The organism is Pseudomonas sp. 3B-A001-10F, from assembly GCF_056313565.1.
In genome coordinates this window covers 1-53,759 of record NZ_JBQYFW010000040.1, presented here as the reverse complement: position 1 = coordinate 53,759, position 53,759 = coordinate 1, and the positions used below count along the sequence as shown (strand labels likewise).

The 53,759-nt window shown below is 60.2% G+C and carries 60 protein-coding genes (1 of these 60 running past the window's edge); 32 read left to right on the top strand and 28 right to left on the bottom strand.

Going from position 1 to position 53,759, the window contains the following annotated elements; all coding sequences use genetic code 11:
- Positions 1-772, top strand: the 3' portion of a protein-coding gene (locus tag AC0ZWN_RS25700) for a cupin domain-containing protein (protein WP_476337126.1). 44 nt of this gene lie to the left of the window's left edge; 772 of the gene's 816 nt are visible here — the last part of the coding sequence; its start codon lies beyond the left edge, outside the window; its stop codon occupies positions 770-772.
- A gap of 3 nt (positions 773-775) precedes the next feature.
- Here the strand turns inward: AC0ZWN_RS25700 and AC0ZWN_RS25695 are convergent, their stop codons facing one another.
- Positions 776-1,669: a DMT family transporter gene (locus AC0ZWN_RS25695; RefSeq protein WP_476337124.1), complete on the bottom strand. Its 894-nt coding sequence runs from the start codon at positions 1,667-1,669 to the stop codon at positions 776-778.
- A gap of 89 nt (positions 1,670-1,758) precedes the next feature.
- Between AC0ZWN_RS25695 and AC0ZWN_RS25690 the strand changes: the two genes are divergently transcribed.
- The 4 genes from AC0ZWN_RS25690 to AC0ZWN_RS25675 all read left to right on the top strand — a co-directional run bounded on the left by AC0ZWN_RS25690 (position 1,759) and on the right by AC0ZWN_RS25675 (position 4,828).
- On the top strand, positions 1,759-3,090 hold the full coding sequence (locus AC0ZWN_RS25690) for an aminotransferase-like domain-containing protein (protein WP_476337128.1): 1,332 nt from the start codon (positions 1,759-1,761) through the stop codon (positions 3,088-3,090).
- A gap of 52 nt (positions 3,091-3,142) precedes the next feature.
- Positions 3,143-3,529 carry a c-type cytochrome gene (locus AC0ZWN_RS25685; protein ID WP_093441176.1) on the top strand — a complete coding sequence of 129 codons (387 nt, stop codon included), beginning with the start codon at positions 3,143-3,145 and terminating at the stop codon, positions 3,527-3,529.
- Between the two features lie 197 nt (positions 3,530-3,726).
- A complete protein-coding gene (locus AC0ZWN_RS25680) occupies positions 3,727-4,422 on the top strand; it encodes a hypothetical protein (protein WP_476337121.1) in 696 nt (231 codons plus the stop codon).
- 112 nt (positions 4,423-4,534) lie between these two features.
- Complete coding sequence (locus tag AC0ZWN_RS25675; RefSeq protein WP_095048041.1) at positions 4,535-4,828, top strand: hypothetical protein; 294 nt, start codon at positions 4,535-4,537, stop codon at positions 4,826-4,828.
- Here AC0ZWN_RS25675 and AC0ZWN_RS25670 read toward each other — a convergent pair whose 3' ends face one another.
- From AC0ZWN_RS25670 to AC0ZWN_RS25660, 3 genes are all read right to left on the bottom strand, one after another.
- A complete protein-coding gene (locus AC0ZWN_RS25670; RefSeq protein ID WP_093441156.1) occupies positions 4,829-6,469 on the bottom strand; it encodes a sensor domain-containing diguanylate cyclase in 1,641 nt (546 codons plus the stop codon).
- A 147-nt stretch (positions 6,470-6,616) separates the two neighbouring features.
- On the bottom strand, positions 6,617-7,057 hold the full coding sequence (locus AC0ZWN_RS25665; protein WP_476337119.1) for a phage infection protein: 441 nt from the start codon (positions 7,055-7,057) through the stop codon (positions 6,617-6,619).
- A gap of 166 nt (positions 7,058-7,223) precedes the next feature.
- On the bottom strand, positions 7,224-7,787 hold the full coding sequence (locus tag AC0ZWN_RS25660; protein ID WP_476337117.1) for a chorismate mutase: 564 nt from the start codon (positions 7,785-7,787) through the stop codon (positions 7,224-7,226).
- 199 nt (positions 7,788-7,986) lie between these two features.
- Here AC0ZWN_RS25660 and AC0ZWN_RS25655 point away from each other — a divergent pair, with 199 nt between their 5' ends.
- Both AC0ZWN_RS25655 and AC0ZWN_RS25650 read left to right on the top strand, forming a co-directional pair.
- Positions 7,987-9,342, top strand: coding sequence for an MATE family efflux transporter (locus AC0ZWN_RS25655; RefSeq protein WP_099756614.1), 1,356 nt, complete (start codon positions 7,987-7,989; stop codon positions 9,340-9,342).
- 74 nt (positions 9,343-9,416) lie between these two features.
- Positions 9,417-9,974 carry a YceI family protein gene (locus AC0ZWN_RS25650; RefSeq protein ID WP_460129250.1) on the top strand — a complete coding sequence of 186 codons (558 nt, stop codon included), beginning with the start codon at positions 9,417-9,419 and terminating at the stop codon, positions 9,972-9,974.
- 15 nt (positions 9,975-9,989) lie between these two features.
- On the opposite strand, the gene AC0ZWN_RS25645 is transcribed toward AC0ZWN_RS25650, so the two are convergent.
- The 3 genes from AC0ZWN_RS25645 to AC0ZWN_RS25635 all read right to left on the bottom strand — a co-directional run bounded on the left by AC0ZWN_RS25645 (position 9,990) and on the right by AC0ZWN_RS25635 (position 11,235).
- Entirely contained in the window at positions 9,990-10,202 is a 213-nt protein-coding gene (locus AC0ZWN_RS25645) for a YXWGXW repeat-containing protein (protein WP_007908149.1), read from the bottom strand.
- Between the two features lie 42 nt (positions 10,203-10,244).
- Positions 10,245-10,568 carry a YXWGXW repeat-containing protein gene (locus tag AC0ZWN_RS25640; protein WP_116254993.1) on the bottom strand — a complete coding sequence of 108 codons (324 nt, stop codon included), beginning with the start codon at positions 10,566-10,568 and terminating at the stop codon, positions 10,245-10,247.
- A 181-nt stretch (positions 10,569-10,749) separates the two neighbouring features.
- A complete protein-coding gene (locus AC0ZWN_RS25635; protein WP_186625274.1) occupies positions 10,750-11,235 on the bottom strand; it encodes a DUF3592 domain-containing protein in 486 nt (161 codons plus the stop codon).
- 151 nt (positions 11,236-11,386) lie between these two features.
- On the opposite strand from AC0ZWN_RS25635, the gene AC0ZWN_RS25630 reads away from it, so the two are divergent.
- The gene (locus AC0ZWN_RS25630) at positions 11,387-12,073 is read left to right on the top strand and encodes a GNAT family N-acetyltransferase (RefSeq protein WP_186625276.1); all 687 of its coding nucleotides are present in this window, start codon (positions 11,387-11,389) and stop codon (positions 12,071-12,073) included.
- 64 nt (positions 12,074-12,137) lie between these two features.
- Here AC0ZWN_RS25630 and AC0ZWN_RS25625 read toward each other — a convergent pair whose 3' ends face one another.
- The 3 genes from AC0ZWN_RS25625 to AC0ZWN_RS25615 all read right to left on the bottom strand — a co-directional run bounded on the left by AC0ZWN_RS25625 (position 12,138) and on the right by AC0ZWN_RS25615 (position 15,016).
- Positions 12,138-12,284 (bottom strand): hypothetical protein, encoded by a 147-nt coding sequence (locus AC0ZWN_RS25625; protein WP_476337113.1) that lies wholly within the window; start codon positions 12,282-12,284, stop codon positions 12,138-12,140.
- Between the two features lie 336 nt (positions 12,285-12,620).
- Positions 12,621-13,739 (bottom strand): DmpA family aminopeptidase, encoded by a 1,119-nt coding sequence (locus AC0ZWN_RS25620; RefSeq protein WP_476337111.1) that lies wholly within the window; start codon positions 13,737-13,739, stop codon positions 12,621-12,623.
- A 161-nt stretch (positions 13,740-13,900) separates the two neighbouring features.
- Positions 13,901-15,016: an extracellular solute-binding protein gene (locus tag AC0ZWN_RS25615; protein WP_258708445.1), complete on the bottom strand. Its 1,116-nt coding sequence runs from the start codon at positions 15,014-15,016 to the stop codon at positions 13,901-13,903.
- A 110-nt stretch (positions 15,017-15,126) separates the two neighbouring features.
- Between AC0ZWN_RS25615 and AC0ZWN_RS25610 the strand changes: the two genes are divergently transcribed.
- On the top strand, positions 15,127-15,906 hold the full coding sequence (locus AC0ZWN_RS25610) for a helix-turn-helix transcriptional regulator (protein ID WP_476337109.1): 780 nt from the start codon (positions 15,127-15,129) through the stop codon (positions 15,904-15,906).
- Between the two features lie 121 nt (positions 15,907-16,027).
- On the opposite strand, the gene AC0ZWN_RS25605 is transcribed toward AC0ZWN_RS25610, so the two are convergent.
- Complete coding sequence (locus tag AC0ZWN_RS25605; protein ID WP_476337107.1) at positions 16,028-16,969, bottom strand: class I SAM-dependent methyltransferase; 942 nt, start codon at positions 16,967-16,969, stop codon at positions 16,028-16,030.
- Positions 16,970-17,168: 199 nt separating this feature from the next.
- Between AC0ZWN_RS25605 and AC0ZWN_RS25600 the strand changes: the two genes are divergently transcribed.
- Together AC0ZWN_RS25600 and AC0ZWN_RS25595 are read left to right on the top strand one after the other, a co-directional pair.
- A complete protein-coding gene (locus tag AC0ZWN_RS25600) occupies positions 17,169-17,582 on the top strand; it encodes a response regulator (protein WP_095048027.1) in 414 nt (137 codons plus the stop codon).
- Positions 17,583-17,660: 78 nt separating this feature from the next.
- Entirely contained in the window at positions 17,661-18,329 is a 669-nt protein-coding gene (locus AC0ZWN_RS25595; protein WP_476337105.1) for an HAD-IA family hydrolase, read from the top strand.
- A gap of 126 nt (positions 18,330-18,455) precedes the next feature.
- Here the strand turns inward: AC0ZWN_RS25595 and AC0ZWN_RS25590 are convergent, their stop codons facing one another.
- A complete protein-coding gene (locus AC0ZWN_RS25590; protein WP_476337104.1) occupies positions 18,456-19,115 on the bottom strand; it encodes a methyltransferase family protein in 660 nt (219 codons plus the stop codon).
- Between the two features lie 217 nt (positions 19,116-19,332).
- The gene (locus AC0ZWN_RS25585) at positions 19,333-20,229 is read right to left on the bottom strand and encodes a LysR substrate-binding domain-containing protein (protein ID WP_116254987.1); all 897 of its coding nucleotides are present in this window, start codon (positions 20,227-20,229) and stop codon (positions 19,333-19,335) included.
- A gap of 112 nt (positions 20,230-20,341) precedes the next feature.
- On the opposite strand from AC0ZWN_RS25585, the gene AC0ZWN_RS25580 reads away from it, so the two are divergent.
- The 3 genes from AC0ZWN_RS25580 to AC0ZWN_RS25570 are packed head-to-tail and all read left to right on the top strand — an operon-like array spanning position 20,342 to position 22,590.
- The gene (locus tag AC0ZWN_RS25580) at positions 20,342-21,364 is read left to right on the top strand and encodes an aldo/keto reductase (RefSeq protein WP_476337103.1); all 1,023 of its coding nucleotides are present in this window, start codon (positions 20,342-20,344) and stop codon (positions 21,362-21,364) included.
- Positions 21,361-22,158, top strand: a complete 798-nt coding sequence (locus tag AC0ZWN_RS25575) for an SDR family NAD(P)-dependent oxidoreductase (RefSeq protein WP_476337101.1) — start codon at positions 21,361-21,363, stop codon at positions 22,156-22,158. Before AC0ZWN_RS25580 ends, AC0ZWN_RS25575 begins: the two co-directional genes overlap by 4 nt.
- A 21-nt stretch (positions 22,159-22,179) precedes the next feature.
- On the top strand, positions 22,180-22,590 hold the full coding sequence (locus tag AC0ZWN_RS25570) for an SRPBCC family protein (RefSeq protein WP_476337100.1): 411 nt from the start codon (positions 22,180-22,182) through the stop codon (positions 22,588-22,590).
- A gap of 129 nt (positions 22,591-22,719) precedes the next feature.
- Here AC0ZWN_RS25570 and AC0ZWN_RS25565 read toward each other — a convergent pair whose 3' ends face one another.
- Together AC0ZWN_RS25565 and AC0ZWN_RS25560 are read right to left on the bottom strand one after the other, a co-directional pair.
- Positions 22,720-24,114, bottom strand: coding sequence for a sensor histidine kinase (locus tag AC0ZWN_RS25565; RefSeq protein ID WP_220556461.1), 1,395 nt, complete (start codon positions 24,112-24,114; stop codon positions 22,720-22,722).
- Positions 24,092-24,775, bottom strand: coding sequence for a response regulator transcription factor (locus tag AC0ZWN_RS25560; protein WP_007914996.1), 684 nt, complete (start codon positions 24,773-24,775; stop codon positions 24,092-24,094). The genes AC0ZWN_RS25565 and AC0ZWN_RS25560 overlap by 23 nt, the downstream gene beginning before the upstream one ends.
- 307 nt (positions 24,776-25,082) lie before the next feature.
- Here AC0ZWN_RS25560 and AC0ZWN_RS25555 point away from each other — a divergent pair, with 307 nt between their 5' ends.
- Positions 25,083-26,012 (top strand): hypothetical protein, encoded by a 930-nt coding sequence (locus tag AC0ZWN_RS25555; protein WP_476337097.1) that lies wholly within the window; start codon positions 25,083-25,085, stop codon positions 26,010-26,012.
- A 24-nt stretch (positions 26,013-26,036) separates the two neighbouring features.
- On the opposite strand, the gene AC0ZWN_RS25550 is transcribed toward AC0ZWN_RS25555, so the two are convergent.
- Positions 26,037-26,243 carry a hypothetical protein gene (locus AC0ZWN_RS25550; RefSeq protein WP_476337096.1) on the bottom strand — a complete coding sequence of 69 codons (207 nt, stop codon included), beginning with the start codon at positions 26,241-26,243 and terminating at the stop codon, positions 26,037-26,039.
- Here AC0ZWN_RS25550 and AC0ZWN_RS25545 point away from each other — a divergent pair.
- The 4 genes from AC0ZWN_RS25545 (at position 26,236) to hcnC (ending at position 29,991) form a co-directional block, all read left to right on the top strand.
- Entirely contained in the window at positions 26,236-26,775 is a 540-nt protein-coding gene (locus tag AC0ZWN_RS25545) for a hypothetical protein (RefSeq protein ID WP_476337095.1), read from the top strand. The genes AC0ZWN_RS25550 and AC0ZWN_RS25545 overlap by 8 nt on opposite strands.
- Positions 26,776-27,015: 240 nt before the next feature.
- Complete coding sequence (gene hcnA / locus AC0ZWN_RS25540; RefSeq protein WP_257355479.1) at positions 27,016-27,333, top strand: cyanide-forming glycine dehydrogenase subunit HcnA; 318 nt, start codon at positions 27,016-27,018, stop codon at positions 27,331-27,333.
- Complete coding sequence (hcnB, locus tag AC0ZWN_RS25535) at positions 27,330-28,739, top strand: cyanide-forming glycine dehydrogenase subunit HcnB (RefSeq protein ID WP_186625299.1); 1,410 nt, start codon at positions 27,330-27,332, stop codon at positions 28,737-28,739. The genes hcnA and hcnB overlap by 4 nt, the downstream gene beginning before the upstream one ends.
- Positions 28,732-29,991 carry a cyanide-forming glycine dehydrogenase subunit HcnC gene (hcnC, locus tag AC0ZWN_RS25530; RefSeq protein ID WP_093441061.1) on the top strand — a complete coding sequence of 420 codons (1,260 nt, stop codon included), beginning with the start codon at positions 28,732-28,734 and terminating at the stop codon, positions 29,989-29,991. Before hcnB ends, hcnC begins: the two co-directional genes overlap by 8 nt.
- A 135-nt stretch (positions 29,992-30,126) precedes the next feature.
- Here the strand turns inward: hcnC and AC0ZWN_RS25525 are convergent, their stop codons facing one another.
- On the bottom strand, positions 30,127-31,935 hold the full coding sequence (locus tag AC0ZWN_RS25525) for a monovalent cation:proton antiporter-2 (CPA2) family protein (RefSeq protein ID WP_186625316.1): 1,809 nt from the start codon (positions 31,933-31,935) through the stop codon (positions 30,127-30,129).
- 262 nt (positions 31,936-32,197) lie between these two features.
- Between AC0ZWN_RS25525 and AC0ZWN_RS25520 the strand changes: the two genes are divergently transcribed.
- Positions 32,198-33,112 carry a LysR family transcriptional regulator gene (locus AC0ZWN_RS25520; RefSeq protein ID WP_320337624.1) on the top strand — a complete coding sequence of 305 codons (915 nt, stop codon included), beginning with the start codon at positions 32,198-32,200 and terminating at the stop codon, positions 33,110-33,112.
- Here AC0ZWN_RS25520 and AC0ZWN_RS25515 read toward each other — a convergent pair.
- The gene (locus tag AC0ZWN_RS25515) at positions 33,102-33,872 is read right to left on the bottom strand and encodes a substrate-binding domain-containing protein (RefSeq protein ID WP_099756596.1); all 771 of its coding nucleotides are present in this window, start codon (positions 33,870-33,872) and stop codon (positions 33,102-33,104) included. The two genes, AC0ZWN_RS25520 and AC0ZWN_RS25515, sit on opposite strands and share 11 nt — an antisense overlap.
- Before the next feature lie 12 nt (positions 33,873-33,884).
- Positions 33,885-35,177: an MFS transporter gene (tcuC, locus tag AC0ZWN_RS25510; protein ID WP_095048013.1), complete on the bottom strand. Its 1,293-nt coding sequence runs from the start codon at positions 35,175-35,177 to the stop codon at positions 33,885-33,887.
- A 432-nt stretch (positions 35,178-35,609) separates the two neighbouring features.
- Here tcuC and AC0ZWN_RS25505 point away from each other — a divergent pair, with 432 nt between their 5' ends.
- Positions 35,610-35,915, top strand: a complete 306-nt coding sequence (locus AC0ZWN_RS25505) for an RcnB family protein (protein WP_476337091.1) — start codon at positions 35,610-35,612, stop codon at positions 35,913-35,915.
- A gap of 101 nt (positions 35,916-36,016) precedes the next feature.
- Entirely contained in the window at positions 36,017-36,481 is a 465-nt protein-coding gene (locus AC0ZWN_RS25500) for a hypothetical protein (RefSeq protein WP_476337089.1), read from the top strand.
- A 5-nt stretch (positions 36,482-36,486) separates the two neighbouring features.
- Here AC0ZWN_RS25500 and AC0ZWN_RS25495 read toward each other — a convergent pair whose 3' ends face one another.
- Positions 36,487-37,563 (bottom strand): diguanylate cyclase domain-containing protein, encoded by a 1,077-nt coding sequence (locus tag AC0ZWN_RS25495; protein WP_476337088.1) that lies wholly within the window; start codon positions 37,561-37,563, stop codon positions 36,487-36,489.
- Positions 37,564-37,726: 163 nt separating this feature from the next.
- Here AC0ZWN_RS25495 and AC0ZWN_RS25490 point away from each other — a divergent pair, with 163 nt between their 5' ends.
- The gene (locus AC0ZWN_RS25490) at positions 37,727-38,065 is read left to right on the top strand and encodes an FKBP-type peptidyl-prolyl cis-trans isomerase (RefSeq protein ID WP_053121462.1); all 339 of its coding nucleotides are present in this window, start codon (positions 37,727-37,729) and stop codon (positions 38,063-38,065) included.
- Positions 38,066-38,124: 59 nt separating this feature from the next.
- On the opposite strand, the gene AC0ZWN_RS25485 is transcribed toward AC0ZWN_RS25490, so the two are convergent.
- The 5 genes from AC0ZWN_RS25485 to ftrA all read right to left on the bottom strand — a co-directional run bounded on the left by AC0ZWN_RS25485 (position 38,125) and on the right by ftrA (position 42,063).
- The gene (locus AC0ZWN_RS25485; RefSeq protein ID WP_099756593.1) at positions 38,125-38,460 is read right to left on the bottom strand and encodes a hypothetical protein; all 336 of its coding nucleotides are present in this window, start codon (positions 38,458-38,460) and stop codon (positions 38,125-38,127) included.
- On the bottom strand, positions 38,457-39,695 hold the full coding sequence (locus tag AC0ZWN_RS25480; RefSeq protein WP_476337086.1) for an S-type pyocin domain-containing protein: 1,239 nt from the start codon (positions 39,693-39,695) through the stop codon (positions 38,457-38,459). The genes AC0ZWN_RS25485 and AC0ZWN_RS25480 overlap by 4 nt, the downstream gene beginning before the upstream one ends.
- Before the next feature lie 306 nt (positions 39,696-40,001).
- Entirely contained in the window at positions 40,002-40,271 is a 270-nt protein-coding gene (locus AC0ZWN_RS25475) for a hypothetical protein (protein WP_007915053.1), read from the bottom strand.
- Between the two features lie 2 nt (positions 40,272-40,273).
- Complete coding sequence (locus tag AC0ZWN_RS25470) at positions 40,274-40,654, bottom strand: DUF6124 family protein (RefSeq protein ID WP_331691428.1); 381 nt, start codon at positions 40,652-40,654, stop codon at positions 40,274-40,276.
- Positions 40,655-41,088: 434 nt separating this feature from the next.
- Positions 41,089-42,063 (bottom strand): transcriptional regulator FtrA, encoded by a 975-nt coding sequence (gene ftrA / locus AC0ZWN_RS25465; protein ID WP_476337084.1) that lies wholly within the window; start codon positions 42,061-42,063, stop codon positions 41,089-41,091.
- A gap of 101 nt (positions 42,064-42,164) precedes the next feature.
- Between ftrA and AC0ZWN_RS25460 the strand changes: the two genes are divergently transcribed.
- The 4 genes from AC0ZWN_RS25460 (at position 42,165) to AC0ZWN_RS25445 (ending at position 45,841) form a co-directional block, all read left to right on the top strand.
- A complete protein-coding gene (locus tag AC0ZWN_RS25460) occupies positions 42,165-42,593 on the top strand; it encodes a rhodanese-like domain-containing protein (protein WP_099756590.1) in 429 nt (142 codons plus the stop codon).
- Positions 42,594-42,840: 247 nt separating this feature from the next.
- A complete protein-coding gene (locus AC0ZWN_RS25455) occupies positions 42,841-43,620 on the top strand; it encodes an ABC transporter substrate-binding protein (RefSeq protein WP_476337082.1) in 780 nt (259 codons plus the stop codon).
- Between the two features lie 209 nt (positions 43,621-43,829).
- Entirely contained in the window at positions 43,830-44,942 is a 1,113-nt protein-coding gene (locus AC0ZWN_RS25450; protein WP_476337080.1) for a M14 family metallopeptidase, read from the top strand.
- 182 nt (positions 44,943-45,124) lie between these two features.
- Positions 45,125-45,841 (top strand): alpha/beta hydrolase, encoded by a 717-nt coding sequence (locus AC0ZWN_RS25445; RefSeq protein ID WP_476337079.1) that lies wholly within the window; start codon positions 45,125-45,127, stop codon positions 45,839-45,841.
- On the opposite strand, the gene AC0ZWN_RS25440 is transcribed toward AC0ZWN_RS25445, so the two are convergent.
- Positions 45,831-46,388, bottom strand: a complete 558-nt coding sequence (locus AC0ZWN_RS25440; RefSeq protein ID WP_476337077.1) for a DcrB/PsbP domain-containing protein — start codon at positions 46,386-46,388, stop codon at positions 45,831-45,833. The two genes, AC0ZWN_RS25445 and AC0ZWN_RS25440, sit on opposite strands and share 11 nt — an antisense overlap.
- 84 nt (positions 46,389-46,472) lie before the next feature.
- Positions 46,473-47,246, bottom strand: a complete 774-nt coding sequence (locus AC0ZWN_RS25435) for a hypothetical protein (protein ID WP_476337076.1) — start codon at positions 47,244-47,246, stop codon at positions 46,473-46,475.
- 147 nt (positions 47,247-47,393) lie between these two features.
- Here AC0ZWN_RS25435 and AC0ZWN_RS25430 point away from each other — a divergent pair, with 147 nt between their 5' ends.
- Together AC0ZWN_RS25430 and AC0ZWN_RS25425 are read left to right on the top strand one after the other, a co-directional pair.
- Positions 47,394-47,930, top strand: coding sequence for a chalcone isomerase family protein (locus AC0ZWN_RS25430; protein ID WP_099756586.1), 537 nt, complete (start codon positions 47,394-47,396; stop codon positions 47,928-47,930).
- 72 nt (positions 47,931-48,002) lie between these two features.
- Positions 48,003-49,322 carry an Nramp family divalent metal transporter gene (locus AC0ZWN_RS25425; protein WP_116255026.1) on the top strand — a complete coding sequence of 440 codons (1,320 nt, stop codon included), beginning with the start codon at positions 48,003-48,005 and terminating at the stop codon, positions 49,320-49,322.
- A 128-nt stretch (positions 49,323-49,450) separates the two neighbouring features.
- Here AC0ZWN_RS25425 and AC0ZWN_RS25420 read toward each other — a convergent pair whose 3' ends face one another.
- Positions 49,451-50,554: a cytochrome P450 gene (locus tag AC0ZWN_RS25420; RefSeq protein ID WP_476337075.1), complete on the bottom strand. Its 1,104-nt coding sequence runs from the start codon at positions 50,552-50,554 to the stop codon at positions 49,451-49,453.
- Between the two features lie 79 nt (positions 50,555-50,633).
- Here AC0ZWN_RS25420 and AC0ZWN_RS25415 point away from each other — a divergent pair, with 79 nt between their 5' ends.
- From AC0ZWN_RS25415 to AC0ZWN_RS25405, 3 genes are all read left to right on the top strand, one after another.
- Positions 50,634-51,392, top strand: a complete 759-nt coding sequence (locus AC0ZWN_RS25415; RefSeq protein WP_476337073.1) for an ArsR/SmtB family transcription factor — start codon at positions 50,634-50,636, stop codon at positions 51,390-51,392.
- A 146-nt stretch (positions 51,393-51,538) separates the two neighbouring features.
- Positions 51,539-52,759 carry a putative DNA modification/repair radical SAM protein gene (locus tag AC0ZWN_RS25410; RefSeq protein ID WP_093440974.1) on the top strand — a complete coding sequence of 407 codons (1,221 nt, stop codon included), beginning with the start codon at positions 51,539-51,541 and terminating at the stop codon, positions 52,757-52,759.
- Positions 52,756-53,589, top strand: a complete 834-nt coding sequence (locus tag AC0ZWN_RS25405; protein WP_476337072.1) for a TIGR03915 family putative DNA repair protein — start codon at positions 52,756-52,758, stop codon at positions 53,587-53,589. Before AC0ZWN_RS25410 ends, AC0ZWN_RS25405 begins: the two co-directional genes overlap by 4 nt.
- Positions 53,590-53,759 lie beyond the last annotated feature (170 nt).

Sequence of the window (53,759 nt, the reverse complement as noted above, 5' to 3'; positions counted from 1 at the left end):
CGGTACGTTCCACAGCGGCGCGTTTTGCGGCGTCAGCGTTCATGACAACGAGCCGGTGGGGCATGTGCATCTTTTGCAGGCCGGTGAATTGCTGCTCAAACCGGGCAACGAGCGTGAGATTCACCTGAGCGAACCGTCGCTGATCTTCTTCCCCCGACCCTTTACCCATCGCATGTTTGCCGATGAAGCCATGGACACCCGATTGGTCTGCGCCACGCTGACGTTTGATGGCGGCTCCGGCAATGCCCTGGCGGCGGCGCTGCCGGATTATCTGGTGCTGAAACTGACGGACATCCCGGAACTGGGCAACACCGTGGAATGGCTGTTCAAGGAAGCGTTCGAAGGTCATTGCGGGCGGGTGGCGGTGATGGATCGCCTGTTCGAACTGCTGGTGATTCTGTTGCTGCGGCACTTGATCAGCAGTCGGGAGCAACAACCGGGGATGATCGCCGGTCTGGCCGATCCACGCCTGTCCCGTGCCTTGAACCTGATGCACGAGCAACCGCAAAAACCATGGAGCGTGGCGGATCTGGCCGCTGTCGCCAACCTGTCCCGCGCCGGGTTCGCCGAGCAGTTTCGCCGGGTTGTCGGGCAAACGCCGGCCGATTACCTGCTGAGCTGGCGCGTCAGCCTGGCGCAGAAACGCCTGCGCGAAGGCAGACCGATTGCGCTGATTGCCGAAGAGGTCGGTTACGAAAGTCCTTCGGCGCTGGCCCGGGCGTTTCGGCGCAAGACCGGGCTCAGCCCACGCGAGTGGAAGGCGGGTACTTGAGCATCATTTGGCGAGTTTTTTCGCCCCGGCCACACACAGGATCACCCCCAGCGTCACGGCAAGCATGCCGGCGCTGACGTGTTCATGCAGCAGGGTCGCCGCCAGCGCCAGACCGAAAAACGGCTGCAGTAATTGCAGCTGACCGACCGCGGCAATCCCGCCCTGAGCCAGACCGCGATACCAGAACACAAAACCGATCAGCATGCTGAACAGCGACACGTAGCCCAGACATAGCCAGGCCGACAGACTGATTGTGTTGAACGAGGCGGGCGCCAGCCACACACTCAACACCGCCATGAGTGGCAGCGAAAGCACCAGCGCCCAGCAAATCACCTGCCAGCCGCCGAGAGTGCGCGACAACTTCGCGCCTTCGGCATAACCGAGACCACAGGCCAGAATCGCCGCGAGCATCAGCAGATCGCCAGTGGGCGAGGCAGTCAGACCTTGTGCCAGCGCGAAGCCGACCACCAGCGCGCTGCCGAGCATCGAGAAAATCCAGAACACCGGTCGCGGCCGCTCACCGCCGCGCAGCACAGCAAAAATCGCTGTGGCCAGTGGCAGCAAGCCGACAAACACAATCGAATGCGCCGACGTCACGTGTTGCAACGCCAGTGCGGTCAACAGTGGAAAGCCAAGCACCACGCCCAGCGCGACAATCAACAGCGACAACCACTGATTGCGCGCCGGGCGCCGCTCGCGAAACAGCCACAACAGCGCCGCCGCCAACACCCCGGCGATGGCGGCGCGAACCACCGTGAGAAACACCGGATCGAACTCCAGCACCGCCATGCGCGTGGCCGGCAGCGAACCGCTGAAGATCACCACGCCGATAAAACCGTTGATCCAGCCACTGGTTTTTTCCAGTGCCGGGGTCGTCAGATTCGAAGTCCGTTCCATCACCGTTCACGCTCGGAAGAGGGTTGCATTGCGGTCATGCTAGAGCTGAGAATCAGCACAATCAAAGAATTGTCATGGATACATCCGGCATGCCACGTTCGCGCTACAAGACACTGGTTGACGCCTACGCGGCGGACATTCGCTCGGGGATGTTGCCGCCAGGTACACGGTTGCCGACCCATCGGCAACTGGCGGCTCAGGAAGGGTTGGCACTGGTCACGGCCTCGCGGGTATATGCAGAGCTGGAGGCTATGGGCCTGATCAGCGGCGAGACCGGGCGCGGTACGTTTGTCCGCGAAACGTCGTTGTCGCCGGGGCAGGGCATCGATCAGAAAGACGTGGCGGTCGGCATGATCGACCTCAATTTCAATTATCCGTCGTTGCCCGGTCAGGCGGATTTGTTGCGCACAGCGTTGCGCCAATTGGCGTTGTCCGGCGATCTGGAGGCGTTGCTGCGTTATCAACCGCATGCCGGGCGCGGCCACGAGCGTGCATCGGTCGCGGGGCACCTACTGACGCGCGGGGTGAGGGTCGAGGCCGAGCAAGTGCTGATCGTCAACGGTGCCCAGCAAGGCCTGGCCGTCACGCTGATGGCGCTGCTCAAACCCGGCGATGTGATCGCCGCCGACGCGCTGACCTATTCCGGGTTCAAGGTGCTGGCCGAAGCGCTGCATCTGGAAGTCGTAGCCATTCCGCTCGGTGATCAAGGGCCGGATCTCGCCGCGCTGGACAAACTCTGTCGCAGCCGCTCGGTGCGCGCCGTGTACAGCATGCCGACGTTGCACAACCCGTTGGGTTGGGTGATGCCGCTGGCGCAGCGCGAGCAGTTGGTGGCGATTGCACGGCGATATGATCTGACAATAATCGAAGACGCGGCCTACGCCTTTTTGGTTGAAAACCCACCGCGTACGCTGATCGATCTGGCGCCGGAGCGCACGGTTTACGTCTCGGGCCTGTCGAAAAACATCGCCACAGGCCTGCGTGTCGGTTTCATCGCCGCCCCGACCGACGTGGTGTCAGCACTGGAACGCATCATCCGCGCCACGACCTGGAACACCCCAGGCGTCATGACTGCCATCGCCTGTGGCTGGCTCGACGACGGCACGGTGACGGTGCTTGAGGAACAGAAGCGCAACGACGCCAAGGTGCGGCAGGCACTGGCCACCGAAGTGTTGAAAGGACTGCCAAGCATTGGCCATCCGGCGTCGTATTTCCTGTGGCTACCGCTGCCGGAAGACGTGCGCGCCGATCAGATTGTCGTCGAGCTGATGCACGAGCAGATTTCCGTCACCACGGCTGAACCGTTTTCGGTGGCGGGTCATGTGCCGCATGCGATTCGCCTGGCGTTGGGCTCGGTAGAGATGGACGTGTTGCGTCAGGCGTTGAGCAAAGTCAGAAAGATCATTGGCGCTTACCTGTAAAAACAAAATGCTACCCTTGCGCGGCCCGATGCAGACCGATCCGGACCCCTCGATGAAAAACACCGCTGCACTGTCACTCGCCCTGATGCTCGCCACTGGCCTGTCCAGTACGTTCACCCTCGCCGCAGGCGACCCTGAAGCCGGCGCGAAAATTTTTCCGCGTCTGTGCGGCGGCTGCCATCAGGTCGGCGAATCGGCCCGCCCCGGATTCGGTCCGCAACTCAATGGCATCATCGGTCGGCCCGCCGGTACGTCAGCGAATTACGTGTATTCAGAGGCGATGAAGAACTCGGGAGTGACCTGGGATCGCGAAACGCTGATCGCCTATCTGAAAGATCCGAAAGGCGTGGTGCCGGGTACGCGGATGATTTTCTGGGGCTTGAGCGACGAAGAAAAACTCGACAATTTGCTGGCGTACCTCCAGACCTTCACGCAATAACGGTAGCTCCTACAGGGCGTGCGTGTTTTTGAGGTGCCGCGATGTCGGTTGATGCTCTCTGTGGCAACCCCCTCCATCACGCTCGATTGATTCCGCCGCCAGGGTCATGACCGTCACCACCACGTCTTCTTCGCGACTCAAGTATTGCGGTGTTCGGGCGATATGCCGGACACCCAAGTCCCTGATTGAAAAATGACATGAAAAAGCTATTCGTCGTTGTTGCTGGCCTCGTTTTGCTGACGGGTTGCGTGACCAAAGATCTCAGCGTTGAAGACCGCCAGCAGATCAAAACCGTGAAAGTGCTGCCGGTGTTTGTTGCCGTCGATAACTTTCAATACACCAGCATGACGCAGGCCTGGGGCGCCGGCCTGGGTGCTGGAGCCGGCGCAGCGGCAGGTATGGCCTCAGGTGCTTCGACTTCTGGCGCCGGTGCGTTAACGGGGGCGGGCTCTGTGGCAGGGACGAAAGCGGCGGACGTGGCCACCGGCGATATCACTCTGGCGATTCGCAACAACATGAAGGCCAATGGCATCGACCTGAGCCAGTTGATCCGGCAAAGCTTCGAAAAACGCGTACAGCAGGAACATCTGTTTACCGTGGTGGGCGAGGGTGAGCGAGCCGATGCCGAGGTCGAAATTCTGGTCTCTCAATGGGGCCTCTGCCTGAAGAACTTCAGCACCGTGTTGTATCCCGTCATCGGTGCCACGGCGCAAATCAAGCGCAACGGCTCAGCGGTATGGCGTAATTTCGACACGATCTCTGTATCCAACGATGCCAACACCATCGCCTATACACCGGAGCAGTACGCCACGGATCCCGAGGCGTTGCGCAAAGCGTTCAGCCATGTGTCCGATCTGGTGGTCAACAAGCTGGTCGATCACTTGAAACAGTAATCGGCACAAGGCGATCGTGTTCGCGGAACGCTGCGGTCGGTCACGGGTCGATAGGGTACTTGTGCGGTATTTCCCTATCGTCCGGCACACCGTTGCACTCAAGGAGCTCACCATGAAATCTCTGCTACTGGCAGCCCCGCTGTTGCTTGTCAGCGCAATCGCCCATGCCGGCATCCCTATGCTCAACGCGACGTGCCCGGGCAAGATCGAAGTGCACGCCGATGAAGGCGGGCCGATCTACATCAATGGCAAGGAAGGCCAGTTGAAGAAGTTCAATGAGAACTACTTCGAAGCCAAAGGCGCGGGCGTGACCATTTCCCTGAGCATCAATCCCGACGGTTCGCCTGCGGTGTCGTACACCGGGAAGAACCGGGCCAACGGGATTTGCGAAGTGAAGAAGGGCTGATCACGCCACCTGATTACGACCTGCCGCCTTGGCCTGATACAACTGCTGATCGGCGCGTTTGATCAGTGCGTTGTGGTTGTTATCGGCCGGGTCCGCCAGGCCGATGCCGATGCTGACCGTCACTTGCCCGATCACCGGGAAGTGAGCTTCGGCGACCGCCACGCGGATCTTCTCGGCGACGACTTCCGGAGTGTCGGGTTTGGCGATTTCCGGCAACAGCACAGCGAACTCTTCGCCGCCGTAACGGGCGACGAAGTCCGTGGTGCGCAAGCTGCTCTGAATCAACTGCGCCAATTGTTGCAGCACATCATCACCCACTGCGTGGCCGTGGGAATCATTGATGCGCTTGAAGTGATCGGCATCGATCAGCAGCAGGGAGAACGGACGTCCGGTGCGGCGGAACAGCAGTGTGTATTCGGTGAGTTTCTCGTCGAAACGGCGACGGTTGTAAACGCCGGTCAAACTGTCGTGGGTCGCCAGGCTGAGCAATTCGGCATTGGCCTGCGTCAGCGCAGCGGTGCGTTGCGCGACGGTTGCCTCCAGCGAGGCATTGGCCTCTTGCAGCTCGCGCTCTTTGCCGAGCAGCGATTGCGTCATGGCATCAATGGACTGGCCGAGCTGGGCAATTTCCAGCACCGGGTGCTGCAGCGGGAATTGCGCACCGGGTTGTTGGTTTTGCACCTGCCGCGCCGAGCGCGCGAGCTGTTCGATCGGTCGGCTCAGGTACAGCGCCAGGTAGTAAGCCACCAAGCCGAACAGCACCGCCGCGACCACACCCAGAATCAGCAATTTGTACATCAGCAGGCGCGCCGGTTGCAGTGCGGTTTCCAATGGCTGGCGCACGGCAATCGACCATGACAGCACCGTACTCGATGGCGTCGGTACGGTGACCACGCTGGTGAGGAATCCGTTGCCCGCCGTCCAGCCTTGCCTTTTGGTGTCAATTGCCAGTTGCTGACCCATCAGCGCTTCCGGGTAGAGCACTTTGCCATCGTGATCGATGATCAACGCTTCGATATCCGGCGTTGAGTTTTTATGCGAAAGCGCCGCCGACTCAACAATGCGGGTCACCCAGCTCCAGTGTGCGTGGGCGCCAAGAACACCAATCACCTGGCCGTCTGCGTTGCGGATCGGTGCGGCGAAATCGATGAAACGCAGCGGTTCACCGTTCGGCAGGGCCGGCAGCATTTTCGCCAGCAACACCGCCTCATGAGGATCGCCGGTGTACTCGCCGCGCAACCCGGCCTGGAACCAGGGCCGTTGCTGCACCGATTGGCCGACCAGCAAGTCGTTCACCGCCTGATGCACCTTGCCCTCGGCATCGGTGACGCCCATCCACGCATACTCGGTGCGGGCCTGGGTGCGCAGTTGCATCGATTTCAGAATCGCCGGGTTATCCAGATCACCACGCTCCAGATGCGGCGCACGGCTGAGCAGATACACCTCCAACTGGCGTTCGCGCAGTCGTTCACCCAACAACGATGCAGCCGAGCGCGCGGTGTTGAGCAACGCATTGCCGCTGGCCTGCTTCATTTGTTCCGTGGCGATATGGCCGACATAGAAGCCCACGCTCAGCAGCGTCAGCAGGGATAAACCGGCAAACCAAAGGGTGAGGTGGCTACGCAGACTGGCTTTGAGCATGGGCAGTCGAGGTCTGTTTTGGAGTTGTGGCCGCATGGTATGCGCAATGGGCGGTGGGTGGCCAGTCGGGGAATGGATGGCGCCGGACGTGAAAAAGCCCGGCTGATCAGGCCGGGCTTTCATTGTGATTGCGATGAAGCCGCAGAGTTATGCGACGCGGCGTTCGATCAGGCGATCAGCGCCACCTTCAGCAACACGACGTTCGATCAGGCGATCAGCACCACCTTCAGCAACACGACGTTCGATCAGGCGATCAGCACCACCTTCAGCAACACGACGTTCGATCAGGCGATCAGCGCCACCTTCAGCAACACGACGTTCGATCAGGCGATCGGAGCCACCTTCAGCAACACGGCGTTCGATCAGACGATCGGAGCCACCTTCGGCAACGCGGCGTTCGAGCAGACGATCGGAGCCACCTTCGGCAACGCGGCGTTCAAGCAGACGATCAGAACCGCCCTCAGCAACACGACTTTCAATCAACTTGTCCGAGCCGCCTTCTGCGACTTGGGTGTGTGCCGGGGTGGCGGCAAAAGCGTTAATGGCGAAAACCGAGAAAGCGATGCTGAGAAGGGTCTGGCGTTTCATGATCGTGTGCTCCGGGGTGTTGTTGGTTGGTATGGAGCTGATGTTACGCCGTGGAATTTTTATGAGAACTTCATTGCCGTGATGGTGAACATCGACCGCAATGATGGTTCACCAATCCGCCTTGTAGGAGCTGCCGCAGGCTGCGATCTTTTGATCTGGCCGTTTCTCAGCGCGAGTTCGCCGCCCGCACACACAACTCACCGGTCGCCCGTGTCAGGGCCAGCTCATGCAGCGCGTCGTGGGTCAGGCCGCTGCGCGCCTTGGCCAGCCACACCGGGCAATTCGCATCATGGCGATATGGCGCGAAATCGGCGTATTGCTGCAGCAGGCGGGTTTGCAGTTCATCCAGACGCGGGCGAATCTGTTTAGCCAGGTCGGGGCGCGGGGTGTCCGGCGCGGCGCCGGACGCTTGCCATTGTGCGAGCAAGCCGTACTGCACCAGTTTATTCGCTTCCATTTGCGCGGCGATCAGTTGCGCCACGTCTTCCGCGTCGAGCTGGCGCTCGGTGGCCAAGTTGCGGGCATTGGCGATAACCTGCGCTTCACGCGGGCTGTCCTGAATCGGCTTGCCGCTGTCCCATTTGGTCAGCGCGACGAGGTCGCCGATGTTCAGGCGTTCGTTGAGTGTTTCCAGCAACGGCTTCAACGTTTCGCCAGGCGCGGCGGCGTGAGCGCTGGTGGTGAGCACGGCGAGGAGGGTGGCGGTCAGCAGATGGGCAAAGCGCGGCATGAACAGAGCCTCAATGAGAGAAGTGAAAGTGGGCAGTTGTTTACCACAGCTCTGAACTTGCACCTACAGAAGCGTGTCCGTTACACAGGCGCGGCCACCGGTCATAAACACCGATTTGAAATGTTAATTGCGCCCCGCGTGCAACTCACCGAAGCTATCCTCCATCAGCCCTCCCGCCGTCGAGATGGACCTCTATTCAATGCAAGCCGTCGCCCAACGCCCACTCTGGCACACCTACCTGCTGTTCCTTGCGCCGATGGTGCTGTCGAACTTTCTGCAATCGATGTCGGGCACGGTAAACAGCATCTACATCGGCCAGATGCTCGGCACCCAGGCGTTGGCGGCGGTGTCGGGGATGTTTCCCATCGTGTTCTTCTTTATCGCACTGGTGATCGGCCTCGGCGCGGGCGCCGGTGTGTTGATCGGTCAGGCGTGGGGCGCGCGTGAGCCGCACATGGTCAAGGCGATTGCCGGGGCGACGCTGCTGCTCGGGGTGTTGATCGGTCTGGTGGCGGCGGTGTTGGGCAGCGTGTTCGCGCGGCAGGCGCTGGCGGGCCTGGGGACGCCGGCGGATGTGCTCGACGATGCGGTGGCGTATGCCCATGTGATGATGTGGATCTTGCCGTCGCTGCTGGTGTTTGTGTTGTTCACCCAGCTGTTGCGCGGGGTCAGCGATACGCTGTCGCCATTGCTGGCGCTGATGGTCTCGACCTGTGTCGGGCTGGCCCTGACCCCGGCGCTGATTCGCGGCTGGTTCGGCTTGCCGCAATTGGGTATTCAGAGTGCGGCGTACGCCGGGCTTGCCGGTAACCTCGCGGCGATGGCGTGGCTGGCGTGGCGCCTGATTCGCAAGGGGCACCCGTTGGCGCCGGATCGGGAGTTCTTCGCCGCGCTGCGCCTTGACGGGGCGATTCTCGGCAAGGTCTTGCGCATCGGTCTGCCGACCGGCGTGCAGATGATTGTGCTGTCGCTGTCGGAGCTGGTGATCCTGGCGCTGGTCAACCAGCACGGCTCGCAAGCGACCGCCGCGTATGGCGCGGTGACGCAGATCGTCAACTATGTGCAGTTTCCGGCGTTGTCGATTGCGATCACCGCGTCGATCCTCGGTGCGCAGGCCATCGGCGCCGGGCGGCTGGAGCGCATGGGGCCGATTCTGCGCACCGGACTGTTGATCAACGTGTGCCTGACCGGCGGTTTGATTGTGCTCGGCTACCTGTTGTCGCACTGGTTGCTGGGGCTGTTCCTGACCGAGGACTCGACCCGGGCGATGGCTGAGCATCTGCTGCACATCATGTTGTGGAGCCTGTTGGTGTTCGGCTTCCAGGCAATCATCGGCGGGATCATGCGCGCGAGCGGCACGGTGTTGGTGCCGGTGGCGATTGCGATCATTTGCGTGGTTGGCGTGCAACTGCCAGCGGCGTACTGGCTGGACGGGCAGTACGGTCTGCAGGGTGTGTGGATGGCGTTTCCGGTGGCCTATCTGGGCATGCTGGTGTTGCAGACCTTGTATTACAAACTGGTCTGGCAGCATCAGAAGATCGAGCGTCTGGTGTAGGCGCTGGCGTAACAGTCGGACGTTTGCTTAATTCAATCGAGGCCCTCGACGGCTAGCCCCGCCCGGAGAATCCCATGTCGATCCGATTGCTGCTGGTTGCCGCGTGTTCGCTGTGCGTCATCTGTACCGCGCGGGCTGTCGAATACACGCGGGTCAACACCACCGCAAGCCAGATCAGTTTTACCTACAACCAGATGGGCTCGCCGATGTACGGCACCTTTGGAAAGTTTGAGGCGACGCTGGACTTCGATACCAACAACCTCGCCAACGCCCGTACCACCTTGCACATCGACCTCAACAGCATCGATGCCGGCAGCGAAGACGCCAACACCGAGCTGGTGAAACCGGCGTGGTTCGACACTGAAAAATTCCCTGTCGCGGTTTTCGAATCCAGCCACTTCACCCAAGTGGCCGAGCACCACTACCTGATTGCTGGCCAGCTCACCCTAAAAGGCATTACCCGTGAAGTGCAGGTGCCGGTGGAATTGAAACCGGACAGTGCCATCGGCATTTTCGACGGTGAACTGGTGCTCAAGCGTGACGAGTTCGGCCTCGGCGCGGGCGAGTGGGCGGACACCGTGGTGTCCAAGGACATCGCCATCAAATTCAAAGTGGTGGCGCCACAGCAGTGACGCCCGCCTTTGCAATCAATAGGCCCGCCAGTGCCCCGGCACCCAGCGCCATTGGTTGCCGCCCCAGCGATAGTGCCCCGCAACCCAGTGATAACCCGGCGCCGGCATCACCGGAACGACCTCGACCAGCGGCGGAGGCCGATGCGGACGGGCCGGTTCGACGACGCAACCGGACAACGTGACGGCCACCAGCGTGGCGGCCAGCAGTGCTTTAACGGTCTTCGACATGGTGGTGTTCTCGCAAGAAGTGATGGTCAGGCTGTCGCGCATTCATCGCACCCAATGCCCCTCGACCCAGAACCAGTTTGGTCCGCGTGCCTGCCAGTGCCCGGGTTTCCAGCGCGCGCCGTACCTCACCGGTTGCCAGTGGCCGGGTATCCATACGTAACCGCGTCCTTGCCAGCGCCAATGACCTTGATCCCAGACATAACCGGGACGTGCGCCGGGCATCACTTCCATGCGCATCGGCGGTGGGGCTTGCTGGACGATCACCACCGGTTGCGCAAACACCGGGGCGCTGCTCAGCGCCGCCAGCGTCAACGGCACCAGCAGCAGGGATTTTCGCCATTTGGACAGGGAACGCAAAACGCTCATGACAACTCCTCAAGGCCTGCGTTGAAAAGTGAACGCAGCTGCAGAATTGGATGCCTGATTTGCGAAAGATCCCGTCTGAGGCGGATGAAATTTTTTTCAGGGAGGGCGATGCGAGAACGTCAGGATGGCGCCGCAGCAAGACGCCCGGCGCGCGTGATGGTTGTTGCCTGTGAGGCTGGACTCAATAAAACCGGTCTTGTTCTTTCATTGCCTGAATCTGCCAGAACGTTCTGCCCGAGATCAGCAGAAACAGCAGTGCGAGCAACACACCGCCGGTCATGATGTAGAAGCTCGTACGGTAACTCTGCAACTGGCTGGCGATACAGCTTTTATCCGGCATCCACGGCGACACCAGCAGGGTGATGGGGCCGTCGACTTCATATTGGGTATGCTCGACGTAGCGTTCGTCGGCGTGTTGCCCTTCATGGGGCTGGCCTTGGGCATCGGTGTATTGATAGTGAATGACCTTGCCATTGGCGTTCATTGGAATCTTTTCCAGTGCCGTGACGCTGCCGCGGGTTTCCACACCGTTGAAACTCAGCGCCCCATAAAGCATGCCCGACTTGTGCGCCATTGCAGCGAGCAGCAAAACCACGCAGCAAGCAACGGTCAGCATGACGATACGGTTGTAAAGGTGATCCTTGGCAGCTTCGCGCGGGTAGTACATGGCCGATCCCTGGTGGTGACATTTGTAGGAGACCGTTACATCGGCGCTCGGAACAGGAACTTTAGACGTCGAGCGCGTGCGTCACGGTATGATGTCGCGGCTCGTCGACCGCTGCGGCGGTCGGCAACGCTTTTTACCGTCGGAGTTCGTCATGCCACGCATCACCCACTACAAATCCCCATGCCCCGAGGCCGTCAACAGCCAGATCCTGCAGATGGTCGTCGACTACCTGACCGACATCAGCGCGGTCGGCCTCGGCCCGAGCAACCTGCTGTACAACGTCTATCAGTACGCGGTCGGTTATGAGGTGCATCTGTATCTGGAAGCGTTGAATGGCGAGAAGGGTATCGACGTGGAGTTGCTGGTGGCCACCGACGAGGATGATCCGGAGCAAGTGATCGGTTTTCTGTTGTACCTGCCGGTGCAGGGCGACTGGGAAGCCTGCAGCGTGGCCTACATGGCGGTGCGCGAAGGGCATCGGCGCCAGGGCGTGGCGCGGGCGATGATCGGTGAGATGGTCGGGCGTTATCCCCATGCGGAGCTGGCCTGCACGATCGGCAAAGTCCCGTACTTCGAAGCGTTGGGCTTTGAGGTGATTGGCCAGCGTGAAACCCAGGTGTTGATGAGTACCCGGCATTACCGCAGCAATGGCTTGCGCGGGTTTATCGACACCACGCCGATTTACCGCTCGCTGGAAGTGCAGCAGATCCACACGTACCTGCTGCAGAAAAATGGCAAACGGGCGATGCTCGATGCCGAGAAACAGCGCGACCGGCACCTTGATCAGACCACTCGCCATGTCGAGGAGTTTGTCCGCCAGCGCCTGACCGTGCACTGACCTCGCTTCGGCGAAAAAGCCCTTGCTGTGAATCGCGCAGCAAGGGCTTTTTTGTGCGCGTCATTCAGCCGAGTTTGACGTTCATGGTGATCCGCGCCGTGAACACGTGCTTGCCCTCGGTGTCGTGAACGGGTTGACGGGGGCGCGTGAAGGGCAGCATGGCGCTCGATTCACGCCGATCAGGCGCCGGGCGACTGATTTGCGCAGACAAAAAAAGAGCCTCAAAGCTCTTTGATGGGGAGGAAGTAGAGCCCTCGAGGCTCAAGATGCGCATGAAGCAAGGCACGGGCTTGATTGGGGTTCAGAGCACCCGTGCCTACGCAGCGCCCGAAGAGCGGAGCCACTGCGTGATTCCATCGTAGGAGTGCGCAAGTGATGGCTCAAGTACCGCCAGTCGCGCGGACTGCGGCGCGGGAGCCTTTCACAAATATTGATGTAACCCTTTGTGGGAGCGAGCCTGCTCGCGAGCGCGGTGGGTCAGTCAGATCTACTTCGACTGACAAACCGCGCTCGCGAGCAGGCTCACTCCTACAGGGGAAAAGCGCTGTCAACGGGCGCCAGGCCAGCCTGATTTTTCGAGGGCGGCGAGCAGGGTTTCGGCATCCAGTCCCGGCACCGAGTGACCGTTGCCTTCGGTGCTGTCACTGGCCAGCAAGGCATTGATGATCGCTTCCTCAACCGCCTCGGTCGCGGCCAGGAACAACTCGCTGATATGGTCATTGTTGACCATGCGCAAGCCGTCGCAGGTCGGCGCGCCTTTGCCTTCGTACGCCGCCGGTGGCACATGAGCGTTGCCGGTGGCGAAGGCGATGAAGATGTCGCCGCTATGATCCTCGTTGCCGCCGCCGGTGCGCGCCAGGCCGAGGCTCGCGCGCTGTGCCAGGCGTGTGCACTGGTGGGGCAACAGAGGCGCATTGGTCGCCAGGCAGACGACGATCGAACCCATGCCCGGATGCGGCAATGAGGCGCGCAAGAACGGCGAATCTTTCTGTTCCATGTAACGCCCGACCGGGTAGCCATCGACCCGCAGTTCGCTGCGAATGCCGTGGTTGGCCTGGACGATCGCGCCGACGGTCCAGCCGCCCTGGGCACTGCTCAAACGCCGCGACGATGTACCTATGCCACCCTTGAATTCATGGCAGATCATGCCGCTGCCACCGCCGATGGCACCTTCCACCACCGGGCCGTCGACCGCGTTTTTCAGGGCTTCAGCCACATGCGCGGGCTGCACGTGAAAACCGTTGATATCGTTGAGCAGGCCGTCAAAGGTCTCCAGCACCACTGGCATGTTCCAGTAGAGACGGCCGTCGTCGGGTTGCTGCTGGCGATCCAATGCAACCAAGGCATCGCGCACCACACCGAGGCTGTGGGTGTTGGTGAAGGCAATCGGGCTGGTCAGCAGACCCGCCTCGCGAATCCATTCAAGCCCGGTGGCGTCACCATTGCCGTTGAGCACATGCACGCCAGCAAAACACGGTTGCTGATTGGTCGAACCCTGACGCGGTTCGATCAGCGTCACGCCGGTGCAGATATCCCGTCCGGCGCGGCTGCGTCCGCGCACATTGCTGTGGCCGACGCGTACGCCGGGTACATCAGTGATGGCGTTGAGCGGGCCAGGATGCAGTTGACCGATGCGGATGTTGAGGTCACGGGCACGAGGTTTCATTGATTTCTGTCTCTCTAAAAAATGCGGGGTTATTCGCCGACCCCTGTGGGAGCGAGCTTGCTCGCGAAGGCAATCCGACATCCAACATTGATGTCGACTGACCCACCGCGTTCGCGAGCAAGCTCGCTCCCACAGGGTTTGGTGAAATGTTCAAAAACGGGTTACTGGCCGTTCTTGACCTTGCTCCACACCCGCGTGCGCACCCGTTCGGTGGCTTTGGGCAGGGGTTCAAGGGTGTACAGCGTGGCCATCGCCGTGGCCGATGGATAAACCGCCGGGTTGTCCCGCGTGGCGGCGGCCACCAGCGCTGTCGCGGCGCGATTGCCATTGGGGTACGACAGATGATCACTGACCGGCGCGATCACTTCGGGGCGCAGCAGATAGTCGATAAACGCCAGCCCTTGGGGCCGATTCGGCGCGTCCTTGAGCAGCACCAACGTGTCGAACCACACCGGCGCGCCTTCCTTGGGCAGGCTGTAGGCGATCTTCACGCCGTTGTTGGCCTGCTCGGCATTGGTCTTGGCTTCCAGCATCGCGCCCGACCAACCGACTGCCACGCAAATGTTGCCGTTGGACAGGTCGCTGATGAATTTCGACGAGTTGAAATAGGCGATGTGCGGGCGCAGTTTCAGCAGTAGCGCTTCGGCTTTTTTATAGTCTTCGGGATCGGTGCTGTTGGGTGGCAAGCCGAGATAGTGCAGGGCGACCGGCAGCATCTCCGACGGCGAATCGAGCATCGCCACGCCGCACTGGCCGAGCTTGGCGAGGTTGGCTTCGTTGAACACCAGATCCCACGAATCCACCGGCGCCTTGTCGCCCAGCGCCGCGCGTACTTTGTCGACGTTGTAGCCGATGCCGTTGGTGCCCCACAGATACGGCACGGCGTATTGATTGCCGGGATCGTTGTTGGCCAGTTTTGCCAACAAATCGGCATCAAGATTCTTCCAGCCCGGCAGTTGCTCGCGTGGCAGCGGGGCCAGGGCGCCGGCCTTGATCAGCGTCGGCAGGCTGAAGTTGCTTGCCACCACCACATCGTAGCCGCTGCGGCTGGTCATCAATTTGCCTTCGAGGACTTCGGCACTGTCGAAGGTGTCGTAGACCGGCTGGATACCGCTGTCGCGCTGGAAATCGTGGAGGGTGTTCGGGCCGATGTAGTCGTACCAGTTGTAGACGTGCACGCTCGGCGCGTCAGCGGCCATGGCGATCGAGCTGGCGCCAATACCGGCCAGCAGGCCCAGTTGAATGCTGAGGTTGATACAGCCACGGTGACCACGCATGATGCGGCACTCCTGGCCTGTGCAGGCCGGTGATGAACAGGAGTGGTCAGCCTATCGGGCTGGTCACGCCTGACCCATTCCCATCATGGGTTACTCAAAAGGGGTAGTGCTTGGACGCGTTGCTGCAGGAACTGCCAGTGCATCAGAGCCTGGCGCGGGTATTTGCCAGTGTCGGTCAGGACGGTTTCTGGCGTGCGCTGGTGGACACGTTGCGGCTGCTGGTGCCGCTGGACAACGCGCTGGTGGCGCTGATGAAAGCCGGGCAGGCGCCGCAATTGCTGATCGACTTCGACAGCAAGGGCCGCCCCGACGAGCAGGAAGAACTGGCCGGTTACAGTGCCGGGATGTACCTGCTCGATCCGTTTTACCAGAGCGCCTCGACCGGCATTGCTGATGGTTTGCACAGCCTCGCCTCGGTGGCGCCGGACCAGTTTCTGCACAGCGAGTACTACCAGAGTTACTTTCGTTCGGTGGTGGGCGAGGACGAGTTGCAGTTCATGATCAACGTCGAGGGCGGCGTGCTCGGTTTGTCATTGGGCCGTTCGACGCCGTTCGACATGGCCGAGCAGGGCCGGTTGCTGTGCGTGCGCGATTGGGTGTTGGCGGCAATGCGTCGGCATGTGCAGTTGCTGCCGCCGCAGGGCGCGGCGGCGGAAGCGGTGGTCGGTGATCTGGCGGCATTGCTCGATCGCTTCGACGCGCGGCTGACGGTGCGCGAGGTCGATACGGCGCGGCTGATTTTGCAGGGCTTTTCCAGCAAGGCGATGGCCCAGCAGATGGGCATTTCGCCGGAGACGGTCAAGGTGCATCGGCGCAATCTTTATCACAAGCTCAATGTCACCGGGCATGGCGAGTTGTTTGCTTTGGTGCTGCGCCCACCAACTCCCTGACCCAACACAATCCCCCTGTAGGAGTGAGCCTGCTCGCGATAGCGGTGTGTCAGATATCACCTATTTGACTGATAGACCGCTATCGCGAGCAGGCTCACTCCTACAAGGGATCTTCGGGGTGTCAGATAGTGCGCTGGAAGATCAGGGCCTTGAGACCGCTTTCAGGATCTATGTCTGGAAACTCCGGCGGGTTCTCCAGTCGCTCTACAAAGCGCAGACTCGGCGCTTCCTGTGTCACGCCCTCAATCAGAAAATCCGAACCAAACGCCGGATCATTCATGCACGCCAGCACGGTGCCGTTGGCGGTGAGCAATTCCGGCAAGCGGCGCAGCACGCGCTGGTAATCCTTGGTCAGCAGGAAACTGCCTTTCTGGAACGACGGCGGATCGATGATCACCAGATCATACGGGCCGCTGTTGATCACCTTGCCCCAGGACTTGAACAGGTCGTGGCCGAGGAAACTGACTTTGCTCAGGTCATGGCCGTTCAAGCGATGATTGTCGCGGCCACGGCTCAGGGCCGCGCGGGACATGTCCAGGTTGACCACATGACTGGCGCCGCCATCGATGGCCGCCACGGAAAAACCGCAGGTGTAGGCAAACAGATTGAGCACACGTTTGCCGTTGGCCTGCTCGCGCACCCAGTTGCGCCCGTAACGCATGTCGAGAAACAGCCCGGCGTTCTGTTTGCGGCCCAGATCGACGCGATACTGCAAGCCGCCCTCGACGATGCTCATTTCGTCGATCTCTTCACCCAGCAGCCATTCGGCGGTGCTCTGCGGCAAATAGCGATGCTGGATCAGCAACGTGTGGGCGCCGGACTGTTTCCATTCGGCGGAACCGGTGAGTTCCATCAGCAACGCCTTGAGATCGTCCAGTTGCTCAGGCGCCGGCTCCTTGAACAGCGACACCAGCACCACGCCTTGCAGCCAGTCCACCGTCAACTGCTCCAGCCCGGCCCAGCAGCGTCCGCGCCCGTGGAACAGGCGACGGGTTTCGCTCGGTGCAGCCGCGAGGGCCGGCAGCAGATGGGCATGGAGGGTGGCGAGGGCTTCAGGGTTCATCGGTCAGGATCGGCAAGCAAAAGGGCCGGCATTTTAACCACAAATACGCCGTCATGAACGATTGCCGGCGACGGGCAAAAACGGCCTTTCGCAAAAGACCTGTATCAAAAATGAATTTCTGCAGAGCCCGCTGCTCATACCAGTTAAGCAGCGGATTCAAGCCGCTAAATCGTTAATGCAATTCAGGGAGTGCAGTTCCATGTGCCCAATACCTACGGCGAGCGCGCACCTTCCTGACGGATTGATTCTGGTGGTTGAGGATGATCCGTTGATTCTGGAGTTTCTCTGCGAAATTCTTCAGGAGGAAGGTTTCAAAGTCGAGCCACGTACCAGCGCGGATGACGCCAAGCTGTATCTGGAAGAGCACGCGCCGGAAGTGGCCTTGCTGCTGACCGACATCACCATGCCCGGCGAAATCAATGGCGCCGGGTTGGCCAATCTGGTCGGCGAACGCTGGCCGGACAAGCCGGTCATGGTCATGTCCGGCTATGAAACCCCGGAGACATCGGGGGTCAAGCACCCGGTGGCGTTCATCAAGAAGCCGTGGGCCATCGGCCAGTTACTCGACTGCGTGGATAGCGCGTTCAAGTCCAAGGCTCCGCGCCTGCACTGAGATGCCGGGACGAATCGCCGGGCAAAAATGCTACATTGCCCGGCCAATCCGCCCAGTCTTGTCAAAGGATGCGATCTTTTGTCTGCTCACGATAACGTCTTCGATCGCGCGTTCGGCGCGTTTCTGTTCGACATGGACGGCACCGTCCTTAACTCCATCGCCGCCGCCGAGCGGATCTGGGCAGCCTGGGCCGTGCGCCATGGCGTCGATGTGGAAACGTTTTTGCCGACCATTCATGGTGTGCGCGCGATCGACACCATCACCCGGCTGAACCTGCCGGGGGTGGATGCCGAGGCGCAAGCGGCGTTCATCACCGAGGCGGAAATCGAAGACGTTGAAGGCATTGTCGAGATACCCGGCGCGGCGAGATTTCTCAATAGCCTGCCCAAAGATCGCTGGGCGATGGTGACGTCGGCGCCACGGGATCTGGCGTTGCGGCGCATGGCGGCGGCGGGGATTCCAGAGCCTGCGGTGATGATCACCGCGGAAGATGTGAAGGCTGGCAAACCTGATCCGGCCGGCTATTTACTGGCGGCCAAGCGACTGGGTCTGGAGCCTCGTGATTGTCTTATCTTCGAAGACGCCACCGTTGGTATTCAGGCTGCCGAAGCGGCTGGCGCGGCGTTGATGATCATCACCACCACGCATCAGCATCCGCTGGAAACCACCCATGCGACGTTGGCCAGTTATGCTGCGATCAGCGTCAAGATCGATAGCGACGGTCAACTCCACCTGCAAAAAAACTGACACCCCGAAATCCCTGTGGGAGCGAGCTTGCTCGCGAAAGCGATGGGTCAGCCACCATCAATAGTGACTGTGCCGCCGTCTTCGCGAGCAAGCTCGCTCCCACAGGATCCTGAGTGAGTTCGAAAATCAATAAACCCCCGGCACCAACCGCCAGCTCCGTGCGCAATAAGCGTCGTACTCCGCGCCAAACTGCGCCCGCAGCAGGGCTTCTTCCGAATGAATCCGGGCAATCAACGGGATCAACGTCAGCGCCGCCAGCATCAACCCGACCACCGAACGAAACGCCAATGCCCAGCCCACGGCATTGATCACCAACCCCAGATAACTCGGATTGCGCAGCCGTTGGTAAATGCCATCGGTGACCAATCGGTGCCCCGGTTGAATCGCCACCAGTCCGCTGAAACGTCGTCCCAGCACAAACACCGGCCACAACCGCAGTGTGCCGCCGACGATAAACAACAGAGCACCGAGCCAACGCACGCCTTCACCGCCCAGCGTCCAGAAATTCACCTGGTCGCAATAGGCCGGCAGAAAACCACTGAGCAGCCCGATCACCCCAAACGCCGGAATCACCCAGCGATTGGCGCGGTCTTCACGTTCGCCAGAGCTGAGGTTGACCTCACTGAACAGCGAAGCAATCACCATGGCCACCGTCGCCAGTGCGACGATCACCAGCGAACCGTGGGAAAAGAACATCGCCACGCCGCCAATGCCCCACACCGCCAGTCCGAGGTAGGCAAGTGTGGCGAGTACCGCAACGACGGTCATTTGTGCGGACATTCTCATGGTCAACTCACGGCTGGATGCTGATCTGATGAGTGTAGATCCACCGCAAAACCTGTGGGAGCGAGCCTGCTCGCGAAAGCGTTGGGTCAGTCAATTTTGATCCTGGATGTGCCGGCCCCTTCGCGAGCAGGCTCACTCCCACAGGTTATGGGGTAGATTTCAATCTGTGAACGACACGAATTCCTGTGGGAGCGAGCTTGCTCGCGAAGAGGCCCTGTCAGTCAGCGGCTATCTCACCGTCAGTCAGGACTTTGCGGAAGGTCTCGACCAATGGCCGCAAGTTGATCCGGTGCCACGCCGCCCACAATGGCGTGGTCAAGGTCAGCCACGGCAGCTCCCGCAGCACTACGCCCGGCGGTGCGTTATGGCTCAGGCCTTTCTGGATCATCGCAATCCCCAGCCCCGACGCCACCAGACCCAGCGCAGTAAACGGTTCGGTCGCCTGCATGCGCACATCCGGGGTGAATCCCGCGCGGATGCAGGCGCTGACGAACTCATCGTTGGCGTCCTGACGCGGCTGCACGCCTATCCATTCCTGATTGGCCAGATCCTCCGGGTTCAACGCAGCTCGCTGCGCCAGCGGATGCTGCTCCGGCAACGCCAGCAGCATCGGGTCATCGAGCACCTGGAAACTCAGCAGATCCGGATCGTCATCGGTCGGCGGCTCGCTCACCAACGCGATATCGAGACTACGCTGTCGCAAGCCCTCCAATTGCTCGGCAGAACTGAGGTTGTACAGCGCGACATGCACATTCGGCCGGTCCACGCGTAACACACGCAAGGCATTGGGCAGAACCCCGGCGTGCATGGCGTTTTCGATATAGCCGATGCACAAACCGCCTTCTTCGCCACGGCCAAGGCGCTTGCCGAGGGATTCCAGGCGATTGGCGTGGGTGAGCAGGGCGCGGGTTTCGGCGAGGAAGGTCTGGCCATCACGGGTCAGGCGAATGCGTTGCTGGCTGCGCTCGAACAGCGTCAGGCCCAGGCGTTCTTCGAGCTGGGCGATCTGCCGGCTCAGTGGCGACTGAGAAATATGCAGCCGTTCGGCGGCGCGGCCGACGTGTTCTTCCTCGGCGACTACAACGAAGTAGCGCAATTGGCGGATGTCGATCATGTCAGACCTATAGGGACTCAAGTGCTGCAGATTATGTCTTGGACGGTCTCGGTGGCGCAATCTAGGATCTGCTCAACGGTCACACCGACCAAGAATGTATGAGGACAGTCCAATGAGCTTGAAAGACAAACTGCCCGGGCAACTGGGCTTCGGCACCGCGCCGCTGGGCAACATGTTTCGCGCCATCCCCGAAGAAGAAGCGCAGGCCACTGTGCATGCCGCCTGGGATGCCGGTGTGCGCTACTTCGACACCGCGCCGTTTTACGGTTCGGGGCTGTCGGAGATCCGCCTTGGTGAGGCACTCAAGCAATACAAGCGCGACGATTACTTGCTGAGCAGCAAGGTCGGCCGGGTGATTCTCGATGAAATCGAAGACGCCGCCGCCCGCGATCTCGGCGAGAAGAGCGGGGTGTTCGAACACGGTCGGCCGAACAAGATCGTCAACGACTACAGCGCCGACGCGACTATGCGTTCGATCGAAGACAGCCTCAAGCGTCTGCAAACCGATCGCCTCGACATCGTCTGGGTGCACGACATCGCTCAAGACTTCTACGGCGATCAATGGCTGGAGTACTTCAATCAGGCCCGCACTGGTGCATTCAAAGTGCTGACCCGCTTGCGTGAAGAAGGCGTGATCAAGGCCTGGGGCCTGGGCGTGAACAAAGTCGAGCCGTGCGAACTGACCCTCGACCTCAGCGAAGCGCAGCCGGATGGTTTCCTGTTGGCTGGCCGCTACACGCTGCTCGACCACGAACGCCCGTTGCAACGCCTGATGGATGCAGCGCTGGCGCAGAACGTTGAAATCGTCGTCGGTGGCCCTTATAGCTCGGGAATCCTCGCGGGCGGCTCGCACTTCGAATACCAGCAGGCCAGCCCTGAAGTCATCGCCAAGGTCGAGCAGATCAAACGCATCGCCGCCGCTTACAACGTTGATATCAAAGCCGCTGCGCTACAGTTCTCGCTGGCCAATCCCGCTGTTGCGGCGGTGATTCCCGGCGCAAGCAAACCGCAACGCATCGCCGAAGACGTCGCGGCATTGTCGGCCAGTATTCCTGCCGGTTTCTGGCAGGCGATGCGCGACGCCCAACTGGTTTCTGAACGTGCACCATTGCCAATCGATGAGGTGAAAGCATGAAGATTGATCTGAGTGGAAAACTGGCCATTGTCAGCGGCAGCACTGCTGGTATCGGCTTGGGCATCAGCCAGTCGCTGGCCGAAGCTGGCGCCACGGTGGTGGTGATCGGCCGCGACACGGGCAAAGTTGAACAGGCGTTGGCGAGTATTCGCGAGAAAGTCCCGGGTGCGCAGTTGCGTGGTCTGGCTGCCGATCTGGGCACCGCGGAGGGCGCGCAGAAGCTGTTCGCCGCTGAACCGCGTGCGGACATTCTGGTGAACAATCTCGGCATCTTCGACGCCGTGGATTTCTTCGAAGCGCCGGACAGCGAGTGGACGCGTTTCTATGAGGTCAACGTGATTTCCGGCGTGCGCCTGGCGCGGCACTACGTGCCGGGGATGGTCGAGCAGGGCTGGGGCCGGGTGATCTTCCTGTCCTCGGAATCCGGCGTGGCCACGCCAGCGGACATGATCAACTACGGCGTGACCAAAAGCGCCAATCTGGCGGTGTCCCACGGTCTGGCCAAACGTCTGGCTGGCACCGGGGTGACGGTCAATGCGATCCTGCCGGGGCCGACCTTCACCGACGGCCTGCAAGACATGCTCAAGGATGCCGCCGCCGAATCCGGGCGCAACCTGCGCGATGAGGCCGATGCCTTTGTGCTCAAGGCCCGCCCGACCTCGATCATCCAGCGCGTGGCGGATGTCGAAGAAGTCGCGCACCTGGTGACCTACATTGCTTCGCCGCTGTCCTCGGCCACCACCGGCGCCGCGTTGCGCGTCGATGGCGGCGTGGTCGACAGCCTGACTATCTGAATTCTGGAGAGACGTTTATCTATGCCAACAGCATCCGCAACCATCGACATTCCGGCCTCGGCCGATCAGGTCTGGCAATTGATCGGCGGCTTCAACACGCTGCCCGATTGGCTGCCCTTTATTCCCAAGAGTGAACTGAGCGACGGTGGCCGTGTGCGCACCTTGCAAACCGCTGACGGCGCTGTGGTGGTCGAGCGCCTGCAAGCGTTCGATAACGCCGCGAAGACTTACAGCTATTCGATCGAACAGGCACCGTTTCCGGCGACTGATTACCTGGCGACGATCAAGGTCGAAGCCCAGGGGCAGGGCGCACGCGTGACGTGGTCGGGGCGTTTCAACGCCAAAGGCGTGAGTGATGAGGAAGTGGTGGCGTTGTTCAGTGGCATCTATCAGGGTGGCCTCGAGGCACTCCGAGCCAATTACCCAACCTGAGTTGATGATCGTTCCCACGCTCTGCGCGGGAATGCAGCCCGGGACGCTCCGCGTCCCTTTCGCAAGCTGGAACGCGGAGCGTCCCTTGAGGCATTCCCACGCAGAGCGTGGGAACGATCATGTCGGGAATCAGGAATTCTCGATCAGGCTCTGCCGGCAATCGAGCAGCAGTTTCGCCCCGCCCAGATCACTGCTGCCGACTTCAAGACTGAAGCCATGCAAGCTGACAATCGCCGCCACAATCGACAATCCGAGGCCAAAGCCACCCTGCGGTTGCCCACCCTCGGCTCGATAGAAGCGCTGGAACACCGCCTCACGCTCAGCCTCGGGAATCCCCGGCCCTGAGTCGTGCACCTCAATCCGCGTCTGCCCTCCTGCGTTCACCCCACGCAGCATCACTGTGCCGCCCGGTGGTGTGAACTTGATCGAGTTACTCAGCAGATTGGCCAAGGCCTCGAACAGCAACGCCCGATCACCATTGAGTGGCGGCAGCGTCTCCGGCATGTTCAGCTCGAAACGCAGCTCGCCTTCCTCGGCCAATGGCAAATAAAACTCGTGCAATTCTTCCAGCAATTGCACCGGATCGAGTTCGACAAAACCTGAACGGCGCTGGCGATCCTCAAGCTCGGAAATCCGCAACAACCCGCGAAACCGCGCCATCAGCGTGTCCGCTTCGGCGAGCACCAGATCCAGTTGCGCCGCTTCCTGCGAACCTTCACCAGCCTGCTGCTGCATGCGATACAACTGCGCGCGCAGGCGCGTCAGTGGCGTGCGCAGATCATGGGCGATGTTGTCGCAGACGCCTTTGACTTCATTCATCAAGCGCTCGATGCGCTCCAGCATCGCATTGACGATGGCCGCGAGCATGTCCAGTTCATCGCGGCGATTGGACAGGGGCAGGCGCCGGGTCAGGTCGCCGGCAACAATCGCCTGAGCGCTGGCCTGAATCGCCCGGATGCGCCGCAACGGCCGACGCCGTAGTAAATGCCAACCGGCAATGCCCGGCAGAATCGTCAGCGACACGCCCCAGAACAACGCATGCAAAATGATCCGCGTGACGGCGAACAGCGAGCCGTTGTCGCGCAGCAACACCAGCCAGCGCCCATCGCGGGTTTGTGTGGCCACCGCATCGCAGCTGTCATTGGGCAGGGTCGGGTCATCGGAGTCGGCGCATTCGGCAAGCATGTGGATCTTGCCGTCCAGCGGCAGGCCTTCGGGGATCTGCTGGAGCGCTCCACCGAGGTAAACGCCGTTGGCGTCGAACAGGCCATAGGCGTCGATGCCGCGAATGTCGAAGGTCATGCTGGCGGCGAGGGCGTCTTCCAGTTGTTCGCCGCGAAAGTGCGAAAACAGGTGCTGACGTTGCATCAACGAGTGTTTGGCGAGGTTGTCGAGGTAGCCGGAGACCTCGTAATACATGACCCCCATGAGGATCGCGCTCCAGGCCACGAACAGCGAACTGTACAGCGCCAGCAATCGGCTGCTGGAGGAGCGCCAGCCGTCAGACGGGTTCGGCAATGACATAACCCGAGCCCCGTACCGTGCGGATCAGCGGCACATGGCCGGCGGCGTCGATCTTCTTGCGCAGACGGCCGATGTGCACGTCGATCAGGTTGGTGCCGGGGTCGAAGTGATAGCCCCAGACCTCTTCGAAAATCATCATCCGCGAAAGGATCTGGCCACTGTTGCGCATCAGGAATTCGAGCAACTTGTACTCGGTCGGCAACAGCGTAAGCACCTGTTCGGCGCGGCGCGCTTCGTGGCTGATCAAGTCGAGTTCAAGGTCGGCGACCTGCAGCGTCGTTGCCTGAGTAGCGCCGCTGTTCTGCCGACGCAACAGGACTTCAACCCGTGCGGCCATCTCGTCGGTGGCGAACGGTTTGGTCAGGTAGTCATCGCCGCCAGCGCGCAAGCCGCGTACGCGTTCGTCGACATCGGAGAGCGCGCTGATCATCAGAATCGGCGTGGCCACGCCCATGGTGCGCAGGGTGGTAACGATGGCCAGGCCATCGAGTTCGGGCAACATGCGGTCGAGGGTGATCAGGTCGTAGTTGCCGCTCACGGCGCGGTCGAGGCCTTCGCGACCATTGTCGACCCAGTCGACTTCCAGCCCGTGGCTGCTCAGTTCGGCGACGATTTCCCGAGCGGTCACGGCGTCGTCTTCGATGGTCAAGATACGAGTCATAGGCAGGCCTGCTGATCGGTTCAAACGGAATGGCAGCATTTTGCCAAGAAATTGCGCTGGCGCTTTAAATTAACTTTCATGTTGACCTGTCACAAACGCAGATTTGGAGTGCTATTGATACTTGAGGCCAATGCATAAAACCCGCTGTTATCCGGCAATTATTGCAATTTGCAAGGTTTGCGTAAGTTCACTCTTTGTAACTGATTGAAATTAATAGGTTTATTTAGTTTTCGCGACTGGCACGGTCACTGCAATTCATCTGATGACGAGTTGTAACACCATTTTTCATGCCTGGAGCAGAACAACAATGAATAGATCCTCTGATGGGTTTTATCCCGCCGTTGAAGAGTCGAGCAGCGTTTCGGGCGTGTCCTGGGGCGCGATCTTCGCCGGTGCTGCGGCTGCCGCTGCACTGTCGATGATTCTGGTGTTGCTCGGTTTCGGTTTGGGTTTCTCTGCCGTTTCACCGTGGGCCGGAGAGGGCGTCAGCGCCAAGGGCCTGGGCATTTCCACGATAGTCTGGCTGGCGGCGACGCAAATCATCGCTTCCGGCATGGGTGGCTACATCGCCGGTCGCCTGCGGGTGAAGTGGGCGAACATGCACGGTGACGAAGTGTATTTCCGCGACACCGCGCACGGTTTCCTGGCCTGGTGCGTGGCTACATTGGTCACTGCAGTGCTGGTGGTCGGTTCGGTCAGCAGCGTGATCAGTGGTGGTGTGCAGGCCGGTGCCAGTGTGGCTGGCGGTGCTGCCAGCGCCATGACTCAAGCAGCCGGTTCTGCGGCGGCCAACACCGACAGCAACCAGTACGGCTACTACATCGACAGCCTGTTCCGCGATGACCGTCCGGCCTCCGTCAGCGATGACGCCGCTCATGGCGCTGTGGCACGGATCTTCGCGCAAAGCCTGGCCAACGGTCAGCTGAGTGCTGAAGACCGTACTTACCTCGCACAACTGGTCGCGCAACTGACCAACCTGACTCAGGCCGATGCCGAACGCCGCGTTGACGAGATTTATGCGCGCACTCAGAAAGCCCTCGCCGACGCCAAAGTCAAAGCTCAACAAGCCGCCGATACCGCTGCGAAGGTCGCTGCCTGGACCTCGCTGTGGATGTTCATTTCGCTGTTGGCCGGTGCGTTCTTCGCCAGCCTCGCGGCTACTTACGGCGGTCGTCGTCGTGATGCCGTCGAGTACGTAGAAGTCGACACCTACACCACGACCACTCCAGTCCGTTAAACAAGGAGCATCACCATGCGCTCATTACTGCTGTTTTTCCTCGGCGTGCCAATCCCGATCATCATCCTGATCGCCCTGTTCGTGCACTGATTGCTTGATTGAGGCGTATGCCTCGGCCGCTTCCACCTTCGGGTGGAAGCGGCTTTTTGCTTTCTGACGGGCAACAAGGGGAGAATCCGCGCTGTGCTGTATTTCGATAGACCTCTGATTAAGGATGAAAACGTTGAACAAGAAGGAAATCAAACGTCAGTTGAGGGAGATGCTCGACGCCGGTCGCTCGAAAACCGAAACCTTCAAGGCGTTGTCCGGCGGCGCAGTCAAGGACAAGGTGCTGGCGTATTTGATCGGCTCGTGGCCCGATCCAGAACTGATTGATCGTCACGCCGGCAAGATAAAGGTGCTGCTCGGGCTGACCTATATCCAGGCGTTGATCGGGCTGGTGGGCGGTTACTTCCTCGGTCTGACGATCAGCACCGGTTGGGCCATCGGCATGGGGTTGTTTGCCGGTGTCGTACCTTTGCTGTTCGCTTGGGGCTTTTACCGCAACGTGGCGCAGGCCTACACCGTGTATGTATTTCTCTCGATCACCCAGATGCCACGTATGTTCAAGGACTATGGCGAAGATCCGATAGGCACGGTGATTGGCGTAGCGATCACGTTGGCCATGGTCTTTTTCGTCGCTTGGCTGAAAAACCTGCTGTTTCCTGACCTGGGTTTCTTCGGTGCAAAAAAGATCAAAGGGCAGTACGTCTTCTCCAACTGATCGTTGGACAATCCAGCCGCTTTCACTGGCCTGGATCAATATTTCGCCGGGCGATATCGCCTAACGTAAATGATCCAGGCCTTTGCTGAGGCATGAACTACAGTGCTTCACGCGCACCTTGTTGCGCTGACGAAGTAGCTGCGTCGACGCCCCTCACAGCCACGATAAATGCGTCGACCCGGTGTAGTGCAGCAAGGAGCTGACACCACCTCAACCGAACTCTCACGGATGAACATAGTAATGCACTGCCAAGAAAGAACCTTCGATATCCAGCCGTTGGCGCAGGCGGACATGACCGTCCACATCAACGGTCAAGCGGTCACCGCCGCCATCGGCGAAACCGTCCTCAGCGTTATCCAGTCCCTCGGCGTTCGCCAGATTGCCCGCAACGATCACGACCAGATCACCGGCGCCTATTGCGGCATGGGCGTGTGCCAGTGCTGTCTGGTGAAAATCAATGGCCGGCACAAACGCCGTGCCTGTCAGACCGTGGTGCGCGACGGCATGGAGATTGAAACCCAGGTCAACCGCATCACCACGCAAGAGGTGATCGTATGAGCCAGCAACCGGTCATCGTCGGCGGCGGCCCGGCGGGGATGGCGGCGGCCATCGAACTGGCGCGCCACGGCGTGCGCTGCACCTTGCTCGAAGAAGCTTCGCGCCTCGGCGGTGTGGTCTATCGCGGGCCGTTGCGTGATGGCGTGCAACTGGATTATCTCGGCCCGCGTTACTCCGAAGCACTGGGCAAACTGCACGGTGATTTTCAGGAACAGGCCGGGCTGATCGACGTGCGCCTCAACCATCGCGTGGTCGGCGCCGAAGGCACCCGCGCGCTGGTGGTGCTCGATGGCGACGAGCAGTTACACGAGATCGAGTATCCGCAATTGCTCCTGGCTGCCGGTTGTCATGAACGCAGCGTGCCGTTTCCGGGCTGGACGTTGCCGGGGGTGATCATGCTCGGCGGTCTGCAACTGCAAATCAAAAGTGGCGTGGTCAAGCCGCAAGGGCCGGTGATCATCGCCGGCACCGGGCCGTTGCTGCCGCTGGTGGCGACGCAGTTGCATGCGTCGGGCGTCAGCGTCGCGGGCGTGTATGAGGCTTGCGCGTTCGGCAAGATTGCCCGCGAAAGTCTGGCGCTGCTGAACAAACCGCAATTGTTCCTCGATGGTTTGAGCATGCTCGCCTACCTGAAACTGCACGGTATCTCGATGAACTACGGCTGGGGCGTGGTCGAGGCGCATGGCGAGGGCGAGCTGAAAAGCGTCAGCGTCGCGCCTTACTCGGCCACGTGGGAACCGGACATGAGCCGCGTCGAGCGCTTCGAAGCCAAGACCCTCGCGGTCGGTTATGGCTTTATTCCGCGCACCCAACTGAGTCAGCAGATGGGCCTGGATCATGGCTTCAGTGACGACGGTTACCTGCGCGCCAACGCCAACGTCTGGCAGCAAAGCAATGAGCCGCACGTGCATCTGGCCGGCGACATGGGCGGGATTCGCGGTGGAGAAGCGGCGATGCTTGCTGGCAAGATCGCCGCAACCTCGATTCTCCTGCAACGCGGCGTGCTCGAGGAGGAATTGGCGCGTGTGCGTCGCGACCGCTACTTGAGCAAACTCAAAGCCATCGTGCGCTTTCGCGCTGCCGTGGATCGTTACACCGAACGCGGTGTCGGCCAGACCGCATTACCTGCCGCTGACACGGTTATCTGCCGTTGCGAGCACGCCACCCGCGCCGACATCGACCTGGCGCTGGAGCAAGGCGTGCAAGACATCGCCAGCCTGAAAATGCGCACCCGCGTAAGCATGGGCGATTGCCAGGGGCGCATGTGCGTCGGCTACTGCAGCGATCGCTTGCGTCAGGCTACCGGGCGCAAGGACGTCGGTTGGTTGCGCCCGCGTTTTCCGATTGATCCGATTCCTTTTTCCGCGTTCCAGTCCGTTGGCACGGAGGCCGCTGCCCATGAGTAAGTTCTACGACGTGATCATTGCCGGCGGCGGCGTGATCGGGGCGTCCTGCGCCTATCAATTGTCCAAGCGCAAAAACCTCAAGGTCGCGCTGATCGATGCCAAGCGCCCGGGCAACGCCACCCGTGCTTCTGCCGGTGGTTTGTGGGCGATCGGTGAGTCGGTCGGCCTCGGTTGCGGGGTGATTTTCTTCCGCATGATGTCGGCCAACCGCAAGCGCGAAACCCAGGGCGCGGCGGTGGCAGTGGACGCAAGCACGCCGCACATTCTGCCGGAGTCATTCTTCGATTTCGCCCTGCAGTCCAACGCGCTGTACCCGGCGCTGCACCGTGAGCTGAAAGACAACCACGGCATGGATTTCAAGTTCGAAAAGACCGGGTTGAAATTCGTCATTTACGACGATGAAGACCGGCTCTACGCCGAGCACATCGTCGGCTGCATTCCGCACCTGGCCGATCAGGTGCGCTGGCTCGACCAAGCGGCGCTACGCGAGTCTGAACCGAGCGTCAGCCACGAAGCACGCGGGGCACTGGAGTTTCTCTGCGATCACCAGGTCAGCCCGTTCCGCCTCGCCGATGCCTACATGGAAGGTGCACGGCAGAACGGCGTCGACATCTTCGTCAACACCAACGTCACCGGTGTGTTGCATCACGGCAGTCGCGTCACCGGTGTGCAGACGGCCGAGGAGGGCGTGTTCCACTGCAAGACGCTGATCAACGCCGGCGGTGCCTGGGCGGCTGATCTGAGCGAATGGGCGACGGGCATTCGCATCCCGGTGAAACCGGTGAAGGGCCAGATTCTGCTCACCGAGCGCATGCCGAAGATTCTCAACGGCTGCCTGACCACCAGCGACTGCTACGTGGCGCAGAAGGACAACGGCGAGATCCTGATTGGCAGCACCACCGAAGACAAAGGCTTCGACGTCACCACCACCTACCCGGAAATCGCCGGGCTGGTGCAGGGGGCGGTGCGCTGCCTGCCGGAACTCAAGGACGTCAATCTGAAACGCACCTGGGCGGGTTTGCGTCCGGGTTCGCCGGATGAGTTGCCGATTCTCGGGCCGATGCGCGGGGTGGAAGGGTATTTGAATGCCTGCGGACACTTCCGCACCGGCATTCTGACCTCGGCGATTACCGGTGTGTTGCTGGACAAACTGGTCAACGATGAACCGTTGCCGCTGGATATCACACCGTTTCTGGCGGACCGCTTTGAGGTGGCGCCGGTCAAGCAAGTGCTGGAACTGGAACTGGTCTGACCTTGGCAAGATGATCGTTCCCACGCTCCGCGTGGGAATGCCTCAAGGGACGCTCCGCGTTCCAGCTCGCGAATTGGAACGCAGAGCGTCCCGGGCTGTATTCCCACGCGGAGCGTGGGAACAATCGGGAGTGGCTCAGGTGTTGCGGGATTCTTCTTCCAGCTGGTCCGATTCAAACAACCGCGCCAGTTCCGCCCGGGCTTCCTGGGCGGTTTGCAGGACTTTGGCGGCGTCGTCGTAGACCGCGTGTTGCGCCTCCAGCACCTGTTCGTCGTGATGCTTGAAGCGCTTGATCCGCGCATCGGCCTGGGCCTGGGTCAAACCAAGTCCCACCAAGGTACGCCGGCTCATTTCCAGGCTCGAATAATAAGTCTCACGAATCGCTTCCGCGCCAACATCGACCAAACGGTGCACGTGCTGACGGTTACGTGCCCGAGCGATGATCTTCATGTGCGGATACAGCTTGCGCACCACCTCGGCGGTCTTGATGTTGGTCTCCGGATCGTCCGTGGCAATCACGAAATATTCCGCCTCGCCGACCTTGGCGGCATTGAGGATTTCCGGGCGCATCGGGTCGCCGTAGAACACCGGCACACCGCCAAAACTGCGCGACAGTTCAATGGTTTCCACCGAGGTGTCCAGCGCGACGAACTTGATGTTCTGCGCACGCAGAATCCGCGCGACGATCTGGCCCATCCGGCCCATGCCGGCGATCACCACACGCGGAGTGTCGGTGTCGATCTCGCGGTATTTTTCCGGCACTTCCACCGGCTGCACTTTCGGGCTGACCAGCCGCGCGCAGATCAACAGCAACAACGGCGTGACCGCCATCGACAGGGTGATGGTCAGCACCAGCAGGTCGTACAGACGCGGCTCAAACAGGCCCTGATCGCGACCGATCTTGAACACCACAAAGGCGAATTCACCACCCGCCGCCAAGACGATACCGAGGCGAATCGCACTGACCTTGTTCAAGCCACCGGCCAGACGCCCGACGACGAACAGCAGCGGCAGTTTCAGCCCGATCAACAGCAGCGTCAGCCCCAACACGGTGATCGGCGCGCTGAGCAGCAAGCTGAGGTTGGCGCCCATGCCGACGCTGATGAAAAACAGCCCGAGCAGCAGACCTTTGAACGGCTCGATCTGCGCTTCCAGTTCATGGCGATATTCCGAATCCGCCAACAGCAGACCGGCGAGAAACGCCCCCAGCGCCATCGACACACCGACCAGATCCATCAACCACGCCGTGCCGATCACCACCAGCAACGCCGTAGCCGTCGACACTTCCGGCAGACCGGTTTTCGCCACCACGCGGAACACCGGACGCAACAGATAACGCCCACCAACCACGACCACGGCGATACCGCCGAGCACCTGCAACGCATGGTTCAGGCTTTCCGCGTTACTGGTGTCGTGAGCACCACCCGCCAGCATCGGCACCAGTGCGATCAACGGGATCGCGGCGATGTCCTGAAAAAGCAGAATCGCGAACGCCAGTCGCCCATGGGGGCTGGTCAGCTCCTTGCGCTCGGCCAGACTTTGCAGACCGAATGCCGTCGAGGACAGCGCCAGACCAAGGCCGAGGACGATCGCACTGTTCAGCGGTTGGCCAAACACCGACAGCGCCAGCACGCCGATCACCGAAGCCGTCAGCAACACCTGCGCCAGACCAACGCCGAACACCGATTTGCGCATCACCCACAAGCGTCGCGGCGACAGCTCAAGCCCAATGATGAACAGCAGCAACACCACGCCCAGTTCGGAAATATGCGCGACGCTTTGCGGGTTGCCGATCAGACCCAAAACCGACGGGCCGATGATCACCCCGGCAAACAGATAACCGAGCACGGCGCCCAGTTGCAGACGTTTGGCCAAAGGCACGGTGAGCACGGCCGCGAACAGAAAGACGACAGCGGCTTGCAACAGATTGCCTTCATGGGGCATGGGGGGTTACTCCTGACAACGGTACGGCGGGGGTGACAAGGATAAGGGCTACAGCGACTTTTCATCCACCGAAGATCCCCTGTAGGAGCTGTCGAGTGCAACGAGGCTGCGATCTTTTGATCTTGCTTTTGCCTTCGAAGAATCAAGATCAAAAGATCGCAGCCTGCGGCAGCTCCTACAGGGGATCTTCATGTGGTCTGTAATAAATTGCATCAATTGGTTACATTCATAACCTCTACGAATCAATCCCCCGAGTCCCGCCATGGCCATCAACTTCGACCTTAACGACCTGCAAGCCTTTCGCGCCGTGGTCGAGCAGGGCAGTTTTCGCAAGGCCGCCGACACCGTGCGCCTGTCGCAACCGGCGTTGAGCCGGCGCATTGAAAAGCTCGAAGACGCCCTCGGCGTGAAACTCTTCGAACGCACCACGCGCAAGGTCAGCCTGACCCAGGCCGGACGCGGCTTCATGCCCAGCGTCGAGCGTTTGCTCGATGATCTCGACGTCGCGTTATTGGGCATCAGCGAAGTCGCATCGACCCGTTTGGGCCATGTCACCGTCGCCTGCGTGCCTTCGGCGGCGTACTACTTCATGCCCCGCGTGGTTGCGCGCTATCACCAGCAATTCCCACGGATCAAAGTCAAAGTGCTCGACTCCAGTGCGCACGATGTCTTGAGTGCGGTGGTCAACGGCGAGGCGGATTTCGGCTTGAGTTTCCTCGGCACGCAGGATGCCAAAATCGAGTTCGAACCGCTTGTGCAGGAGTGCTACGTCGTCGCTTGTCGCCGCGATCACCCGCTGGCTGGGCGCAGCAGTGTGAGCTGGGACGAGTTCTATCAGCAGGATTACATCTCGCTCGACAAGACCTCCGGCAACCGCTTTCTGCTCGATCAGGCGTTGAGCAGCGTAGTGCCGCAGCGTTCGAGCATCTGCGAAACCCGTCATGTGACAACGATGATCGGTCTGGTGGAGGCGGGGTTGGGGGTGGCGGCGGTGCCGCTGATGGCGATGCCGGGGCCGGATCATCCGATCCTGACGCGGGTGCCGTTGACCGACCCGCAAGTGATGCGCAGTGTCGGCATCATCAAGCGCCGGGGTCGTACGTTGACCCCGGCTGCATTGGAACTGGAGCGGCTGGTGGTGGAAATGAAAGTCCAGCCGCCAATTGTCAGCGCTTGACCGAGTCCAGTCCGGTGGCCTGCACGTCAGCTTGTGCGGCCGGCGCGGCGAGGTAGGCGAGCAGGGCTTTGGCTTCTTCAGGATGCTGTGCGCCGACCGGAATCCCGGCGGCAAAACGCGTCACCGACTGTACCGATTCCGGAATCTTCGCCACGAAACTCACGCCCGGCACCGGCAGCAATTCGCTGACCTGCTGGAAGCCCAGTTGATAGTCGCCAGTGGCAACCACCGAGCCGACCGGGATTTTCGGGATCATTTTTGCCTTCGGCTTCAGCTGATCTTCGATCCCCAGTTTCTTGAACAACTGCTGCTCGATGTAGACGCCGCTGGCGCTGTCGGAGTAGGCCACTGACTGCGCGTCGAGCAGGGTTTTCTTCAGGCCGTCGACACTGCTGATGTCCGGTTTCGGCGCGCCTTCGCGCACCACCAGGCCGATCCGCGAATCGGCCAGCTCAACGCGCGAGGCCGGGTCGACCTTGCCTTGCTTGATCAGGTCATCGAGGGCGTAGCCGACCATGATCACCACGTCGGCGTGTTCACCGCGCGCGAGGCGATTAGGGATCGCCTCCGGCGCCTTGCCCATCGACGGGCCGAGGCTGGTGGTCAGTGTGTTGCCGCTGGCGGCAGCGAATTTCGGCCCGAGAATCTTGTAGGCGGCGGTGAAGCCGCCGGAGGTCATCACGCTCAATTCTTCGGCCTGGGCCGCGAGGTTGAACGCGAGACCGGCGAGCAGGGCGGTGACAGTAAACAGTTTTTTCATGGCGAGTTTTCCTCAGGCCGCGACAGGTTGCAGACGACCACCGGCACGGCGGTACAGATAAAGAGTGGCGCACAAGGCACATAGCGCACCGATGCTCATCCAGTAACCTGGAGCGGCTTTGTCGCCGGTGTACTGAATCAGGAAGGTCGACATCGCCGGGGTGAAACCACCGAAAATCGCCGTGGCCAGGCTGTAGGCGAGGGAGAAACCGGCAACGCGCACCTCAACTGGCATGATCTCGGTGAGCGCCGGAATCATTGCGCCGTTGTACAAGCCGTAGATAAACGACAGCCACAACAGCGACAGCAACATGTGGCTGAAGCTCGGCGCCTGCACCAGATACGACAGCGCCGGATAGGTCGTGGCCAGGGCCAGCAGCGACATGGCGATCAGCACCGGACGACGGCCGATACGGTCGGACAACAGGCCACCAATCGGCAGCCAGAAGAAGTTCGACACACCGACCAGCAGCGTCACCAACAGTGCATCGGAGGTGCTCAGGTGCAGCACGGTTTTGCCGAAGGTCGGCGCGTACACGGTGATCAGGTAAAACGCGGTGGTGGTCAGCGCGACCATCAACATGCCGCCGAGTACCACACCCCAGTTCTGACCGAGGGTGCGGAACACTTCGCCCATGCTCGGGCGGTGTTTGCGTGCGGCGAACTCTTCGGTTTCCGCCAGGTTACGGCGCAGGAAAAAGATAAACGGCACGATCATGCAGCCGACGAAAAACGGAATCCGCCAGCCCCAATCGGCCACCACATCCGGCGCCATCCACGCGTTCAGCGCATAGCCCAAAGCGGCGGCGACGATGATCGCCACTTGCTGACTGGCCGACTGCCAAGCGGTGAAGAAACCTTTGCGACCCGGTGTGGCGATCTCGGCGAGATACACCGACACGCCGCCCAATTCCGCCCCAGCCGAGAAGCCCTGCAGCAAGCGCCCGATCAACACCAGTGCCGGCGCAAACAGGCCGATGCTTTCGTAACCGGGCACCAGCACGATCAATATCGTGCCGCTGGCCATGATCGACAGGGTGACGATCAAACCTTTACGCCGACCGACATCATCGATGTACGCACCGAGCACGATGGCGCCCAGCGGACGCATCAAAAAGCCTGCGCCGAACACCGCAAAGGTCATCATCAGGGAGGCGAACTCACTGCTCGCCGGGAAGAACACCGCCGCGATCTGCGTGGCATAGAAGCCGAACAGGAAGAAATCGAACTGTTCGAGGAAGTTGCCCGAGGTCACCCGGAAAATGGCACCGGCCCGCGAGCCGTTGTGAGGGATTGAGGCTGTCATAGAAAAGTACTCCACCGCTTTTATGACGTGCGCGACGGGAGGGCGGCGCACGGTTTTTATTGAGGTGGATGGTGGCGCAGGTGTAACAGGATGTTAATTGCATTGTTGGCATGGATTGATGTGCAAAGTGGATCAATGGGTTTTTTGGGTACAAATCCATTGCTGTTGTAACGGCTGTTTATGGTTTCGCCACACCAGCCCTCTCCCGAGGGAGAGGGAGCCGATTTCGGTTGGTTTTGAAACTTGCATTCGGCTCGGTATCGCACGTCGGCGCACTTCTGCCAAACACCTCGGTCAGTCCCCTCTCCCTCCGGGAGAGGGCTAGGGTGAGGGGCTCTTGATTTCCTCTAGCGCCCATCCCAGCAAAAAAAGGAATGATTCCCGAACCCGGCAGTCCGAGTTCAGGTAGCACACATCTCTGGAGGTTCACCGATGAACAGCAAAACCCTAATCGCCAGCCTGGCCCTCGTCGCCGGCATTGCCGGGATCAGCCCACTTGTTCAAGCGGCGCAATCCTCAAATGAGCAAGCCGTGCAATCCCCGACCAGCGACCGCGAATTGAAGGTCAACGACCGCGCCCCGGATATTTATCAGCGCAGTGAAAAAGCCATCGACTGGAAAACCAAGGGCCTGAAAAAACCTGTTGAGCAGGCGCAGTGGGTACAGATCAATGACCAGTACGTCATGGTGATGATCACCAACGGCACCATTGTCGAGATGAAGCCGGTCCCGCGTTAAACCTCCGGCAACAATCAGCCATGGACGGTTGATTGCAATCGAGCGCCGTTCGGGTAAAACCCGTGGGGCGTTTCGAGTGAAAGGAAGTCAGGAGCAACAGGTTGGAAAAGAAACCGCTGTATCGCAAAGAAAACACCACCGCCCATAACGTCTGGCGCAACAACCCAGGCGGGCACTACCGCGATCAACGAAACACCAAAGCGCAAAGCCGCAGCGAGGCCACGCGCGGCTCGATGCATGGCATCAAACACCACGGCTACGACTACACGCCGTTGTTTCGTTTTCTGTTATCCCGAGTCGGCGGTCATTGGGATGAGATTTTCAGCGAAGCGGTATCTCGCCTTGATCGGCCAGAGCCGGTGTTCTGGATGGTTGCCATCCACGAAGACGATCGCAAGGACATTGTGCGACTGGGCGAGTCGGCCTACTTCAACGGCCTGTTCGTCGATGAGCAAAAGCAGCTGCAAATCGTCAATCCGCAGCTGAGTGTCGAAGAGATGAAGCCTCATTGCCGGTGTTGCACGCATACCTTCAATGGCATTCTGTTTGGCCTGCCTGCGGACTGATCGAGCTACTCGACCCGAACGTGATTCATCACCTGCCCACCCCCCAACCGATACTGATTATTGCCACTGCGCTTGGCCTCATACATCGCCAGATCGGCAATGTGCAGCAAGCGATCCATCGCCGTCGCATGGTCCGGAAACACCGCCACCCCGAGGCTGGTGCCGATGTGGCGCTGGTCGTTGCCGATGCTGATCGGGGGCGACAGTTCGATGAAGATTTTCTGGCAGATACTGCGGGCTTCGTCCTGCAAACTCAGGTTCGGCGCCAGGCCTTGCAGGATCACCACAAACTCATCACCGCCAATGCGCGCGACGGTGTCGGTGGCGCGCAGAATGCGTTTCAGTCGCGTGGCCGTGGTGATCAGCACGCGGTCGCCGGCGGCATGGCCGTAGCGATCGTTGATGGTTTTGAAACCGTTGAGGTCGATGAATACCAGTGCGACGCGGGTCTCGGTCTGCCGCGCGTGATCCAGCGCTTCCGACAAGCGTTGCTCCAGCACCAGGCGATTAGGCAGGCCGGTCAGCGGATCGAAGTGGGCGAGGTGCTGCAGGTAGCTGGCCGAGGCTTTTTCTTCGGTGATGTCGCGCACCACGCCCATCATTTTCACCACCGCATCGTGGTCGTTGTGCACCACGTTGCCGGTTTCCCGCAGCCAGCGAATCGTGCCGTCGGGCCAGACCACGCGGTATTCCTCATCATGGTTTTCGCCGGTTTCAAGACAGCGCAACTCACCTTCGCGCACTTTGGTGCGGTCGTCCGGATGGACGCAGGAGCAGAACAGAGCATAGGACGGGGTGATTTCGCCGATCTTGAACCCGAACATGCCGTAAATCGCATCCGACCAGTACAGCCGATCCGTGTCGACTTCCCAATCCCAAGTGCCGATGCGCGCAAAGTACTGGCTGCGTTTGAAACGCTCGACGTCGCCGTCCTGCTGAATGCGTTGGCCATCGGCGGCCCGCGTCAGCAAATCCCGGTACTGCGCAAGCTGCCTGCGCAAACCGCGTTCGCGCCACAGCAGCAGGGCGATGATGGCCAGCATGATCGCGCCCACGGCAAGGCTGATCCAGAACAGAGTCATTCGGGCGCTGCCAGCATGGCGGGTCGATCCGTGGGATAGTGGCGGTTGGCTATGTTAATGCTTCGTTACTCGGTTCGGATACCACGTTGATCTGCGCTTGCAGGTTGCCAATCACCGGCATTTCTGGGAAAACGGCGGCCAGCCGAACAATAGAGTGAATGTTATGAATGATGAACTGCAGGTAATCGATCTTCAGGTCGGCGAAGGCAAAGCCGCCGTCAAAGGCGCGCTGATCACCACCCAATACACCGGATGGCTGGAAGACGGCAGCGAGTTCGATTCTTCCTACAGCCGAGGCAAACCTTTCCAGTGCGTGATTGGCACCGGGCGGGTGATCAAGGGTTGGGATCAGGGCTTGATGGGCATGCAGGTGGGGGGCAAACGTAAATTGCTGGTGCCGGCGCATCTGGGGTATGGCGAACGGACGATGGGCAAGATCCCGCCGAATTCGAATCTGGTGTTTGAGATTGAGTTGTTGGAAGTGCTGACGCGGGAGGATTGAGGTGGGGGGCGTCGATTTGGATGAAGTCCGTTACTTCATCCAAATGCCGTCAGGGTGGATCAGGTGAATACGTCTATATCGTCAAGCGTGTCTTCGATGATTCCTTGCAGTGAAGGGTGCGTTTGCTTGGCTGATTCGAGTGCCGCAAAAACTGTTTCAGTATCCAGTTCGCCATGTCGGCGAGCGATGTGCCCGAGTGCAGTAGCCGCAGCGGCCACAATTGCTTCGGTTTTGCTGGCGAGCTGTTTCAGGCAGATGTCCTGAGCCCAGTTTCTATCGGTTTCATTCAGGCCAATGGATACGAGTGCGGTGATTACGTTTGCATCCGTGTCGCTGGAAAGTAGGCGAATGGCCTCGTCATGGCTAATAGATGGATCTTGATAGATGAGGCTCACTTTGCATCTCCCAGGATTCTGCCTTTGTTGTCTACTTTTTTAGCCTTGATCAGCGCATTTTTCATATCTTGGTGAAGTTTATCCCATGGCCTTACGTGGCCGTGATAGACATCTCCACCCGTGCGATCGAAGACGACTAGCTCATTTGTTTCTGGATCAATTCCGATTCTACGTGGTGATGTAGGTTTGACCTGAACCGAGTTTTCTAGCGCTTCCTGACCATTGGTTGGTCCTTTACTTTTTATGGGTGTATCTGTTTTTCCGTGGTAACTGGCTGCATCGAACTCAAGCGCCAAAACAATATAAAGGGGTTTAATTCCCGAGTTTGGAGGAAAAACAAGGATGAAATCTCGGTACTCAGGCGGGTAAACCGGATTAACGATGAGCTTGTCCGCTTGCTCAGTCGGCGGATAAATCCAGATCTGGGGAATTTGCGGTGCGCCTTCCAGCGGTGGAATTTCCGATGTACTGCTTGTGTCTACGGCGGGAGTCCAAATCAGTGTTGCCCCATTACCGAAATCTGCGACTTGCTGGGTGCCTTGCTTCACGAACCGTACGACAGGAATCATCTCCCAATCGCTGCGCGTCTGGGTGTTGTACCCATATCCTTTCAAGGTGCCGTCGGCTTGTTGTTTTAAACGCAATCGGACACGAGTGCGACCTTTCTCAAGCGATTTAAGTTGTTCTTCTGTGTATAGCGAGCTGTCGCCCAAACTCGAAGGCCAAAGCAGAGCAACCATGCCGAGCAATGCACCAGCGACAACACCTCCCGTCACTGCACTTGCACCACTCACTGCACTTGCGCCTGGGCTTGCAGTGGTAGTCGTAGCTAATAAAAGCGTTCCTGCCGCAGCGGGAAAATTACGGCCTCCTACTTTTTTCAGCGGGATGTTGCCAGCAGTGTCTCGTTCGCGGCCGCCCAACAAAGACAACTCTCCAAAATCAGCCAACTTCTCGACCGGAATAAATCCGGTACTACTGACATGGTTGATTACACCATCCGGAAGTTGGCAGCTTTTAGCGAACACGCAACCTTTTGCATCGGGCATAGGCTGTTGTGGCTGTTTGATTTGGCTATTTTCGTAAGCTTGCTGTCTGGCAAGCATGTCGTCATAGGCGGTTTGTCTAGCTTCCCGCTCTGCCAACTCGCTGTCGGTCATGTAGCGGCTAGTGATGTGGTGTCCGTCACCGGCCGGTGGATTTTGAACCCGAGGTCTGTCTGTCTTTCGCGCCATGAGCGTCCTTGTTCTATCGTCAGAAAACGATGCGGACGCTAAATGAATGGGCGTTTGATGGATGTAGGACGGGTCTGAAATTGCGACAGTTGTTACAAGTGTAAAAAATCAGGATGGGTACATCGGCAGGTACGCCAACTCGCTCGGGCCTTCCTATGGTCTGGTTTTCAGATATTTGTCAGCAGAAAGAACGCCATCGCGAGCAGGCTCACTCCTACAGTTGATCGCGGATGCTCATGGGATTTGAGTGCGCCGCAGATCTAGTGTGGGAGCGAGCCTGCTCGCGAAGAACGATCACGCGGTCAATCAGGCTGCGTGGGCCATTTCGGCCAGTGTGTCGGCCACGGTTTTTTGCAGTGAGGGGAACCGGCGGGTTACGCGGCGCAGTGCGGGTAGCACGGCGTCGATTTCCAGTTCATCGAGTTGGGGAAGGACGGTGACGGCGGAGGCGACGATGGTTTCGCGTTCGCTTTCGAACAGCACCAGGCAGGCGTTTTGTGCCCAGCGTCCGTCCCGCTCGTTGAAGCCCATGGCCACCAGTGCCGCGACGACTTGTGCATCGGTTTTGTTGGACATGTTTATTGCCTCAGGGCGGGTTCGATTTTGTCGAGGGCGCGGTTGACCGCGAGTTCGCCGAGCATGACCACTTGCTGGATGCCGAGCACGGTGTTGCGGTAGGGCGAGTCGAGCAGGGCGGCGAAGTCGCTGAGCATGACGCTGGCCGAAGCCATGGATTCGCAGGCGTGGGCCATGAGGTCTTCGGCGCCGGTGTTCGGGTCGACGAGGAACATGGTGCTGGGTCTGCGCGGTGGTGACGGCGGTGTGGGTTTCAGATAGTGATCGAGGGCGCGTTCGGCGGCTTCGTGGAGTTTTCTGGAGCCCGGTTCGGAATAGGGGGACGTTGGATTTGGATCTATTTCCGCTTCTGTTTCGGGCGGATTCGGAGTGATTTTGAACATATGCTAGGAAACCTCAATGAGGCTGACACCGTTTGCGACTAAACATTGGGTGGCAGCTATACGCAGGTTAGTCGACCGGCCTCCTAGCTAAACCGGCGCGCTCGAAAGCGCCCTGCGCATAGCCGCCATTGAGTGCAGGCATGGAAATGCCAGACTGAATAACAGCTTGCTAGCTAGAGATGACACCGAGCGACTAAACCCGATCACTGAACATTCAGTGACGCGAACCAAGTTACCGGTGACCTCCAAGCCGCACAAGCCGGCGGATTCTGGCGTAGTTGTAGGCAAAGGCGCAAGGCGCTGTAGCCTTGTGGCTGATGTCTAAATGATGCTGCGTTTGACTGGGCGCCTTCGCGAGCAAGCTCGCTCCCACAGGGGAACGCATTCCAAACTGTGGGAGCGAGCCTGCTCGCGAAGGCGCCTGCAAAATCACCTCAGGATTCAACCCTCACGCCCCGCCCAAACCGCTCCCGATAAACCGACGGCGGCACCCCCACCACCCCACGAAAAGCCACACGAAAACTCTCCACCGACCGATAACCGCAACGCTCGGCAATCTGCTCGGTGTTATGCGGCGTACTCTCCAACAACTCCCGCGCCCGCGCCAAGCGTTCATGTTGCAACCACGCCTTCGGCGACTGCCCACTGGCCTCGGTAAAACGCCGCAGAAACGTGCGCTCACTCATCGCCGCTTCACTGGCCAGATCACGCACCTCCAGCGGTTCATGTAAACGCTCGCGCGCCCACTGCATCACCCGTGACAGATCGTTGCGCGGCGTCGGGCTGACCGGGGTTGGAATGAACTGCGCCTGGCCGCCAGTACGCTGTGGCGACATCACCAGTCGCCGCGCCACCGAGTTGGCGACTTGCGTGCCGAAGTCCCGCGCCACCAGATGCAGGCAGGCATCGATTCCGGCGGCGCTGCCGGCCGAGGTGATCAACTGCCCGGAGTCGACGTAAAGCACATCGGCATCGACCGCAATTGCCGGGAAGCGCTGCGCCAGTTCTGCCGCGTAACGCCAATGGGTGGTGGCGCCGTGGCCGTCGAGCAGGCCGGTGGCCGCCAGCACAAATACACCGGAACAAATCGACAGTAATCGCGCACCTCGGGCATGGGCCTGGCACAGCGCGTCGATCAATGCTGGAGGCACCTCCGCGTTGCGATCACGCCAGCCGGGAATGATGATGGTGCGCGCTTCGGCCAACAATTCCAGACCGCCATCGGCCAGCACCTGAATACCGCCCAAGGCGCGCATCGGGCCTTGATCGACCGCCGCAATGGCGTGGGTGTACCACGGGAAATCGAACTCCGGCCGGGTCAGGCCGAAGACCTCCACGGCGATGCCAAACTCGAATGTGCAGAGGCCGTCGTAGGCCAGAATCGCAACCAGACCTGGTGATGTCGGCATTTGGCGGAAAATTCCCGGTGAGTGTCTTGTGCGCCACTGTAGCCGCAAGCGACCGCTCGATAAAGTCTGTTCACACCCGTTCAGATAAAGGAGCAACACCCATGGTCAGCCTGGTTCGCGACATTCCTGCGGCGCCGTCGGCGATCGCCCTGATGCACTTCAGTAATCGTCTGACCTTCGAAACCGATTGTTCCGACGTCTTCAGTAGCCAAGAGGCCGGCGAGATTGATTTTGTCCTTGTCGATGTCCGTGGTCCGCTGGCCTTTGAGCGCGGGCATGTACCGGGCGCGATCAATATCCCGAACCGGTTACTGACGGCGGCGGAGCTGGCGATCTACCCGAAAACCACTCTGTTTGTGGTCTATTGCGCCGGCCCGCACTGCAACGGCGCGAACAAGGCAGCGGTGAAACTGGCAGCGCTGGGGTATCCGGTCAAGGAGATGATCGGCGGGGTTACCGGATGGCTGGATGAAGGCTTTCAACTGAGCGTTGAGCAAGTCGGCAAAACCGCCATCGGCTGCGAATGCTGACGTTCTTTTAAGAGAAATCGTGAGCAAAAAAAGCGCTTGTCCTACAGCCTTTGCACCACGACGGCGCACCCGTTGACCCCGGTCAATCGGTGCGCCGATCTTTCATAAGTATTTGTCGCTTAAACACAATTTACCCTGTGCGCGCCGCCATAGACTGCCGGCCACTTCGGTGTTTGTAGCCAATTGGCCATGACCGAACGCTGAATCGAAAGCTGCCAATAAAAGCCTCCGCACACAGGAGTTATAAATGAAGAAGCTAGTGATGTTCGGTGCCCTGGCACTGTCGATGTTGTCCCTGACCGCCGTGGCCGAAGACGCCAAGCCGATCCGCATCGGTATCGAAGCCGGTTACCCGCCATTCTCGATGAAAACCCCTGACGGCAAACTCGCCGGTTTCGACGTCGATATCGGCGATGCGTTGTGCGCGCAGATGAAAGTCAAATGCACCTGGGTCGAGCAGGAATTCGATGGCCTGATCCCGGCGCTGAAAGTGAAGAAGATCGACGCGATTCTGTCGTCGATGACCATCACCGATGACCGCAAGAAAAACGTCGATTTCACCATCAAGTACTACCACACCCCGGCGCGCTTCGTGATGAAGGAAGGCTCCGGTGTCAAAGACCCGCTGACCGAACTCAAGGGCAAGAAAGTCGGTGTGCTGCGCGCCAGCACCCACGACCGTTACGCCACCGAAGTGCTGGTGCCGGCCGGGATCGAGCTGGTGCGTTACGGCTCGCAGCAGGAAGCCAACCTCGACATGGTTTCCGGGCGTATCGACGCGATGCTGGCCGACTCGGTCAACCTCAGCGATGGTTTCCTGAAAACCGACGCCGGCAAAGGTTTTGAATTCGTTGGCCCGACCTACGAAGACGCCAAGTACTTCGGCGGCGGCGCCGGCATTGCAGTGCGCAAGGGCGATACCGCGCTGGCCGAGCAATTCAACAAAGCCATCAGCGAAATCCGCGCCAATGGCGAGTACAAGAAAGTCCAGGACAAGTACTTCGACTTTGACGTGTACGGCCATTAATACGCCGTAGAAAAAAGTGGCCCCGTTTGCGCGGTGGCCACTTTTTTATGCTTTCTTTCTACAGATGGAGATCCCTGTGGGAGCGAGCTTGCTCGCGAATACGGTTTAACATTCAACATCTTTATTGACTGTCAAATTGCATTCGCGAGCAAGCTCGCTCCCACAGGGATCTCATTGATCCAGATCTACCAGACTGCAGGAGTCTTCCCATGCAACGCATCGACCATGTTCTGCCCTGGAGCCACTTGGGCAGCGAGCGCTCGCTCAGCGTGTTTCGCTATGGCGCGGGCACCCGCAAGGTGTACATCCAGGCCAGCCTGCATGCCGATGAACTGCCGGGCATGCGCACCGCGTGGGAACTCAAGCAACGCCTCAATGAACTGGAACAGCAAGGCCGTTTGCAGGGCGTGATCGAGCTGGTGCCGGTGGCCAACCCGATCGGCCTCGATCAACACGTGCAAGGCGCGCACATGGGCCGCTTCGAACTGGGCAGCGGCAAGAATTTCAACCGCGCTTTCGTCGAACTCAGTGCCCCGGTCGCGGCGTTGATCGGTGAGCGTCTGGGCACTGATGCCGAGGCCAACGTTGCACTGATCCGCCAAACCATGGGCCAGGTATTCGATGAACTGCCGGCGCCGGCCTCGCAACTGGAAGCCTTGCATCGCCTGTTGCTGCGCCATGCCTGCGATGCCGACATCACCCTCGATTTGCATTGTGATTTCGACGCGGCGATTCACTTGTACGCGCTGCCGCAGCACTGGCCACAGTGGCAATCGCTGGCGGCGCGCTTGAAGGCCGGCGTGGCGCTGCTGTGTGAAGATTCCGGTGGCAGCTCGTTCGATGAATCCTGCTCGACGCCATGGTTGCGTCTGGCGCGGGCATTTCCCAATGCTGCAATTCCGGCGGCGAATCGGGCGACCACGCTGGAACTGGGCAGCATGGGCGACACCCGGGTCGATCAGGCGCAGGCCAATTGTGAGGCGATTCTCGGTTTCCTCGCCGAGCAGGGTTTTATCAGCGGCGAGTGGCCGGCGGCACCGAGCGAGTGCTGCGAAGGCCTGCCGTTCGAGGGCACCGAATACCTGTTCGCGCCGCACCATGGTGTGGTGAGTTTCCTGCGCAATGCTGGCGAGTGGGTGGAGCAGGGCGATGCGTTGTTCGAGGTGGTCGATCCGTTGCAGGATCGCGTGACCACTGTGCGCGCCGGTACCAGCGGGGTGTTGTTTGCGCTGGATCGTGGGCGCTACACCGAGCCGGGGATCTGGCAGGCAAAAGTGGCGGGGCGGGTGGCGTTTCGTACAGGGAAATTAACCAACGACTGACGGATCTTCGTTGGGGCTAATGACCTCATCGCGAGCAGGCTCACTCCTACAGGGGGAACGCATTCCAAATGTAGGAGTGAGCCTGCTCGCGATGGCGGCATCAGCAACACCACCGAATTTGGATCCTCGCCGCAGGATGTTAGGCTCCCCCCGAACCCGACACTCTGTGAAAGGAAGGCTCTATGTTGAAGGTCTTTGCTCTCTTGACCCTGCTGGCGTCCACCGCCGTGCAGGCGCAAACCACGCTGCAATCCGATCTGCCACTTAAGTACATCGAACAGGTGCACGCCGACGCCGAGACGCGACCGCTGGTGATTTTCCTGCACGGCTACGGCAGTAACGAAGCCGATCTGATCGGCATGAAATTCCAACTGCCGGCGCAATACAACTACCTGTCGGTGCAGGCGCCGTTGTCGTTGGGCGAAGGACGTTTCCAGTGGTTTCGCAAGAAAGGCGAAGGTGCCTACAACGGCGAGACCGATGATCTGAAGGTCAGTGGGCAGAAGCTGCGCGACTTTGTCGCGCAAGCGGCGCAGAAATATCACACCACCCCGAGCAAGGTGTACCTGATCGGCTTCAGCCAGGGCGCGATGATGACCTACGAGGTGGGGCTGCGGCCGCCAGTCGCTGTCGGCGGGATCGCTGCGTTGAGCGGGCGTTTATTGCCAGTGTTGAAAGCTGAACTCAAAGGCGAGCAGCAGCCGTTGCCGCTGAGTATCTTTATCGGCCACGGCACCGCCGATGATCCGGTGCCGTATAAAAACGGCACCGAGGCCAACACGCAACTACAGAAACTCGGTTACAAGCCGCAGTTCCATGCCTATCCCGGCGTCGGCCACAGTATCAGTGCGGCCGAGCTGCGCGACTTGAGTGGCTGGCTGCAGCAGCTCAATCCTTGAGGATGGTTTTCACCAAAGCATCGTGACCTTTCTTGTCGCTGGCGCGGGAGATCACCTGCACCAACGCCATCTTCGTGCCGGAGCCGGCCATCAGCGTAGTGTTGAGGGTCTGACCACCGCCCTGGGTCGCGGTGCTGTCGACCTGACGCAAGCCAAGACCGGTGCCTTTTTGGGTCAGGCTTTTTTCGCTGAGTTTGTTGAAATCCGGCAGAGCCTTGCGTTGGTCTTCGATGAAACTCGACACGCTGCCGTCGAGGAACTGCCCGTCGTTGTCCTTGACGTGCTGGCCTTCGGGAATCTTGTTCTCAGCGGTAATGACCACGGTCTTCGTGGCCTCGTTGGTGTACATCGTGCCTTTGGTTCCGCTCGGGCTGGTCGGCAGCGGGTCGGCGACGAAACCTTTAGGCAACACAAAGGTGAACTTGCCCTCGAGCATCGAGACTTTCTCGGTGCCGGCATTTTTCTTGGCCGCTTGCGCGTGGAGGGCGCCGAAACCGGCGAGGGCCGCCACCAGCAGGACGACGGCTTTTTTGCTCAACAATGACATGTGAATCTCCGGTGGATGGTCGCGCGAGGCGGGCGATCATCCCACGGAGGGGGGCGGGCGTTCCAGCGCGAATCGTCTGACCGGTTACTGCGCCTGCGCTTTCGCCAGCGGACGGGCCAACAACCGCTTGGTCACACCGAGCATCGCCACCGACACCGCAACACCTACGGCAAATCCGCTCAGCCCCATGTTCGGTAAGGTCAGTGCCGAGACCAGACAAAACGCGGAGAACGAATACATGCCGGTCGCCGTCGCCCGTAACAATGCGGCGGTAAATGCCGGGCCGCGCGTCTGTTGCGAGAACACTGCCATCACACTGCCGAGCACCGGGAACACCGCGAGCAAACCGCTCCAGCGCTCGCCGACGGTGCTGGCCAGCATCGTCACCACCAGCGTCAACGCGGCACCGGCGATCATTCGCCAGATCAGTTTGTCCGACTTCGGCGCCGGACCGTTGAGCACCGGTTGCACCGCAGGAAACAGATACGGCGATGCCAACAACGCAACCGTCGCGGCTGCCACCGAAAACGGCAGCGACGCCGGGATCAGCGACAACACCCAAGCAATGACGGCCCACACCGACAGCGACGCCGTCAGCGCCAACGGCCAGTTCGCCCGTTGCGCGACCTGCGCATAGGTGATGCAGAACGCAATCATCGCGAACATCGCCGATAACGCCGCCACCGCTGACTGTGCGGCAAACGCCGGACCCTGCTCGATGGCGAGGAAAAACAGAATCGGCCCGACCACCACCGGCAATCCCGACAGCCACCCGGCCACGCTCGGCCCCCAGCGTTTGCCCGCCAGGGATATCAGCAGCAGAAAACCGGGAATCAGCAGCAGTTTGAGGATCAGCACGCAGGTGTCTCCGTCCGTTGAGGGTAGGCCACGGTAGCATTGTCGATCGGCGATTGCTGCCTATGTGCGCAGTTTTTGTATACAAAGTATCGGGAGCGATACCCGGCTATGCTGTGTGTATCAGGATTTACCGGAGTCGATGCCGCGATGAGAAGAACACCGAAGCTGGTGCGAGGATGCTGCGGCATCGGCTTGTGGGCGTTGTTGCTGACGCCGACCTGGGCCAATTGGCAGGACGCCGTGCCCGGCGCGCAGATCATCGGCACCGGCGATTACAGCGTGTTCGGTTTCGATGTCTACAACGCGCGATTGTGGAGTGCCGCGCGGCCCTTGGTCGACGGTCAGCCATTTGCGCTGGAGTTGATCTACCGCCGCAACATCTCCCGCGATGATCTGGTCAAGGCCAGCGTCGACGAAATCAAACGGCTGGCCGGTGCCCGCGTCAGCCCGGCGCAATTGGCCGGGTGGCAGGTACAGATGCAGCAATCGTTTGTCGATGTGCAGGCCGGCACGCGGATTACCGGGGTGTATCTGCCGGGGCAGGGCGCGCGGTTTTTTGTCGGTCAGCAGTTGCAGCATGAGATCGATGATCCGCTGTTTGCCCGCGCATTTTTTGATATCTGGCTGGATCCGCGCACACGCAGTCCCGAGCTGCGCGAACAGTTGTTGGGGGTGAGTCGATAGATTTTTTTGCGCTTCAAGGCTCAGGCGGAAACCTCTAAGCTGCGTCTTTTCGACTTGTTTCTGGATCTGTGCGTGAAATTCAGTTTGCCCAAAATCGCCACCGCGCCGTTTTGCCCGCCGGAAGTGGCCGGCAGTGTTGCGGTGGATCCCAGCGCCTCGTTCTTCAAGCGCGTGCTGCGTTTCGCCGGCCCCGGCTTGCTGGTGTCGATTGGCTACATGGACCCGGGCAACTGGGCCACGGCGATCGAGGCCGGTTCACGCTTTGGCTACAGTCTGTTGTTTGTGGTGTTGCTGGCGAGTCTGGCCGGCATGGTCGTGCAGTGCCTGTGTTCGCGGTTGGGCATCGCCACCGGGCGCGATCTGGCGCAACTGTCCCGCGAGCGCTACAGCACGCCGACCGCACGGCTGCAGTGGGTGTTGGCGGAAATCTCGATCATCGCCACCGATCTGGCTGAAGTGCTGGGTTGTGCGCTGGCGTTTCATTTGTTGCTCGGCTGTTCGCTGACCTTCGGCATTGCCCTGACCGCGTTCGACACCTTGCTGGTGCTGGCCCTGCAAAATCGCGGTTTCCGCCGTCTGGAAGCAATCATGCTGGTATTGGTCGCGACCATCGGCGTGTGTTTCTTCGTTGAACTGCTGCTGATCAAACCCTACTGGCCGGACGTCGCCCAAGGTTTCAAACCGTCGCTGGCGGCGATTGGCGAAGCGGCGCCGTTGTACCTGGCCATCGGTATTCTCGGTGCGACAGTGATGCCGCATAACCTCTACCTGCACACCTCGATCGTGCAGACGCGGATGATCGGCAAGGACCTCGCCAGCAAGCAGGACGCGGTGAAACTGGCGCGCATCGACACCATCGGTTCGCTGGCCCTGGCGTTGCTGGTCAACGCGGCGATTCTGATTCTCGCGGCGGCAGCGTTCCACCAGTCCGGGCACACCGACGTGGTGGACATTCAGGACGCTTACCACTTGCTCGATCCGCTGGTCGGTGGGGCGCTGGCCAGCGTGTTGTTCGGCGTCGCGTTGCTGGCGTCGGGGCAGAGTTCGACCTTCACCGGCACCATCGCCGGCCAGGTGATAATGGAGGGTTATCTGAACCTGCGGATCCCGTGCTGGCAGCGGCGCTTGATTACTCGCGGACTGGCGTTGATTCCAGCATTCGTCGGCGTGTGGCTGATGGGCGATAACGCGATCGGCAAATTGCTGGTGTTGAGTCAGGTGGTGTTGAGTCTGCAGTTGCCGTTTGCCTTGTATCCACTCATTCGAATGACTAACGACAAACAACTGATGGGGCCGTTTGTGAATCGCTGGCCGACACGGGTGTTGGCGTGGGGGTTGTTTGTGGTGATCAGCGGCGCTAACAGCTGGTTGATTTTGCAGTGGGCGGTTTGAGCCATATTTTGCAGTGACTGGGCTAGCCTCTTCGCGAGCAGGCTCGCTCCCACAGTTTTCAAGGTGATTTCAACAGTGTGTACACCTCGTAACCTTGTGGGAGCGAGCCTGCTCGCGAATGCGGAGTTTCAGGCGCCGACATCGCTAAACATTGGAACGCGCCCATTGAGCGAAGGCCGGTAGTGCCAGTTCAAGCGATTCAGATCGATGCCACGCCCAAGTATTTCCCTCACCGTCGCCCCGGCAATACTCATCGCCAGCGCTTGCCCCGGACACTGATGCCGGCCACTGCCAAAACTGAAACTGCGGCGGTTGGCGCGCTGTGGCAGAAACTGCTCCGGCTGTTCGTTGAGCGCCGGATCTCGATTGGCCGAGGCCAGCAGCACCAGAATCACATCGCCCGCTTCGACACGCACACCGGCAATCTCACAGGACGCAGCGACAAAGCGCCGGGTGTTCTGCACGGGCGGGTCGAAGCGCTGGACTTCGCTAAGCAATGCTTCGATGGATTCGCCGCGCAACGCTGGCTGCTGACGTAGCGCCAGCAGCGTATTGCCGATCAGGCCGGCGCAGGCTTCGAACGTCTGTGAACAGAGGCCGATCAGGTTGGCGATCAAGGTTTCCTCATCGCCGGTGAAGCGCTGCTGGATTGCACTGAGCAACGGGCTGGCCGGCTCGGCGAGCAATTCGATGAAGTCACCGCGCAGTTGTTCAGCCGCCGCCTCTGCTGCGGCCAGTTGCAGGTCATTGCTCAACGGCGACAGGCAGGCAACGAAATCCGCCGTCAATTCACTGATCGCCCGCGCTTGCGCCGGGGTGAACCCCAGCAGCGCCGCGACCACGCACACCGGGCCACGAAGCATTGCCTTGTACATCCCGTCGGCGTCCGCTGTGATCAGCCGCGCGGCGACCAGTCTGTCGACGGCCTCAAGGTCGAGCGAGGCCAACTCAGGCTCAATGGCAGCGCGCGGGCAGCGCTGGCGTTCACCGTCATTCATCCGCATCAGTTGGCCGAAGACTTTGCCGGCCATGCCTTTTGCAATCGCTTTGGGCACTGGCTCCTGCGCCGGACGCACCCGGCAATTGGCGTGGGCCAACACCGCACACACCGCCCGGGCACTGCTGGCGACCCACAGTTTCAGCTCTGGATGAAACGTCAGTCCACCTGCTGCGCGCAGTTCGGCGTAGTAGGGATAAGGATCGGCGTGCGTTGCGGCGCTGATCGGGTTCATGGTTTGCATCCTTGTCGGCGGGGAAAGTGTTGCTACTATCTCCACTGCGCAACGACGATGATTCGTCCGGGAGCGAACTATGCACGCAGAACATCAAGACATCGGCGTTTCCCAAGTGGCCGCCGCCATCGCCGAGCCGGCGCGAACGAAAATCCTCTGTTCGCTGATGGACGGCCACGCCCGCACCAGCACTGAATTGGCGACGATCGCCGAAGTCAGCGCCTCGACCGCCAGCGTGCACCTGGCGAAACTCAAGGACCTGGCACTGCTGCGCCTGCATGTGCAGGGCCGTCATCGCTATTACAGCCTCGCCGATCAGCGCGTGGCGCAGGCGCTGGAAGCGTTGATGGTGATTGGCCAGAACGCCGCGCCAACGTTCAAGGCGCACACCCCGGATCGCCTGCAATTCGCCCGCACTTGCTATGACCACATGGCCGGAACGCTGGCGGTGTTGCTGCACGACCGTTTGCTCGAGGCTGGTTGGTTGGTGGCAAGCGACGAGCAGGCGTATCGTTTGAGTGACACCGGCGAGGCGTTGTTTCTTGGTTTGGGAATAGACGTGCAGGATTTGACCAGCCTGCGCCGCAAGTTTGCCTGCCCGTGCCTGGACTGGAGCATGCGCCGGCCGCATCTTGGTGGTTCGCTGGGGGCGGCGCTGTTGCAGACCGCGTTGAAGCGCAAGTGGGTGACCCAGGATCTGGACAGTCGGGCGCTGGCGTTGACGGCGCTGGGGCGCAAGGAGATCGGTGCGCGGTTTGGCGTTGAGTGGCCGGTAGACGGGCAGATCAAAAGATCGCAGCCTGTGGCAACTCCTACAGGAATCGCGTACACCCGATAAATCTTGACCCGACCCAATCCATGTAGGAGCTGCCGAAGGCTGCGATCTTTGATCTTGACCTTCTGACCGACGAGGGGCGCATCTGCCACCTTGTATCACCGCTGCCGACGCTATACTGTATATACAAACAGTATAGAGCCCGCGCCATGCAAATCATCGACAAGCTGAGCATCCTCGCCGACGCCGCCAAGTACGACGCCTCCTGCGCGAGCAGCGGCGCGCCCAAGCGCAGCTCCGAGGGCAAGAGCGGGCTGGGCTCGACAGATGGCATGGGCATCTGCCACAGCTACACGCCGGACGGGCGCTGCGTGTCGTTGTTGAAGATTCTGCTGACCAATTTCTGCCTTTACGATTGCCAGTATTGCGTCAACCGCCGCTCCAGCGATGTTCCGCGCGCTCGTTTCACCCCCGAGGAAGTCGTGGCGCTGACCATGGATTTCTACCGGCGTAACTGCGTCAGCGGGCTGTTTCTCAGTTCGGGGATCATTCGTTCGGCGGACTACACCATGGAGCAACTGGTGCGGGTGGCGAAGCTGCTGCGTGAAGAGCATGAGTTTCGCGGGTACATCCATCTCAAGACCATTCCCGAAGCCGATCCGGCATTGATTGAAGAGGCTGGCCGCTACGCCGATCGCCTGAGCGTCAACATCGAACTGCCCACCGATGCCAGCCTGCAAGTGCTGGCACCGGAGAAGGACATCACTTCGATCAAACAGGCGATGAACACCATCTACACTGGCGTGCAGACCGTGTTGAACGAACCGCGCTCCGCCAAGTTCGCCCCGGCCGGGCAGAGCACGCAACTGATTGTCGGCGCCGACGACACCGATGACAGCACCATCCTCCACAGCGCCCAGGCCTTGTACGGCAATTTCCGTTTGCGCCGGGTCTACTATTCGGCCTTCAGCCCGATTCCCGACAGCCCGAAAAGCGTGCCGCTGGCCGCGCCGCCGCTGATGCGCGAACACCGTTTGTATCAGGCCGATTTTCTCCTGCGCAGCTACGGCTACAGTGCTGATGAATTGCTCAAGGGACCGGGTAATCTGGCGCTGGACATCGACCCGAAACTGGCCTGGGCGTTGCAGAATCGCGAGGTGTTCCCGCTCGATCTGAACCGTGCAGAAGCGTCCCTGATTGCGCGTATTCCCGGTATCGGCTTGCGCACCACCGAACGACTGGTCGAGCTGCGCCGCCAGCGGCGCATCCGTTACGAAGACGTCGCGCGCATGCGCTGCGTGCTGGCCAAAGCCAAGCCGTTCATCATCACCAGCGACTATCACCCGCAGCAGGCCGAGGTCACCAGCCATATGCTTTATCAGCAATTACGTGACCGGCCGATGCCGCAGCAGATGGGGTTGTGGGGATGATCAATCTCGATTGCGACGACCTGTTCGACACCTGGCGCCAGCAGGCGCGCTGGCTGCTAAGCCATGAAGTCGATCCGAGTCTGGTGAGCTGGGCCTCGCAAGGTGTGGGTGATCTGTTTGCCAGTGATGAGCCGGTGCCTGAAGGGCAGGGGCCATTTCAGGCACGTATTCCGCGAGCGCTGCTCGACACCCTGGAACAGGCCTCGCGTTATCGCGGTGATCAACGGTGGAGTTTGCTGTATGAAGTGCTGTGGCGCGTCAGCCACGGCGACCGTACCGCAATGATGGCCGGGGACAAACTCGGCAGCGAGTTGCAGCGACGGATCAAACAAGTGCATCGGGAAGCTCATCATCTGCATGCGTTTGTGCGTTTCATCGAGCGGCCTTCATCCAGCGCGGGTCCGCAATATGTGGCTTGGCATGAGCCGGCCCACGACATTCTGCACAACGCCGGTGAGCATTTCATCGGGCGAATGGGCCGCCATCGCTGGTTGATCGCCACGCCGCGTGACGGGGTTTACTACGATGGCGAGCAACTGATTCATCAGCGTCAATGCCCGCTGGAATGGCAGCAGTTGGCGCAGAACGTCGACGATCCTCATGGTGACCTGTGGCTGACTTATTACAGCCATATCTTTAATCCTGCGCGGTTGAACGAGAAGGTTATGCAGGGGCATTTGCCGGCGCGGTTCTGGAAGAATCTGCCGGAGGGGGAGTTGATTCCGGGGTTGATTACGCAGGCGCGGATGGGTAAGCAGCAGAATGGGCAGGCGAGTGGGATTGCTGATCGGCTTGGTAAACGGATAACGCTGAAAAGCCCCTCACCCTAACCCTCTCCCAAAGGGAGAGGGGACTGACCGAGGTGCTCGGACTTGTGCAGTGGTCTAATTTCCCCGGACACCCCGATAGGTGGAAAATACATCTATCGAGGAGTTATTCATGACTAAAAAACGCAGGGCATTCGACGACAGCTTCAAGCTGCAAGTCGTGAAGATGATCA

Bases quoted from the DNA above. Each gene is read 5' to 3' on its own strand.
- AC0ZWN_RS25405 (WP_476337072.1), top strand. From the start codon at position 52,756: ATGATCAATCTCGATTGCGACGACCTGTTCGACACCTGGCGCCAGCAG.
- AC0ZWN_RS25660 (WP_476337117.1), bottom strand. From the start codon at position 7,787: ATGCCGCGCTTTGCCCATCTGCTGACCGCCACCCTCCTCGCCGTGCTC.
- AC0ZWN_RS25640 (WP_116254993.1), bottom strand. From the start codon at position 10,568: ATGAGCGTTTTGCGTTCCCTGTCCAAATGGCGAAAATCCCTGCTGCTG.
- AC0ZWN_RS25440 (WP_476337077.1), bottom strand. From the start codon at position 46,388: ATGTCATTGTTGAGCAAAAAAGCCGTCGTCCTGCTGGTGGCGGCCCTC.
- AC0ZWN_RS25665 (WP_476337119.1), bottom strand. From the start codon at position 7,057: ATGAAACGCCAGACCCTTCTCAGCATCGCTTTCTCGGTTTTCGCCATT.
- AC0ZWN_RS25445 (WP_476337079.1), top strand. From the start codon at position 45,125: ATGTTGAAGGTCTTTGCTCTCTTGACCCTGCTGGCGTCCACCGCCGTG.
- AC0ZWN_RS25560 (WP_007914996.1), bottom strand. From the start codon at position 24,775: ATGACTCGTATCTTGACCATCGAAGACGACGCCGTGACCGCTCGGGAA.
- AC0ZWN_RS25515 (WP_099756596.1), bottom strand. From the start codon at position 33,872: ATGAAAAAACTGTTTACTGTCACCGCCCTGCTCGCCGGTCTCGCGTTC.
- AC0ZWN_RS25645 (WP_007908149.1), bottom strand. From the start codon at position 10,202: ATGTCGAAGACCGTTAAAGCACTGCTGGCCGCCACGCTGGTGGCCGTC.
- AC0ZWN_RS25655 (WP_099756614.1), top strand. From the start codon at position 7,987: ATGCAAGCCGTCGCCCAACGCCCACTCTGGCACACCTACCTGCTGTTC.
- AC0ZWN_RS25630 (WP_186625276.1), top strand. From the start codon at position 11,387: ATGCCACGCATCACCCACTACAAATCCCCATGCCCCGAGGCCGTCAAC.
- AC0ZWN_RS25410 (WP_093440974.1), top strand. From the start codon at position 51,539: ATGCAAATCATCGACAAGCTGAGCATCCTCGCCGACGCCGCCAAGTAC.
- hcnC (WP_093441061.1), top strand. From the start codon at position 28,732: ATGAGTAAGTTCTACGACGTGATCATTGCCGGCGGCGGCGTGATCGGG.
- AC0ZWN_RS25620 (WP_476337111.1), bottom strand. From the start codon at position 13,739: ATGAAACCTCGTGCCCGTGACCTCAACATCCGCATCGGTCAACTGCAT.
- AC0ZWN_RS25475 (WP_007915053.1), bottom strand. From the start codon at position 40,271: ATGTCCAACAAAACCGATGCACAAGTCGTCGCGGCACTGGTGGCCATG.
- AC0ZWN_RS25600 (WP_095048027.1), top strand. From the start codon at position 17,169: ATGTGCCCAATACCTACGGCGAGCGCGCACCTTCCTGACGGATTGATT.
- AC0ZWN_RS25680 (WP_476337121.1), top strand. From the start codon at position 3,727: ATGAAAAAGCTATTCGTCGTTGTTGCTGGCCTCGTTTTGCTGACGGGT.
- AC0ZWN_RS25420 (WP_476337075.1), bottom strand. From the start codon at position 50,554: ATGAACCCGATCAGCGCCGCAACGCACGCCGATCCTTATCCCTACTAC.
- hcnB (WP_186625299.1), top strand. From the start codon at position 27,330: ATGAGCCAGCAACCGGTCATCGTCGGCGGCGGCCCGGCGGGGATGGCG.
- AC0ZWN_RS25675 (WP_095048041.1), top strand. From the start codon at position 4,535: ATGAAATCTCTGCTACTGGCAGCCCCGCTGTTGCTTGTCAGCGCAATC.
- AC0ZWN_RS25585 (WP_116254987.1), bottom strand. From the start codon at position 20,229: ATGATCGACATCCGCCAATTGCGCTACTTCGTTGTAGTCGCCGAGGAA.
- AC0ZWN_RS25635 (WP_186625274.1), bottom strand. From the start codon at position 11,235: ATGTACTACCCGCGCGAAGCTGCCAAGGATCACCTTTACAACCGTATC.
- AC0ZWN_RS25690 (WP_476337128.1), top strand. From the start codon at position 1,759: ATGCCACGTTCGCGCTACAAGACACTGGTTGACGCCTACGCGGCGGAC.
- AC0ZWN_RS25455 (WP_476337082.1), top strand. From the start codon at position 42,841: ATGAAGAAGCTAGTGATGTTCGGTGCCCTGGCACTGTCGATGTTGTCC.
- AC0ZWN_RS25650 (WP_460129250.1), top strand. From the start codon at position 9,417: ATGTCGATCCGATTGCTGCTGGTTGCCGCGTGTTCGCTGTGCGTCATC.
- AC0ZWN_RS25580 (WP_476337103.1), top strand. From the start codon at position 20,342: ATGAGCTTGAAAGACAAACTGCCCGGGCAACTGGGCTTCGGCACCGCG.
- AC0ZWN_RS25570 (WP_476337100.1), top strand. From the start codon at position 22,180: ATGCCAACAGCATCCGCAACCATCGACATTCCGGCCTCGGCCGATCAG.
- AC0ZWN_RS25460 (WP_099756590.1), top strand. From the start codon at position 42,165: ATGGTCAGCCTGGTTCGCGACATTCCTGCGGCGCCGTCGGCGATCGCC.
- AC0ZWN_RS25470 (WP_331691428.1), bottom strand. From the start codon at position 40,654: ATGTTCAAAATCACTCCGAATCCGCCCGAAACAGAAGCGGAAATAGAT.
- AC0ZWN_RS25555 (WP_476337097.1), top strand. From the start codon at position 25,083: ATGAATAGATCCTCTGATGGGTTTTATCCCGCCGTTGAAGAGTCGAGC.
- AC0ZWN_RS25490 (WP_053121462.1), top strand. From the start codon at position 37,727: ATGAATGATGAACTGCAGGTAATCGATCTTCAGGTCGGCGAAGGCAAA.
- AC0ZWN_RS25695 (WP_476337124.1), bottom strand. From the start codon at position 1,669: ATGGAACGGACTTCGAATCTGACGACCCCGGCACTGGAAAAAACCAGT.
- ftrA (WP_476337084.1), bottom strand. From the start codon at position 42,063: ATGCCGACATCACCAGGTCTGGTTGCGATTCTGGCCTACGACGGCCTC.
- AC0ZWN_RS25615 (WP_258708445.1), bottom strand. From the start codon at position 15,016: ATGCGTGGTCACCGTGGCTGTATCAACCTCAGCATTCAACTGGGCCTG.
- AC0ZWN_RS25670 (WP_093441156.1), bottom strand. From the start codon at position 6,469: ATGCTCAAAGCCAGTCTGCGTAGCCACCTCACCCTTTGGTTTGCCGGT.
- AC0ZWN_RS25505 (WP_476337091.1), top strand. From the start codon at position 35,610: ATGAACAGCAAAACCCTAATCGCCAGCCTGGCCCTCGTCGCCGGCATT.
- AC0ZWN_RS25415 (WP_476337073.1), top strand. From the start codon at position 50,634: ATGCACGCAGAACATCAAGACATCGGCGTTTCCCAAGTGGCCGCCGCC.
- AC0ZWN_RS25525 (WP_186625316.1), bottom strand. From the start codon at position 31,935: ATGCCCCATGAAGGCAATCTGTTGCAAGCCGCTGTCGTCTTTCTGTTC.
- AC0ZWN_RS25430 (WP_099756586.1), top strand. From the start codon at position 47,394: ATGAGAAGAACACCGAAGCTGGTGCGAGGATGCTGCGGCATCGGCTTG.
- AC0ZWN_RS25480 (WP_476337086.1), bottom strand. From the start codon at position 39,695: ATGGCGCGAAAGACAGACAGACCTCGGGTTCAAAATCCACCGGCCGGT.
- AC0ZWN_RS25685 (WP_093441176.1), top strand. From the start codon at position 3,143: ATGAAAAACACCGCTGCACTGTCACTCGCCCTGATGCTCGCCACTGGC.
- AC0ZWN_RS25450 (WP_476337080.1), top strand. From the start codon at position 43,830: ATGCAACGCATCGACCATGTTCTGCCCTGGAGCCACTTGGGCAGCGAG.
- AC0ZWN_RS25590 (WP_476337104.1), bottom strand. From the start codon at position 19,115: ATGAGAATGTCCGCACAAATGACCGTCGTTGCGGTACTCGCCACACTT.
- AC0ZWN_RS25605 (WP_476337107.1), bottom strand. From the start codon at position 16,969: ATGAACCCTGAAGCCCTCGCCACCCTCCATGCCCATCTGCTGCCGGCC.
- AC0ZWN_RS25495 (WP_476337088.1), bottom strand. From the start codon at position 37,563: ATGACTCTGTTCTGGATCAGCCTTGCCGTGGGCGCGATCATGCTGGCC.
- hcnA (WP_257355479.1), top strand. From the start codon at position 27,016: ATGCACTGCCAAGAAAGAACCTTCGATATCCAGCCGTTGGCGCAGGCG.
- AC0ZWN_RS25520 (WP_320337624.1), top strand. From the start codon at position 32,198: ATGGCCATCAACTTCGACCTTAACGACCTGCAAGCCTTTCGCGCCGTG.
- AC0ZWN_RS25565 (WP_220556461.1), bottom strand. From the start codon at position 24,114: ATGTCATTGCCGAACCCGTCTGACGGCTGGCGCTCCTCCAGCAGCCGA.
- AC0ZWN_RS25575 (WP_476337101.1), top strand. From the start codon at position 21,361: ATGAAGATTGATCTGAGTGGAAAACTGGCCATTGTCAGCGGCAGCACT.
- tcuC (WP_095048013.1), bottom strand. From the start codon at position 35,177: ATGACAGCCTCAATCCCTCACAACGGCTCGCGGGCCGGTGCCATTTTC.